General features: G+C 69.2%; 46 protein-coding genes, 1 tRNA gene and 5 pseudogenes (1 of these 52 running past the window's edge). 25 read left to right on the top strand and 27 right to left on the bottom strand.

Translation table 11 applies throughout. The annotated features are described in order from the left end of the window. Both ABTY98_RS34890 and ABTY98_RS34885 read right to left on the bottom strand, forming a co-directional pair. Positions 1-514, bottom strand: partial view of an AMP-dependent synthetase/ligase gene (locus ABTY98_RS34890; protein ID WP_352225110.1) — the start only. The gene continues 1,313 nt to the left of window position 1, outside the view; 514 of the gene's 1,827 nt are visible here — the first part of the coding sequence; the start codon lies at positions 512-514; its stop codon lies beyond the left edge, outside the window. A gap of 247 nt (positions 515-761) precedes the next feature. After that, a pseudogene (locus ABTY98_RS34885) lies at positions 762-2,261 on the bottom strand (MFS transporter). 97 nt (positions 2,262-2,358) lie between these two features. Between ABTY98_RS34885 and ABTY98_RS34880 the strand changes: the two are divergent. Then, positions 2,359-3,348, top strand: coding sequence for an Lrp/AsnC family transcriptional regulator (locus tag ABTY98_RS34880; protein WP_352225109.1), 990 nt, complete (start codon positions 2,359-2,361; stop codon positions 3,346-3,348). Here ABTY98_RS34880 and ABTY98_RS34875 read toward each other — a convergent pair. Then, positions 3,345-4,211 (bottom strand): LysR substrate-binding domain-containing protein, encoded by an 867-nt coding sequence (locus tag ABTY98_RS34875; RefSeq protein ID WP_352225108.1) that lies wholly within the window; start codon positions 4,209-4,211, stop codon positions 3,345-3,347. The genes ABTY98_RS34880 and ABTY98_RS34875 overlap by 4 nt on opposite strands. A gap of 159 nt (positions 4,212-4,370) precedes the next feature. Between ABTY98_RS34875 and ABTY98_RS34870 the strand changes: the two genes are divergently transcribed. After that, a complete protein-coding gene (locus ABTY98_RS34870) occupies positions 4,371-5,426 on the top strand; it encodes a bile acid:sodium symporter family protein (RefSeq protein ID WP_352225107.1) in 1,056 nt (351 codons plus the stop codon). Between the two features lie 146 nt (positions 5,427-5,572). Continuing rightward, the gene (locus ABTY98_RS34865; protein WP_352225106.1) at positions 5,573-6,100 is read left to right on the top strand and encodes an isochorismatase family protein; all 528 of its coding nucleotides are present in this window, start codon (positions 5,573-5,575) and stop codon (positions 6,098-6,100) included. Positions 6,101-6,104: 4 nt separating this feature from the next. Here ABTY98_RS34865 and ABTY98_RS34860 read toward each other — a convergent pair whose 3' ends face one another. Then, a complete protein-coding gene (locus ABTY98_RS34860) occupies positions 6,105-6,824 on the bottom strand; it encodes an SDR family oxidoreductase (protein WP_352225105.1) in 720 nt (239 codons plus the stop codon). A gap of 139 nt (positions 6,825-6,963) precedes the next feature. Here ABTY98_RS34860 and ABTY98_RS34855 point away from each other — a divergent pair, with 139 nt between their 5' ends. After that, positions 6,964-7,788 (top strand): LysR family transcriptional regulator, encoded by an 825-nt coding sequence (locus ABTY98_RS34855; protein WP_352225104.1) that lies wholly within the window; start codon positions 6,964-6,966, stop codon positions 7,786-7,788. A gap of 71 nt (positions 7,789-7,859) precedes the next feature. Here ABTY98_RS34855 and fdhD read toward each other — a convergent pair whose 3' ends face one another. The 5 genes from fdhD to ABTY98_RS34830 are packed head-to-tail and all read right to left on the bottom strand — an operon-like array spanning position 7,860 to position 14,379. Then, positions 7,860-8,744: a formate dehydrogenase accessory sulfurtransferase FdhD gene (gene fdhD, locus ABTY98_RS34850; protein WP_352225103.1), complete on the bottom strand. Its 885-nt coding sequence runs from the start codon at positions 8,742-8,744 to the stop codon at positions 7,860-7,862. A 7-nt stretch (positions 8,745-8,751) separates the two neighbouring features. Beyond that, entirely contained in the window at positions 8,752-9,612 is an 861-nt protein-coding gene (locus ABTY98_RS34845) for a 2Fe-2S iron-sulfur cluster-binding protein (protein ID WP_352225102.1), read from the bottom strand. Further along, entirely contained in the window at positions 9,609-11,426 is a 1,818-nt protein-coding gene (locus ABTY98_RS34840; protein WP_352225126.1) for an NADH-ubiquinone oxidoreductase-F iron-sulfur binding region domain-containing protein, read from the bottom strand. The genes ABTY98_RS34845 and ABTY98_RS34840 overlap by 4 nt, the downstream gene beginning before the upstream one ends. Positions 11,427-11,431: 5 nt before the next feature. After that, positions 11,432-13,363 carry a molybdopterin oxidoreductase family protein gene (locus tag ABTY98_RS34835; protein WP_352225125.1) on the bottom strand — a complete coding sequence of 644 codons (1,932 nt, stop codon included), beginning with the start codon at positions 13,361-13,363 and terminating at the stop codon, positions 11,432-11,434. A 44-nt stretch (positions 13,364-13,407) separates the two neighbouring features. Further along, complete coding sequence (locus ABTY98_RS34830; protein WP_352225101.1) at positions 13,408-14,379, bottom strand: 2-dehydropantoate 2-reductase; 972 nt, start codon at positions 14,377-14,379, stop codon at positions 13,408-13,410. Between the two features lie 227 nt (positions 14,380-14,606). Here ABTY98_RS34830 and ABTY98_RS34825 point away from each other — a divergent pair, with 227 nt between their 5' ends. From ABTY98_RS34825 to ABTY98_RS34810, 4 genes are all read left to right on the top strand, one after another. Next, positions 14,607-15,935, top strand: coding sequence for an OFA family MFS transporter (locus ABTY98_RS34825; RefSeq protein ID WP_352225100.1), 1,329 nt, complete (start codon positions 14,607-14,609; stop codon positions 15,933-15,935). Next, positions 15,910-16,044, top strand: coding sequence for an MFS transporter small subunit (locus ABTY98_RS34820; RefSeq protein ID WP_352225099.1), 135 nt, complete (start codon positions 15,910-15,912; stop codon positions 16,042-16,044). Before ABTY98_RS34825 ends, ABTY98_RS34820 begins: the two co-directional genes overlap by 26 nt. A gap of 160 nt (positions 16,045-16,204) precedes the next feature. Then, the gene (locus ABTY98_RS34815; RefSeq protein ID WP_352225098.1) at positions 16,205-17,152 is read left to right on the top strand and encodes a beta-ketoacyl-ACP synthase III; all 948 of its coding nucleotides are present in this window, start codon (positions 16,205-16,207) and stop codon (positions 17,150-17,152) included. Between the two features lie 128 nt (positions 17,153-17,280). Then, positions 17,281-17,958: a GntR family transcriptional regulator gene (locus ABTY98_RS34810; protein WP_352225097.1), complete on the top strand. Its 678-nt coding sequence runs from the start codon at positions 17,281-17,283 to the stop codon at positions 17,956-17,958. 12 nt (positions 17,959-17,970) lie between these two features. Here the strand turns inward: ABTY98_RS34810 and ABTY98_RS34805 are convergent, their stop codons facing one another. Continuing rightward, positions 17,971-18,957 carry a WD40 repeat domain-containing protein gene (locus tag ABTY98_RS34805; protein ID WP_352225096.1) on the bottom strand — a complete coding sequence of 329 codons (987 nt, stop codon included), beginning with the start codon at positions 18,955-18,957 and terminating at the stop codon, positions 17,971-17,973. Between the two features lie 96 nt (positions 18,958-19,053). After that, positions 19,054-19,437: a VOC family protein gene (locus tag ABTY98_RS34800; RefSeq protein ID WP_352225095.1), complete on the bottom strand. Its 384-nt coding sequence runs from the start codon at positions 19,435-19,437 to the stop codon at positions 19,054-19,056. A gap of 640 nt (positions 19,438-20,077) precedes the next feature. Here ABTY98_RS34800 and ABTY98_RS34795 point away from each other — a divergent pair. Continuing rightward, a complete protein-coding gene (locus ABTY98_RS34795) occupies positions 20,078-20,872 on the top strand; it encodes a hypothetical protein (RefSeq protein ID WP_352225094.1) in 795 nt (264 codons plus the stop codon). A 44-nt stretch (positions 20,873-20,916) separates the two neighbouring features. Here ABTY98_RS34795 and ABTY98_RS34790 read toward each other — a convergent pair whose 3' ends face one another. From ABTY98_RS34790 to ABTY98_RS34780, 3 genes are all read right to left on the bottom strand, one after another. Beyond that, on the bottom strand, positions 20,917-21,114 hold the full coding sequence (locus tag ABTY98_RS34790) for a hypothetical protein (protein ID WP_352225093.1): 198 nt from the start codon (positions 21,112-21,114) through the stop codon (positions 20,917-20,919). A gap of 588 nt (positions 21,115-21,702) precedes the next feature. Then, a complete protein-coding gene (locus tag ABTY98_RS34785; RefSeq protein WP_352225124.1) occupies positions 21,703-21,930 on the bottom strand; it encodes a hypothetical protein in 228 nt (75 codons plus the stop codon). Between the two features lie 11 nt (positions 21,931-21,941). Beyond that, a complete protein-coding gene (locus ABTY98_RS34780) occupies positions 21,942-22,154 on the bottom strand; it encodes a hypothetical protein (protein ID WP_352225092.1) in 213 nt (70 codons plus the stop codon). 172 nt (positions 22,155-22,326) lie between these two features. Between ABTY98_RS34780 and ABTY98_RS34775 the strand changes: the two genes are divergently transcribed. The 5 genes and pseudogenes from ABTY98_RS34775 to ABTY98_RS34755 all read left to right on the top strand — a co-directional run. Next, a complete protein-coding gene (locus ABTY98_RS34775; protein ID WP_352225091.1) occupies positions 22,327-23,079 on the top strand; it encodes a DUF6879 family protein in 753 nt (250 codons plus the stop codon). 15 nt (positions 23,080-23,094) lie between these two features. Next, positions 23,095-23,955: a helix-turn-helix domain-containing protein gene (locus tag ABTY98_RS34770; protein ID WP_352225090.1), complete on the top strand. Its 861-nt coding sequence runs from the start codon at positions 23,095-23,097 to the stop codon at positions 23,953-23,955. A gap of 246 nt (positions 23,956-24,201) precedes the next feature. Next, positions 24,202-24,778: pseudogene (locus ABTY98_RS34765) on the top strand (ISKra4 family transposase); the annotation flags it as partial. Between the two features lie 102 nt (positions 24,779-24,880). Then, positions 24,881-25,729 (top strand): alpha/beta hydrolase, encoded by an 849-nt coding sequence (locus tag ABTY98_RS34760; RefSeq protein WP_352225089.1) that lies wholly within the window; start codon positions 24,881-24,883, stop codon positions 25,727-25,729. A gap of 261 nt (positions 25,730-25,990) precedes the next feature. Continuing rightward, positions 25,991-26,068, top strand: a pseudogene (locus tag ABTY98_RS34755) (TRADD-N-associated membrane domain-containing protein); the annotation flags it as partial. A 114-nt stretch (positions 26,069-26,182) separates the two neighbouring features. On the opposite strand, the pseudogene ABTY98_RS34750 reads toward ABTY98_RS34755, so the two are convergent. The 6 genes and pseudogenes from ABTY98_RS34750 to ABTY98_RS34725 all read right to left on the bottom strand — a co-directional run. Further along, positions 26,183-26,401 (bottom strand): annotated as a pseudogene (locus ABTY98_RS34750) (IS30 family transposase); the annotation flags it as partial. A 449-nt stretch (positions 26,402-26,850) separates the two neighbouring features. Continuing rightward, positions 26,851-28,254, bottom strand: coding sequence for an OFA family MFS transporter (locus tag ABTY98_RS34745; RefSeq protein WP_352225087.1), 1,404 nt, complete (start codon positions 28,252-28,254; stop codon positions 26,851-26,853). 1 nt (position 28,255) lies between these two features. After that, positions 28,256-29,644 (bottom strand): OFA family MFS transporter, encoded by a 1,389-nt coding sequence (locus ABTY98_RS34740; protein WP_352225086.1) that lies wholly within the window; start codon positions 29,642-29,644, stop codon positions 28,256-28,258. Positions 29,645-29,767: 123 nt separating this feature from the next. Beyond that, complete coding sequence (locus ABTY98_RS34735; RefSeq protein WP_352225085.1) at positions 29,768-31,912, bottom strand: acetate--CoA ligase family protein; 2,145 nt, start codon at positions 31,910-31,912, stop codon at positions 29,768-29,770. A 4-nt stretch (positions 31,913-31,916) separates the two neighbouring features. Further along, positions 31,917-33,149 carry a formyl-CoA transferase gene (frc, locus tag ABTY98_RS34730; protein ID WP_352225084.1) on the bottom strand — a complete coding sequence of 411 codons (1,233 nt, stop codon included), beginning with the start codon at positions 33,147-33,149 and terminating at the stop codon, positions 31,917-31,919. 11 nt (positions 33,150-33,160) lie between these two features. After that, positions 33,161-34,843: a thiamine pyrophosphate-binding protein gene (locus ABTY98_RS34725; protein ID WP_352225083.1), complete on the bottom strand. Its 1,683-nt coding sequence runs from the start codon at positions 34,841-34,843 to the stop codon at positions 33,161-33,163. Between the two features lie 177 nt (positions 34,844-35,020). Between ABTY98_RS34725 and sucC the strand changes: the two genes are divergently transcribed. The 4 genes from sucC to ABTY98_RS34705 all read left to right on the top strand — a co-directional run bounded on the left by sucC (position 35,021) and on the right by ABTY98_RS34705 (position 38,957). Next, positions 35,021-36,151, top strand: a complete 1,131-nt coding sequence (gene sucC, locus ABTY98_RS34720) for an ADP-forming succinate--CoA ligase subunit beta (RefSeq protein ID WP_352225082.1) — start codon at positions 35,021-35,023, stop codon at positions 36,149-36,151. Positions 36,152-36,162: 11 nt separating this feature from the next. Further along, positions 36,163-37,059 carry a succinate--CoA ligase subunit alpha gene (gene sucD, locus ABTY98_RS34715; RefSeq protein WP_352225081.1) on the top strand — a complete coding sequence of 299 codons (897 nt, stop codon included), beginning with the start codon at positions 36,163-36,165 and terminating at the stop codon, positions 37,057-37,059. A 3-nt stretch (positions 37,060-37,062) separates the two neighbouring features. Beyond that, the gene (locus ABTY98_RS34710; RefSeq protein WP_352225080.1) at positions 37,063-38,598 is read left to right on the top strand and encodes an aldehyde dehydrogenase family protein; all 1,536 of its coding nucleotides are present in this window, start codon (positions 37,063-37,065) and stop codon (positions 38,596-38,598) included. Positions 38,599-38,872: 274 nt separating this feature from the next. Further along, positions 38,873-38,957: transfer RNA gene (locus ABTY98_RS34705), tRNA-Leu, on the top strand. Here ABTY98_RS34705 and ABTY98_RS34700 read toward each other — a convergent pair. Further along, a complete protein-coding gene (locus ABTY98_RS34700; RefSeq protein ID WP_352225079.1) occupies positions 38,922-39,539 on the bottom strand; it encodes a hypothetical protein in 618 nt (205 codons plus the stop codon). The two genes, ABTY98_RS34705 and ABTY98_RS34700, sit on opposite strands and share 36 nt — an antisense overlap. Between ABTY98_RS34700 and ABTY98_RS34695 the strand changes: the two genes are divergently transcribed. The 3 genes from ABTY98_RS34695 to ABTY98_RS34685 all read left to right on the top strand — a co-directional run bounded on the left by ABTY98_RS34695 (position 39,483) and on the right by ABTY98_RS34685 (position 49,336). After that, positions 39,483-42,029 (top strand): LamG domain-containing protein, encoded by a 2,547-nt coding sequence (locus tag ABTY98_RS34695; RefSeq protein WP_352225078.1) that lies wholly within the window; start codon positions 39,483-39,485, stop codon positions 42,027-42,029. The two genes, ABTY98_RS34700 and ABTY98_RS34695, sit on opposite strands and share 57 nt — an antisense overlap. Before the next feature lie 69 nt (positions 42,030-42,098). Next, a complete protein-coding gene (locus ABTY98_RS34690) occupies positions 42,099-48,950 on the top strand; it encodes a polymorphic toxin-type HINT domain-containing protein (protein ID WP_352225077.1) in 6,852 nt (2,283 codons plus the stop codon). A gap of 47 nt (positions 48,951-48,997) precedes the next feature. Next, positions 48,998-49,336, top strand: a complete 339-nt coding sequence (locus ABTY98_RS34685; protein WP_352225076.1) for a hypothetical protein — start codon at positions 48,998-49,000, stop codon at positions 49,334-49,336. A gap of 136 nt (positions 49,337-49,472) precedes the next feature. On the opposite strand, the gene ABTY98_RS34680 is transcribed toward ABTY98_RS34685, so the two are convergent. From ABTY98_RS34680 to ABTY98_RS34670, 3 genes are read right to left on the bottom strand one after another with little or no spacing between them, the layout of a single operon-like run. Beyond that, the gene (locus ABTY98_RS34680) at positions 49,473-50,786 is read right to left on the bottom strand and encodes a tyrosine-type recombinase/integrase (RefSeq protein ID WP_352225075.1); all 1,314 of its coding nucleotides are present in this window, start codon (positions 50,784-50,786) and stop codon (positions 49,473-49,475) included. Beyond that, a complete protein-coding gene (locus tag ABTY98_RS34675; protein ID WP_352225074.1) occupies positions 50,786-50,974 on the bottom strand; it encodes a helix-turn-helix domain-containing protein in 189 nt (62 codons plus the stop codon). Before ABTY98_RS34675 ends, ABTY98_RS34680 begins: the two co-directional genes overlap by 1 nt. Further along, positions 50,971-52,701: a replication initiator gene (locus ABTY98_RS34670; protein ID WP_352225073.1), complete on the bottom strand. Its 1,731-nt coding sequence runs from the start codon at positions 52,699-52,701 to the stop codon at positions 50,971-50,973. Before ABTY98_RS34670 ends, ABTY98_RS34675 begins: the two co-directional genes overlap by 4 nt. Positions 52,702-53,021: 320 nt before the next feature. On the opposite strand from ABTY98_RS34670, the gene ABTY98_RS34665 reads away from it, so the two are divergent. Then, on the top strand, positions 53,022-53,450 hold the full coding sequence (locus ABTY98_RS34665; RefSeq protein WP_352225072.1) for a GntR family transcriptional regulator: 429 nt from the start codon (positions 53,022-53,024) through the stop codon (positions 53,448-53,450). A gap of 547 nt (positions 53,451-53,997) precedes the next feature. On the opposite strand, the gene ABTY98_RS34660 is transcribed toward ABTY98_RS34665, so the two are convergent. Continuing rightward, positions 53,998-54,408 (bottom strand): type II toxin-antitoxin system VapC family toxin, encoded by a 411-nt coding sequence (locus tag ABTY98_RS34660; protein ID WP_256904575.1) that lies wholly within the window; start codon positions 54,406-54,408, stop codon positions 53,998-54,000. Continuing rightward, positions 54,405-54,629, bottom strand: coding sequence for a hypothetical protein (locus ABTY98_RS34655; protein ID WP_019888794.1), 225 nt, complete (start codon positions 54,627-54,629; stop codon positions 54,405-54,407). The genes ABTY98_RS34660 and ABTY98_RS34655 overlap by 4 nt, the downstream gene beginning before the upstream one ends. Before the next feature lie 311 nt (positions 54,630-54,940). Between ABTY98_RS34655 and ABTY98_RS34650 the strand changes: the two genes are divergently transcribed. Then, positions 54,941-55,276: a hypothetical protein gene (locus ABTY98_RS34650; protein ID WP_352225071.1), complete on the top strand. Its 336-nt coding sequence runs from the start codon at positions 54,941-54,943 to the stop codon at positions 55,274-55,276. 353 nt (positions 55,277-55,629) lie between these two features. Here ABTY98_RS34650 and ABTY98_RS34645 read toward each other — a convergent pair. Beyond that, positions 55,630-55,824 (bottom strand): annotated as a pseudogene (locus ABTY98_RS34645) (site-specific integrase); the annotation flags it as partial. Positions 55,825-56,361: 537 nt separating this feature from the next. On the opposite strand from ABTY98_RS34645, the gene ABTY98_RS34640 reads away from it, so the two are divergent. Both ABTY98_RS34640 and ABTY98_RS34635 read left to right on the top strand, forming a co-directional pair. After that, positions 56,362-56,775, top strand: coding sequence for a hypothetical protein (locus ABTY98_RS34640; protein ID WP_352225070.1), 414 nt, complete (start codon positions 56,362-56,364; stop codon positions 56,773-56,775). Positions 56,776-56,807: 32 nt separating this feature from the next. Then, a partial coding sequence (locus ABTY98_RS34635; RefSeq protein WP_352225069.1) for an IS701 family transposase occupies positions 56,808-57,671 on the top strand: 864 nt, incomplete at its 3' end.

Below are 57,671 nucleotides of genomic sequence, written 5' to 3'. Positions count from 1 at the left end.
GCCGGTGCACGACCTCGTCGTCCAGGTGGGCGCCCGCGTCGTACAGCTCCTGCACCGCGCCCGAGTCCAGCTGCCACAGCTGGCGCAGCCGCGGCAGCCGGTCGATGACGGTGGCGATCGTCATCGCGTGGTCCTCGTGCTCCACGATCGCGGCCGTGCACTCGGCGTCGTACAGCATCCAGAAGCACTGCTCGGCCGACGACGTGGGGTAGACCGGCACCACCTGGGCGCCGATCGTCCACAGGGCGAAGTCGAACAGGGTCCACTCGTAGCGGGTGCGGGACATGATCGCGACCCGGTCGCCGAACCGGATGCCGCGCGCCAGCAGGCCCTTGGCGAGGGCCAGGACCTCGTCGCGGAACTCGGCCGCGGTCACCTCACCCCACTGGCCGAGGTCGTCCTTGCGGCCCAGGGCGATGTGCAGCGGGTCCGTCAGGGCATGCTCGAACACGCAGTCGGCCAGGCCGCCGACCGGCGGTGCCGACGCCAACGGCGGGTTGGTGAACTCGCGCAAACCCCGCTCCCGCTTCTCGCTCCCCAGTCACGCTCCGCACAGCGCCGTGAAAGCTACCCCACCGGAAGACCGTTCGGGAGGGGGTGCTAAAACGAGCATTGCTCACGTATGGTCGCCGCCGCACCCGGAGAATACGCTCACATGGGGAAGGGCCGGACAGAATCCTTACGGTTCAGTAGGTTTCGGCTCCGTAATCTCCACCGAATCTGTACGACCCGGTTACGGCCCCGGACCGGTTACCCGCCGGTCAGGCGCGGCGCAGAGCTGCGCCCTTGGATGACTGCGCCGCGGGCGCCGATTTCGTCACCGGGCGGTCCACGCGCGGGGTTCGCACCAGCACCAGGACCAGCGCGCCCGCCAGCACCGAGGCACCGCCCATCACCAGCAGCGCGCCGTTCAGGCCCGAGGCGAAGGCCGTGCGCAGGGTGTGCTCGGCGAAGGTGCCGCGCAGTGCCCCGGCGCCGCCGCCCGCCAGCGTGTGCGCCGCGTCGTGCGGCAGTGTGCCGGTCATCCGGGAGGTCACCACGGTCCCGGAGACGGCGACCCCGAGCGCGTACCCCAGCTGCCGGACCGTGTTCACCGCACCGCCCGCCATCCCGGCCCGCTCGGGCGGAACCGCCGCCAGCGCGGCGCCCGCGACCGTCGGCGACACGAACCCGGTGCCGACACCCACCAGCACGAACCCCGGTATCAGCGCGGTCCACGAGGAGCCGGCGCCCAGCACCGCCTGACAGAGGTCGCCCGCGCCGATCAGCAGCAGCCCGCCGCCGACCGTCAGCCGGGCCGGCGCCCCGTGCAGCAGCCGCCCCACCAGCACCGCGACCACCATCGCCGCCAGCGTCATCGGCAGCAGCGTCAACCCGCCCCGCACCGGGGTCATCCCGAGCAGGGTCTGCATCCAGATCGACACATACGGCAGCGCCCCGAAAGCCACGCCGCTGAACGCGAACGCCCCGACCATCACACCGGTGAACGACCGCCCGCGCAGCAGTGACAGATCGAGGAGCGGATGTGCCGCCCGCCGTTCCACCAGTACGAACACCAGTAGTCCCAGGGCCGCCGCGGCGAACGCGCCGAGCGCCGCCGACGCCGTCCATCCGTCCTCCCCGGCCCGTACGACCCCATAGGTCACACCACCGGCGAACAGCGCGAACGCGACCGTACCCGCCCAGTCCACCCGCATACCGCGCGGCCCCCGCGACTCCGGTACGACCCGCAAGGTCAGCCATACCGCGACCACACTGACCGGCAGGTTCACCAGGAAGATCCACCGTCAGCCGGGCCCCGCCGTCAGCAGCCCGCCGACCACCGGCCCGACCGCCGCCGCCCCGCCGCTCACCGCGCCCCACACCCCGAGCGCCGCCGACCGCTGCCGCCCCTGGTAGACCGAGCCGAGCAGCGGCAGCGTCGTCGCGAACATCGCGGCCGCGCCCACCCCCTGCACGGCTCGCGCCGCCACCAGCGTCCCCGGTCCCGGTGCCAGCCCGCACAGCAGGCTCGCGGCGGCGAACAGCACGACACCGGCCACATGCACCCGGCGCCTGCCGAGGATGTCGGCCGCCGCTCCTGCCCCCAGCAGCAGCGCGGCCAGCGCCAGGGCGTAACCGTCCACCACCCACTGCAGATCGCTCAGCGACGCGTGCAGTGCCGTCGCCATGTCCGGCAGCGCCACCACCACGATCGTCACATCGAGCAACAACATGAACGTTCCCAGACACACCGCTGTCAGCGGCCCCCACCTGCGCATCTCTTCACTCCTCGGTAGAACGGCACTGTGTCACTCCGTACGATGGGGCCACTCCGGCCGGTCGGAGCGGTGCAGCGGGGATGATCGGCGGAATCCGATGGGAGAGGCTGTGCTGGCGCTGGAATCCGACACGTTCGACGACCTGGACCTTCGGTTGCTCAGTGCGCTGGAGGTCGACGGCCGGGCCCCCTTCAGCCGGATCGCGGCGGTGCTGGGCGTCTCCGACCAGACGATCGCCCGCCGCTACCGCCGGCTGTGCACCGAGGCCGGGCTCAGGGTGGTCGCGGTCCGGGACGCCGAACTGCTCGGCCAGGACCAGTGGATGCTCCGGCTGCGCTGCGCGCCCGACGGCGCCACCGTCATCGCCGAAGCCCTCGCCAGGCGCCCGGACACCGCCTGGATCGGGCTGGCCTCCGGCGGCACCGAGATCGCCTGCATGACCCGGCCGCGCCACCCCGGTGACCACGACGACCTGCTGCTCGGCAAACTGCCGCGCACACCCAGCGTGGTGGAGATCCGCGCCCAGCAGCTCCTGCACCGCTTCTACGGCGGTCCGGACGGGTGGATGCGGAAGTTCCGGGCGCTCACGGACGACCAGGTCGACGCGCTGCGCCCGCCGGTGACGGAGGCCGCCGGACCGGCGCGCCTCGACCCGGAGGACGCTTTGCTGCTCGCCGCGCTGGAACGGGACGGCCGGGCGACCTACCCGGAGCTGCAGCGGGCGACCGGGCGGTCCGAGTCGGCGGTGAAGCGCCGGCTGGCCGCGCTGATCGCCTCCGGGGCGGTGTACATCGACGTCGAGTACCGGTCCGAGGTCTTCGGGTACGGCACGGCCGCGGTGCTGTGGATCACCACCGCGCCGGCCGCGATGCACTCCGTCGGGGAGGCGCTGGCCGGGCACGACGAGGTGGCGTTCGCGGCGGCCACCGCAGGGCCCTCGCACATCGTCGTCACCGCGGTGGTGCGGAACACGGCCGGTCTCTACGCCTACCTGAGCGGGCCCCTCGGGCGGCTGGAGGGGGTCCAGCACGTGGAGGCCTCGCCGTTTCTGCGGAGGGTGAAGCAGCTGACGTACCAGCGCGCCTAGCGGGTGCGGTGCAGGCGCTCGCCGCCCCTGAGGATCGCTGCCGCGAGCGCGTCCGCCGCCGACTGTGCCGGTGAGCGCCGGTGGCCGTGCACGAGAACGAAGTCGATCCTGCCCAGCTCCGGGAGGCCCGCGCGATCCGGGACGCGGAACAGGCCCGGCGGGATCAGACCCTTCGAGTGGGCCATCACGCCCAGGCCCGCCCGGGCCGCCGCGACCAGACCATTGAGACTGCCGCTGGTGCAGACGATGCGCCACTCGCGGCCCTGGCGTTCCAGCGCCTCCAGGGCCAGGGCGCGGGTGATCCCCGGCGGGGGATAGACGATCAGCGGGACCGGGCGGTCGGGGTCCAGACGGAGCCGTTCCGCACCGATCCACACCAGGTCGTCGTGCCAGACCAGCTCGCCCAGCGGATCCTCCACGCGCCGCTTCGCCAGCACCAGGTCCAGCTTCCCGGCGGCCAGCTGCTCGTGCAGGGTGCCGGACAGCTCCACCGTCAGTTCCAGGTCGACCTCGGGGTGGTCGTAGCGGAAACCCTCCAGGATCTCCGGCAGCCGGGTGAGGACGAAGTCCTCCGACGCGCCGAAGCGGAGCCGGCCCCGCACCCGGGTCCCGGTGAAGAAGGCCGCCGCCTGCTCGTGCACCTCCAGGATCCGGCGGGCGAACCCGAGCATCGCCTCGCCGTCGTCGGTCAGTTCCACCGAGTGCGTGTCCCGGGAGAACAGCTGGCGGCCGGCCGCGTCCTCCAGACGCCGCACATGCTGGCTGACCGTCGACTGGCGCAGTCCCAGGCGGCGGGCGGCCTGGGTGAAGCTGAGTGTCTGGGCCACCGCAAGGAAGGTCCGCAGCTGCGAAGGGTCGTACACTCGAACATGTTATCGCGGAACGCGATGGCAGTCAGAGCGGTATACCGGATTCCCGATCACCTGTCGGAGGAGGACGATGGAGAGGGGCCTCCCGGCCGCCGGCGAGAGCCCGGCGCACGCGCCGGCCCGACACCATTGACCGACCGCTAGTGGAGCACCGTGAAACGCCTGAGCTGGCCCAGTTGGCTGCCGATCGACCCGTACGTCCTGCTGTTGCTCGGGACGGTGGGCATCGCCGCGCTCCTCCCGGCCCGGGACACCGCCGCCGACGTGGCCTCCGGCGCCTCCACGGCCGCGATCGCCTTTCTCTTCTTCCTCTACGGCGTCCGCCTTTCCACCCGCGAGGCCGTCGACGGACTGCGGCACTGGCGGCTCCACGTCACGGTCCTGGTCTGCACCTTCGTGATCTTCCCGGTGCTCGGCCTGGCCGCCCGCGGTCTGGTGCCCGTGCTCCTCACCCAGCCGCTCTACCAGGGCTTCCTCTTCCTCACTCTGGTGCCCTCGACCATCCAGTCGTCGATCGCCTTCACCTCGATCGCCCGGGGCAACGTGCCCGCCGCGATCTGCGCCGGTTCCTTCTCCTCGCTGATCGGCATCGTCCTCACCCCGCTGCTCGCCGCCGGCCTGCTCGGCAGCAGCAGCAGCGGCGGCGGCTTCTCCGCCGACTCGATCGTCAAGATCGTGCTCCAGCTGCTGGTGCCGTTCGTCGCCGGACAGCTGCTGCGCCCCTGGATCGGTGAGTTCGTCGCCCGGCACAGGAAGGTCCTCGGCCTGGTCGACCGCGGCTCGATCCTGCTGGTCGTCTACACCGCGTTCAGTGAGGGCATGGTCCGGGGCATCTGGCACCAGGTCAGCGCCGTCCGGCTGGCCGGACTGCTCGCCGTCGAGGCGGTGCTGCTCGCCGTGATGCTCGTCCTGACCTGGTACGGCGCCAAGGCACTCGGCTTCGGCCGCGGGGACCGCATCGCCATCCAGTTCGCCGGATCGAAGAAGTCCCTCGCCTCCGGACTGCCGATGGCCAGCGTCCTGTTCGGCGCCCACGCCTCGCTGGCCGTGCTGCCGCTGATGCTCTTCCACCAGATGCAGCTCATGGTGTGCGCGGTCATCGCCAAGCGCCGCGCCCACGACCCGGAGGCCCAGGAGGACGCCGTGCCCCCCGCCGCTCCTGCGGCGGAGTCACGGCCCGCCGTCGGCACCGGGACCCGCGGCCGCTGAGTCGTCGGCCAAGGGGGCGGCACGGCCTTTCCGAGGCCGGCCCCGGACTCGGGCACCCGTGTTGTCGGCTGCCGAACGCGACCAGTTCACGGGCCTGTTGATCCGGATTTCCGGTACGGACGGCTGATGACGGCTAACGTTCCGTCATGACCGCACCCCTGGCGCTCGATCCGGCGCACACCGCTCTCGTCCTCGTCGACCTGATGGACCGCATCGTCGCGCTGCCCCTGGAGCCCCGCAAGGGCACCGAAGTCCTGCACACCGCCGAGGAGCTGGCCCACTCCTTCCGCGCGGCCGGCGCACCCGTGGTGCTCCTCCGCGTCGAACGGCCCGCGCTCGCCGAGCAGCCGCCGGGCAGCGGACTGGTGGCCGGACTCCGCAGGGAAGGGGACGTGGAAATCGTCAAGCGCACCATCGGCGGCTTCCAGGGCACGGAACTCGACGCCCGGCTGCGCCGGCTCGGCGTCACCTGCCTGGTGTTCGGCGGCATCGCCACCAACCTCGGCGTCGAGTCCACCGCCCGCGCCGCCGCCGACCTCGGCTACGACCTGGTCTTCGTGGCGGACGCCATGGCCGCCTTCACGGCCGCCGAGCACGAGGCGTCCGTCCGGCTCGACTTCCCGCGCCTGGGCACGGTCGTGACCGCAGCCGACGTGCGCCTCACCCCCGCCTGACCGCTCAGACCAGCGTTCCGCCCCCGTCCACGACCACCACCGACCCGGTGCTGTACCCCCCGCGCATCAGGTACAGGTACGCCTCCGCGACATCCGCCGGCTCGCCCATCCGCCCCACCGGCAGCGACTCGGCGGACGACCGGTACAGCTCCTCCCGGACCGCCTCCGGCAGCGTCCGCCACAGCTCGGTCCGCACCACACCCGGCGAGACCACGTTGACCCGCACCGGCGCCAGCTCCACGGCCAGCGCCCGGGTCAGCGACTCCATCGCCCCGCACAGCGCGGACGCGACACTCGAACCGGGCATCGGCCGCTGCCCCGCCGTTCCCGTGGTCAGTACCACCGAACCGCCCGGGCGGATCGTCCCGACGCCGTACTTCACCGCCGTGTACGCGCCGAACAGACGGGTGTCCAGAAAGCGGCGGGCCGCTCCGATGCTCGTCTCGGCCACCGTCTCCAGCAGCAGCGAGTCACCCGCCGTGAACACCAGGTGGTCGTAGCCGCCGATCTCCGCGAAGAAGCCACGCACCGCGTCCTCGTCCGTGGCGTCCAGCACATGGCCCTCGGCGTCCTCGGGCAGCACCTTCAGTGCCGCGTCCACGCTCTCCTGCCGGCGCGAGGCGACGACCACCCGCGCGCCCTCCCGCGCCGCGCCCTCGGCGATCGCGAGCCCGATGCCCGACGTACCTCCGATGACGACGACACGCTGTCCCCGCAGACCCATGACCGACCCCTCTCCAAGCTGGTGTTCTGTCCCGTTCGGACGCTTCCAGCCTGCGACCCGGCGGCATCGTCCGTCCAAGACCTCTTTCGCCGGTGGCGATACCCTGAAGGCATCGCCAGCCGGGAAAGGGGCCGTGCTCATGGACCTGGATCTGCGCAAGGTCCGCTATTTCGTGGCGGTCGCCGAAGACCTCCACTTCGGCCGGGCGGCCGAGCGGCTGCACATCGCCCAGCCGGTGCTCAGCCGTCAGATCCGCGCGCTGGAGAAGGACCTGGGCGCCGAACTGTTCGTACGGGACAGCCACGGCGTGACCCTGACCGACGCCGGACACCAACTCCTTGACGACGCACGCCAGTTGCTGACGGTCGCCGACGGCGCCCGGCGCCGCGTCCTGCAGGCCGCACGCGGTCGGCGGCGGCTCGTCGTCGGCTTCCGCGCCGGTGTCGTCGTCACCCAGGCCCTGCGCGCCTTCACCGCGGCCCACCCGGACGTCGAGACCAAGGCGTGCCGGGTCGAGTGGGACGACCAGGAGCAACGGATCCTCGACGGCACCGTCGACATCGCCTACGTACGGCAGCCGGTCCGGCCGGACGGACTGGAACTGCGCCCCCTGTACAGCGAGCCCCGCGTGGCCATGCTCCCGGACCGGCACCGGCTGGCCGGGAAGCAGGAGATCTCACTCTCCGACCTCAAGGGCGAGCAGTGGGTGCGCTACAACGACCCCCGCCCGGGCGACCTGCCGCTGCGCACCATCGAGGAGAAGTTCGAGTGCGTGGCCGCCGGCACCGCCATCACGATGGTGCCCCGGTCGGTCGCCGAGCAGTACTCCCGCCCGGACATCGCCTACGTCCCGGTCACCGACGCCGATCCCGACCGGGTGCTGCTGGCCTGGGCGGCCGGCCGCCGCTCCCCGCTGATCGCCGCGTTCGCCGAGGCCGCGGCGGGCGTCGCGGTGCCCGACTGAGGCGGGGCCCCTGCGGCGCAGGGGGCGCTCCCCGCCGGTCGGGGCCCCGCCGCCGTGCCGCGGGGAGCCGGTCAGCCCTGGGCGGTCGCGGCCCGCAGGGCGATGCGGTCCTCGCCCGCGTACACGTTCATGTTGCTGCCCCGCAGGAAGCCGACCAGGGTCAGCCCGGTCTCCGCCGCCAGGTCCACCGCCAGCGAGGACGGCGCGGAGACGGCCGCCAGCAGCGGAATGCCCGCCATCACCGCCTTCTGCGCCAGCTCGAAGGAGGCCCGGCCGGAGACCAGCAGGATCGCGCGGGACAGTGGCAGGGAGCCGTTCTGCAGGGCCCGCCCGACCAGTTTGTCGACCGCGTTGTGCCGGCCGACGTCCTCCCGGATGTCCAGCAGCTCCCCTTCCTCGGTGAACAGGGCCGCCGCGTGCAGCCCCCCGGTCCGGTCGAACACCTGCTGGGACGCGCGGAGCCGGTCGGGGAGGCTCGCGAGCAGCTCGGGTTCCACCCGGACCGGGGGAGTGTCGGCGATCGGCCAGCGAGCCGTCGTACGTACCGCGTCGAGGCTCGCCTTGCCGCACAACCCGCAGGACGAGGAGGTGTAGACGTTCCGCTCCAGGGTGAAGTCGGGGAGCCGGACGCCCGGCGTGGTCCGCACGTCCACCACGTTGTAGGTGTTGGAACCTCCCCCACTCTCGGCTCCGCTCGAGCGGGAGGTGCCCCCACCCGTCGCGCCCGCGCAGTAGACGATGTTCTGCAGATCGTCGGCGGTCGCCAGGACACCTTCGCTCACCAGGAACCCGGCCGCCAGCGCGAAGTCGTCGCCGGGCGTGCGCATCGTGATCGCCAGGGGTTTCCCGTTGAGTCTGATCTCCAGCGGTTCCTCGGCGACGAGCGTGTCCGGCCGGGCGGAGACCGCTCCGTCGCGGATGCGGATGACCTTGCGTCGTTCCGTGACTCGTCCCATGTTCTGATCAGCCCCGGTTCTGTACGTGCTGGTAGCCGAAACGGCCCTTGATGCAGAGGTTGCCGTGGGTCACCGGGTTGTCGTGCGGCGAGGTGACCTTGACTATCTCATTGTCCTGCACATGGAGCGTGAGGTTGCAGCCCACACCGCAGTACGCGCACACGGTGGTCGTCTCCGACTGCCGCGACTCGTCCCAGGTACCCGCCGCCCGCATGTCGAACTCCGACCTGAACGACAGCGCCCCGGTGGGACACACCTCCACACAGTTCCCGCAGTAGACACAGGCCGAGTCGGTCAGCGGGGCGTCGTGCTCCACGGCGATCCGGGCGTCGAAGCCCCGCCCGGAGACGGAGATCGCGAAACTGTTCTGCCACTGGTCGCCGCAGGCGTCCACGCACTTGTAGCAGAGGATGCACTTGTCGTAGTCGCGCACATACAGATCGTTGTCGACCTTGGGCTCCTCGTTGAGCCGGGCCGCGTCGGGGCCGAAGCGGCCGGGTTTCGCCTCGTACTCCTTGAGCCACTCGGCGACGCGCGGGGTCGTCGACAGGTCCACCGAGGAGGCCAGCAGCTCCAGGACGATCCTGCGGCTGTGCCGGACGCGCTCGGTGCCGGTGCTCACGACCATCCCCGGCTCGGCCTTGCGGGAGCAGGCCGGCACCAGGGTCCGGGCACCCTCCACCTCGACCACGCACACCCGGCAGGCGTTCTTCGGGCGCAGGGTGTCGCCCTCGCACAGCGTCGGGACGTCCGTCCCGGCCGCCCGGCAGGCGTCCAGGACGGTCGAGCCCTCCGGGACCCGCGCCTGCCGGCCGTCGAGGGTGAACTCCAGCAGCCGGCGCGGGATGCCCAGCGGTGTGACGGTCATTCGTATGCCCCCAGACGGTCGATGGCGGATTCCACGGCGTTCCAGGCGGTCTGGCCGAGACCGCAGATCGAGGCGTCCCGCATCGCCCGGCCGACCTCGCGCAGCAGCGCGATGTCATCGGCCGCGCCGGCGCCGGTGCGCGCGACGATCCGGTGCAGCGCCTCCTCCTGCCGGACCGTCCCCACCCGGCACGGGACACACTGCCCGCAGGACTCGTCCCGGAAGAACTCGGCGATGCGGAGCAGGAGCCGGGGCAGCGGCACGGTGTCGTCGAAGGCCATGACCACGCCCGAGCCGAGCGTGGTGCCCGCCTCCCTGGTGCCCTCGAAGGTGAGCGGGATGCCGAGTTCGTCCGGCCGTACGAAGCCGCCCGCGGCCCCGCCGAGCAGTACAGCCCGCAAGCCGTCCCGGACTCCGGCGAGGTGGAGGAGCTCGCCGAGCGTGGCACCGAAGGGGAGCTCGTAGATGCCGGGGCGGGCCACGCTCCCCGACACGCAGAACAGCTTGGGGCCTGTGGACTTGGCGGTCCCGATCGCCGCGTACGCCTGGGCGCCCATGGTCAGGACCGGCAGGACGTTGACCAGCGTCTCCACGTTGTTCTCGACCGTCGGTTTGCCGAACAGTCCCTTCTCCACCGGGAACGGCGGCTTCGAGCGCGGCTCGCCCCGGTATCCCTCGATGGAGTTGAACAGGGCCGTCTCCTCACCGCAGACGTACGCTCCCGCACCGCGCCGGATCTCGATGTCGAAGGCGAAGCCCTGGCCGAGGATGTCCTCGCCGAGCAGACCACGGGAGCGGGCCTGGTCGACCGCATGCTGCATACGGAGTGTCGCCCGCGGATACTCGCCGCGGATGTAGAGGAAGCCCCGGTGCGCGCCGGTCGCGTACGCCGCGATCGTCATCGCCTCCACCAGCGCGTACGGGTCGCCCTCCATGAGCACGCGGTCCTTGAAGGTGCCCGGCTCGGATTCGTCGGCGTTGCAGACGAGGTAGTGCGGATGGTCCGGCTGGGACGCCGTGGCCTGCCATTTCCGGCCGGTGGGGAAGGCGGCGCCACCGCGCCCGACCAGACCCGAGTCGGTGACCTCGCGGATGACCCCGGCGGGCCCGAGGCCGAAGGCCTGACGCAGGGCGGTGTAGCCGCCGTGGGAGCGGTAGTCGTCGAGGGAGTACGGATCGACCACGCCGACCCGCTTGAGGAGGACGAGGCCCTCCCGACCGGCCTGGGGTACGGCCGTCGCGGCCGCCGGCTCCTCGGGTACCGAGTCGGGCGCGGTGGCCGCGAGGACGGCACCGGCCACGGTCGCCGGCGCCGCCACCGCCGTACGCACCGGGTCCCCGGCCCGGATCGCGAGGGCGGCTGGAGCGCGCTCGCACAGGCCCAGGCAGGGGCTGTGTTCGAGGTGCACTCCGGATCCGAGACCCTCTTCCACGCCGGCGCGGAGTTCCGGAGCCCCGGCCGCTGCGCACGCCGGGTCCGTGCAGACGTGCAGGACGGTAGCCGGACGGGGCTTGACGGAGAACATCGCGTAGAAGGTGGCCACGCCGTAGGCCTCGGCCGGCGGGACCGTCAGGCGTCGGCACAGGTAGTCGAGGGCGCCCTCGCTGATCCAGCCGACGCGGTCGTTGATCGCGTGCAGCCCCGGCAACAGCAGATCGCGGCGGTCCCGGGCCTCGCGGCCCCCGCGTGCCCACCTCAGGTCGGCGTCGGAACGGTCGGCGCCCTCCCAGGAGGACTCCGGAGGGCCCAACAGGGCGTCGACGGCCGCCCGTTCCTCGTCCGTCGGTTTGCTGTCGCCGAAGTGCAGGTCCACTTGCGTCACCTCACGATGGTCGCGACCGGGAGCTTCTCGATACGGATCGCCGACGCCTTGAACTCCGCCGTCCCCGCGATCGGGCAGTTGGCCTCGATCGTCAGCTGGTTGGTGTCCACCTCGTCGGGAAAGTGCATGGTCATGAAGGCGAGACCGGGACGCAGTGCCGTGTCGACCCAGACCGGGGCCACCACCGAGCCCCGCCGCGAGGACACCCGGACCTCCTCGCCGACCGTGACCCCGTACCGCTCGGCGTCCTCCGGGCACAGCTCGATGTACTCGCCGCGCCGCAGCGGGGAGGCGTAACCGCCGCTCTGCACCCCGGTGTTGTAGGAGTCGAGCCGCCGCCCGGTGGTGAGCCGCACGGGGTACTCCTCGTCGGTGAGGTCGACCGGCGGATCGTGCTGGACCAGCCCGAAGGGGGCCGGCATCCCGCGCCGCGCCGGATCCTTCTCCCACAACCTGCCGTGCAGATAGGCCGGTTCGAGGCGCTCGGTGCTGGGGCACGGCCACTGGATGCCGTGGTGCTCGACGAGCCGGTCGTACGTCATCCCGTAGTGGTCCGGGGAGACCGACCTGAGCTCGTTCCAGACGGCCTCCGCGTCGGCGTACTTCCAGTCGTGGCCGAGCCGGGTGGCGAGGGCGCAGATGATGTCGATGTCCTGACGGGCCTCGCCGGGCGGGGTCACGGCCCTGCGCACCCGCTGAACCCGCCGTTCGCTGTTGGTGGTGGTGCCCTCGGTCTCCGCCCAGCCCGCGGTAGCGGGCAGTACGACGTCCGCCAACTCGGCCGTCCTCGTGAGGAAGATGTCCTGGACGACCAGGAAGTCGAGGGCCCTCAGCCGGCGCATCGCCTGTTCGCTGTCGGCCTCCGACTGGGCCGGGTTCTCGCCGATGCAGTAGACCGCCTTGAGCGTGCCCTCCTCCATCGCCTCGAACATCTCGGTGAGGTTCAGCCCGTAGTGCGGCTGGATGACCGTGTCCCAGGCCGACTCGAACTTCAGCCGGGTGTCCGGGTCGAGGATGTCCTGGAAGCCGGGCAGGCGGTTGGGGATGGCGCCCATGTCACCGCCCTGCACGTTGTTCTGACCGCGCAGCGGCTGCAACCCGGCCCCGTAGCGGCCGACCTGGCCGGTGAGCAGGGAGAGGTTGATCAGGGCGCGGACGTTGTCGGTGCCGTTGTGGTGCTCGGTGATGCCGAGGGTCCAGCAGAGCTGGGCGCCCTCGGCGCGGGCGTAGGCGTGCGCCAACTCCCGTATCGCGGGGGCCGGTACGCCCGTCACCTTCGCCGCCAGCGACAGCGTCCACGGCTCGACGAGCGCCCTGTACTCCTCGAAGCCGCTCGTCGCCCGCTCGATGAACGCCTGGTTGGCCAGCCCCGCGTGGATGATCTCCCGGCCGATCGCGTGCGCCATCGGGATGTCCGTGCCCACGTTCAGCCCGAGCCAGCCCTCCGCCCACTCGGCGGTCGAGGTGCGCCGCGGGTCGACGGCGTACATCCGGGCGCCGTTCCTGATCCCCTTCAGCACGTGCTGGAAGAAGATCGGGTGCGCGAAGCGGGCGTTGGAGCCCCACATCACGATGACGTCGGTGTGCTCGATCTCCTCGTACGACGACGTGCCGCCGCCGGAGCCGAAGGCGGCCGAAAGACCGGCGACGCTCGGCGCGTGACAGGTGCGGTTGCAGGAGTCGACGTTGTTGGTGCCCATCACCACCCGGGCGAACTTCTGGGCCACGTAGTTCATCTCGTTGGTGGCGCGGGCGCAGGAGAACATCCCGAACGCCCCGCGGTTGCGGTCCAGGCCACGGGCCGCGCGGTCCAGGGCCTCCGCCCAGGTCGCCCGCCGGAACGGCTCGTCACGGGAGTCCCGCACCAGGGGATGGGTGAGCCGGGTGTAGGTCTTCGGTTCACGCTTTCGCGTGCTCTTCGTGCTCATCGTGCTCTTCGTGCTCTTCGTGGTCTTCATGCTCTCCGTGCTCTTCATGCGGCGCTCCTCAGCGCGAGCAGGTCCGAGATGGCGTGCACGGTGCGCAGGGTGGGCACCTCCACGCCGGTGATCTCTGCCAGCTCGACGACGGCCGCGAGGAGCACGTCGAGTTCCAGCGGCTTGCCGCGCTCCAGGTCCTGGAGCGTGGAGGTGCGGTGATCGCCCACCTTCTCGGCGCCCGCGAGCCGGCGCTCGATGGAGACACCGACCTCGCAGCCGAGCGCGTCGGCGACCGAGAGCGTCTCGCGCATCATGATCTCGATGACCCGCCGGGTGCCGCCGTGCAGGCACATCTGCCGCATGGTGGCCCGGGCCAGCGCACTGATCGGGTTGAACGAGATGTTCCCGAGCAGCTTGAGCCAGATGTCGTTGCGCAGATCCGGCTCCACCGGGCACTTCAGCCCGCCGGTCTGCATCGCCTCGCTGAACCGCTGACAGCGCCTGGACACGCTGCGGTCGGGCTCGCCGATCGAGAACCGGGTGCCTTCCAGGTGCCGTACCACGCCCGGGGCCGCCAGCTCGGTGGCCGCGTAGACCACACAGCCGACGGCGCGTTCGGGGGCGAGCACGGCGCTGACCGCGCCGCCCGGGTCGACGCTCTCGACACGGTGGCCGTCGTAGGGGCCGCCGTGCCGGTGGAAGTACCACCAGGGGATGCCGTTCTGGGCGGCGACCACCGCCGTGCGCTCGTGCAGCAGCGGCTCGATCAGCGGCCCGCACGCCGCGTACGAGTTGGCCTTCAGGCCCAGGAAGACATAGTCGACCGGGCCGACCTCGGCCGGGTCGTCGGTGGCGTGGGCGTGTGCGGTGAAGTCACCCCGCGGGCTCAGCACCCGTACTCCGTACTGCCTCATGGCCGCCAGGTGGGGTCCACGGGCTATGAGATGCACATCGGCGCCCGCGCGGTGGAGCGCGGCGCCGACGAAGGCGCCGATCGCACCGGCGCCGAGGACTGCGACTTTCACGGAACACTCCGTTCGGTTTGAGGGATACCGCGGAGGTGGCCTCTCGTGGGCCGGATCCTGTGGTGCCTGGGCCGAATCATGTCGACGAAATATTGTCTACAGTATGGAGTCGAGGGCGACAAGGGTTCGGACAGCGACCGTTCGGCGCATTCCGGACACCGCTCATCGCATACGATCCAGCCGTTGGGTTCTCAACCACCCTGACCCACCCCTACCGTTCGGGATTCATGAGCAGCCCCCCTGTAGCACCGCCGGGCTGGAGCCGCTGGCTCGTCCCGCCCGCCGCCCTCTCCGTCCATCTCTCCATCGGCCAGGCCTACGCCTGGAGCGTCTTCAAACCCCCGCTCGAATCCGCGCTGAACCTCAGCGGCACCGAGAGCGCGCTGCCCTTCCAGCTCGCGATCGTGATGCTCGGTCTGTCGGCCGCGTTCGGCGGCACCCTCGTCGAGCGCAACGGACCGCGCTGGGCCATGACGGTCGCCCTGGTCTGCTTCTCCACCGGCTTCCTGATCTCCGCGCTCGGCGCCGAGACCAAGCAGTACTGGCTGATCGTCCTCGGCTACGGCTTCGTCGGCGGCATCGGCCTCGGCATCGGCTACATCTCGCCCGTCTCCACCCTGATCAAGTGGTTCCCGGACCGGCCCGGCATGGCCACCGGCATCGCCATCATGGGCTTCGGCGGGGGCGCGCTGATCGCCTCGCCCTGGTCCGCGCAGATGCTCTCGTCCTTCGGCAGTGACAACGATGGCATCGCCCTCGCCTTCCTGGTGCACGGACTGGCGTACGCCGTCTTCATGACCCTTGGCGTGCTGCTGATCCGGGTACCGCGCACCGAGAGGCCGGTCGCGGACGCGCCGAGCGCCTTCGAGGGCGTGCAGGTCTCGGCGAACACCGCGATCCGCACCCCGCAGTTCTGGTGCCTGTGGGTCGTGCTCTGCATGAACGTGACCGCGGGCATAGGCATCCTGGAGAAGGCCGCCCCGATGATCACGGACTTCTTCGCCGACAGCTCCACCCCGGTGACGGTGTCCGCGGCGGCCGGGTTCGTCGCCCTGCTGTCCGCCGCCAACATGGCGGGCCGCATCGGCTGGTCGTCCACCTCCGACCTGATCGGCCGGAAGAACATCTACCGCGTCTACCTCGGTGTCGGCGCGTTGATGTACCTGCTCATCACGCTGTTCGGGGACTCCTCCAAGCCGCTGTTCATCCTCTGTGCGCTGGTGATCCTCTCCTTCTACGGCGGCGGCTTCGCCACCGTCCCCGCCTATCTGAAGGACCTCTTCGGCACCTACCAGGTCGGCGCGATCCACGGCCGGCTGCTCACCGCCTGGTCCCTGGCCGGTGTGCTCGGGCCGCTGATCGTCAACTGGATCGCCGACCACCAGAAGAACGCCGGCAAGCACGGCTCCGACCTGTACACCCTGTCCTTCGGCATCATGATCGGACTGCTCGTCATAGGGTTCATTGCCAACGAGCTGGTCCGGCCCGTCAACGTCCGCCACCACATCCCCGCACCCAGGGAGGCCGTCGATGTCGAACGACAGCAGCCGGCCTGAGGCCGACCGGCGGTGGCTGATCGCCGTCGCCTGGCTCTGGGTGGGCGCGCCCTTCGCCTACGGAGTGTACGAACTAGTACAGAAAGCCACACAGCTGTTCAACGGGTGAACCAAGGGGCTGAACCACGAGAATGCCCGGGCGTCCGAGGGTCTGCAAGAAGCCGACAACTCGGGCGCCCGTTTCCTGTGGCCTTACATGCCGTCGTACCCGTGAGTCACTGAACAGACTGGTGGGCCCACACCGAGGCAACGAGGGGGACCCACCACCCATGAACGGCTCGCGCATCGCCGCCGTCGGCCACTACCAGCCCGCCAAGGTGCTCACCAACGAGGACCTGGCGGCCCTGGTCGACACCAGTGACGAGTGGATCCGCAGCCGGGTGGGCATCCGCACCCGGCACATCGCGGGGCCCGACGAACCCGTCGACGAACTCGCCGCGCACGCCGCGGCCAAGGCCCTGGCCGCCGCCGGTCTCACGCCCGGTGACATCGACCTGGTCCTGGTCGCCACCTCCACCGCCATCGACCGCTCCCCGAACACCGCCGCACGCGTCGCCGCCCGGCTCGGTGTCCCGCAGCCCGCCGCGATGGACGTCAACGTCGTCTGCGCCGGCTTCACCCACGCCCTCGCCACCGCCGACCACACCGTACGGGCCGGGGCCGCCACCCGTGCCCTGGTCATCGGCGCCGACAAGATGTCCGAGGTGACGGACTGGACCGACCGTACGACCTGTGTGCTGGTCGGCGACGGGGCGGGCGCGGCCGTGGTCGAGGCCTGCGGGCCCGGTGAGGAGCCAGGCATCGGGCCGGTGCTGTGGGGTTCCGTCCCCGAGATGAGCCATGCCGTACGGATCGAGGGCACCCCGCCCCGGTTCGCGCAGGAGGGGCAGAGCGTCTACCGCTGGGCCACCACCCAGCTGCCGCCCATCGCCCGGCTCGCCTGCGAGAGGGCCGGGGTGGACCCCGTCGACCTCGCCGCGGTCGTGCTGCACCAGGCCAACCTGCGGATCATCGAGCCGCTCGCCCAGAAGATCGGTGCGGTCAACGCAGTGGTCGCGAGGGACGTCACCGAATCCGGCAACACCTCGGCCGCGAGCATCCCGCTCGCGCTGTCCAAGCTGGTCGAGCAGGGGAGCGTGTCCAGCGGAGACCTGGTCCTGCTGTTCGGCTTCGGTGGCAATCTGTCGTACGCGGGGCAGGTCGTGCGGTGTCCCTGAGAGCGCGTTCTGCGGTGTGACGTGCCCAACTCCCGCTTCCTCTGGCAGTTGTGCGCCGTAGACTGTAGACGAAAGACAATCGATACTGAGTGTCCGCTCGTAACGGGTGTCCGCCGAAGGGGGATCCGATGTTGTCAGCCGGACTGCCGCAGGGTGCGGTGCCCAAGCTCGAACGCCCCGGCCCGCTGCGCGACCGCGTCTACGAGGCGCTGCTCGAACTCATCACCACCCGCGCCCTCCAGCCCGGCCAGCACCTCGTCGAGAGCGAACTCGCCGGTCATCTGGGCGTCTCCCGGCAGCCGGTGCGCGAGGCGCTGCAGCGGCTGAACACCGAGGGCTGGGTCGATCTGCGTCCCGCGCAGGGCGCCTTCGTCCACGAGCCCACGGAGGACGAGGCCGACCAGCTCCTCACGGTGCGCACGCTGCTGGAGGCCGAGGCGGCGCGGCTGGCGGCGGCCAACGCGGGCAGCGCGGGAGTGGCCGCGCTGGAATCCCTGTGCGCCGAGGGCGAGAAGGCCGTCGCCGCGGACGACGTGGACGGGGCCGTCGCCCTGAACGCCGTGTTCCACGCCAAGATCATGGACCTGGCCGGCAACGCGGTCCTCGCCGAACTCGCCGCCCAGGTCGACCGCAGGGTCCGCTGGTACTACACGCCGGTGGCCCGCCAGCGAGGCCGCCAGTCCTGGATCGAACACCGAGAACTGATAGCGGCGATCACGGCCCGCGACGAACAGCTGGCGACCCGCCTGATGCGCGAACACACCGAGCACACGCGACGCTCGTACCACGAGCGGGCGAAGTCCTGAACCGGCGCGGGCTCACGGCAGCGTGATGAGAGCGATGCCGTCCGCCTGCGCGACGGCCAGCCGGGTGCCGTCGGGGTGGAGGGCGGCCACGGGAGTGGAGATGCGCCTGCGGCCGAAGCAGGTGGATTTGACGGACACCTCGACCTCGGGCCACGCCGTGAGAGTGCGCCCGGTGGCGGTGTCCAGCAGTCGCGGGTGGCCGAGGAACGAGATCACCTGGTCGCCACGGGGCAGCAGCAGGACACCCGGCTCGGCATCGACAGGACTGCGGTGGAGCCAGCGTCCTTCGGACACCGACCACACCCCGAGGTGTTGCGGCGGAAGACCGGCCTGCTCCTCGTCGCTGCCCTCCTCCGCCCCCGTCGCCAGGACCAGCCGGTCGGCGTCGAGCCAGCAGCCCGCCGTCACCTCGCCGCTCGTGACCGCCTCTGTCGGCAGTACGCCCTCGCCGTCCAGGGTGCCGGGGTCGGCGAGCGCGAGCGCCGTGTCGTAGACCAGGGCCGTTCCGAAGGGGTGCCAGTACCAGCCGACGGAGAGCAGGTACCGGCCGTCCGAGCTCAGAGCGAGCCTGGAGTGGAAGACGTCCTGCGGCTCACGCCCGCCGTCGGTCAGCCGCTCGCCGCTCGCCGCATCCTCGATCTGGAGCACGTTGTATTCGTCGGGGCAGTGCACGACGACCTCGCGTCCGTCGCCCAATCGGCCCAGGGCGACCGGGTAGTCGAAGGCCGACGCCTGGTAGTAGCTGCGGTTCAACTCCCGCACGACCCGTTCGCCTTCGAGCAACACCCCCTTGGTGCCCCGCTCCTGGTACACCGCGGAGTAGGGCCCCGAGCTGGAGACGGCCCCGGCGTCGAACGGAAAGCTCCACGCGAAGGGCGCAGCGCGCTCCACGCCGTCGCGGCCCCAGCGTCGGCCGCCTCCGACCGGGGAGACCAGTTCGTCCCCCTGCCACACGAGCGACTTCGGCGACGACTTCACCGGTATCGTCCCCACGGCCATCGATGCCCCCCCATTCGGAGCACCTCGGGCGGGCCTCCGCCGGGAATCTACGGGACCCCGCTCAGTCGGCGCGTACGAATTTCGCGGTTCCTGCTCCTACCCGTCGTCGCGGCACAGACAGAAGGGGTGACCGGCGGGATCGAACAGCACCCGTACGTGGTCCTGCGGCTGATCCGGCGCGAGTGCCGCTCCCATGGTGACGGCCTCGGCCACCGCCGCGTCCAGGTCGTCCACCTGGAAGTCGAGGTGCATCATCGTGCGCTGCTCACCGTCGACCGGCGGCCAGGTGGGCGGCCGATAGCCGGGTGCCTCCTGGAAGACGATGTAGCCGGTTCCCTGAGGCGGGGCGACGACAGCCGTCCCGGGCTCCTCGTGCACGATCGGCCACTCCAGCAGTTCTGCGTAGAAGCGGGCCAGGAGTGCCGGGTCCGGTGGCTCCACGGCCGTTCCCCACCACATGCCGCTTGTTCGTGATCGCATGGTTGCACCAAGCGCGATGCCGCGGGCACTGTGAGCAGACCGACGAGCCCCAGGTGATCGGTGCCCCCGGTCCTATGACGGGGGGACCGCTTCTTCCTCGATCCCCTTCCGCCTGTTGCTGGCCGCCTAGTCACTCCGCGTGAGCTGCGCCCCGGACGCCCTCCACGGCCGTCCGGGGCGCTCTCGTACCCAAGGCGGCGCGCCTTCTCAGACCCTCCGAGGCCCCGCCAGAGCCCGGACGACCCGAAAAGCCGGGGCCGACTGGCAGTCACCATCAGTACGATGTTCGTCACCTTCATGGCACTTGTGATCGGATGAGGCAGTGACGGACCTGCTTGCCCCGCTCAGCTCCGAACAGACGTTGTTGCTCCGCACCATGGCCGACCAGTACGCCAAGTCCGGCCAGTGGCCGACTTGAAGCTACGTGCAGGCGATTCTTGACCTCCGTCGGCTGGATGCCGACGAGCTGCTGCGCTCCCTGCCGCGAGTGGGATCAGGGACAAACCGTTACGGGCTAGCTTGGTCTATCCACCCGGAATCCATCGCGCCGCACAGTCGGCCAACCTTGACGGTCGCAGCTGGATATCACGTACCCGAGCTGTTGGCGATGGTCGGCCAGCCGTTTCTACACGTTCTGCGCGTGCTGGTCGACATGAAGCTCAACGCACCGATCTCGGCGGACCAAGCAGCTCCTGTGACCTATACGCCCAAGAACATCAGGCGGGCGCTGCCCTCGATCAGTGACCTGTTCATGGCCCGGATGCCCGACCTCCTGGATTTCGAGCCGCCGACCTGGGGCGGTACCCGTTCGGTCTCGGATGACGGAGGCTGGACGCGAGAGCTGAGCCGGGAGATCGTTCGATACAGCGGTGTCACCGACGTGAAGTCGTACGTGACCCGGGTGACTGAGCTGATGCCCGAACCGTCAGTTTATTTCGGCAACGTGATCATTGGTCCGGGCTCGATCGGAACCGCGATTGCATCCTCCGCCGCCCCGGAGTCCGTAGTCCAGCCCGCCCCTGGTCCGCAGCCTAAGACGCCGGTCTACGTCAAGGAAGCGCTGATCAAGGAGTTGGAGGACAAGAACGCCAGCTCTCAGTGGGACGTGACCAAGCTGGTCCAGCTCACGCGTGAGCTGAACAGCAACTTCGCGCTCGACAACCCGTACGCCTGTCACGCGCTGATCCGGGCGATCCTCGACCACACGGCGCCCGTGTTCGGGCAGAAGACCTTCGAGCAGGTGGCCAGCAGCCCGCCCGCGACGTGGACGAAGACCGACAAGGACTATCTGCGGAAGCTGCTGGACTTCAAGCCGCAGAGCCATGACGCCCTGCACCGCCACATCCGGAAGTCGGCAGACCTGATCGACGTGCACGACGTTCCGTCGAGTGCCTGGCTGAACGCGTTCCTCCGCCTCGTGATCGACGCCTTGTGACGAGGTCTCTCCCGCCCATGTCGGGCGGGAGACCCCACGACGGCCTATGCGGCAGCGGGCGGCTCCTGATCGTCCGCCGAGGGCGGCAGCTCAGGCTTCTTGAAGCGGTGCCACGTGTCCCGAGCCTTCCCGGCGGACTCGATCACGTCCGGGACCTGGTCCAGCAGCCCCTTCACAGCGAAGAGCAGCACGGAAGCCACGCCAGCGATGGCGAGAATGATGATGATGGCTACGCCGTCCACCGATCCTTACCTTCCCTGTCATGGGTCGGATCGGGTGCGCAGGCAGCCTCGATCCGAACCCTTACGGTTCGGGTCGAGACACCCGCGCGGACGCACACGCAAATGTTCTCGGTCGGGCCTACTTTCGGCCCACATCAACTTTCGGTACTTCCACTGTTCCCCCACGCATCAGTGCAACTGACCTGCGTCTTGGCGAATGAGTCGAGACCTTCGCCAGGGCAGCGCTACTGATGCGATCCCGCAACCCTGCGCGAAATCAGGGCTGTGAGCTGGATGGGTTGGTTGCACAACCCATCGCCGTCAGCGTAGCGCATACAGTCATGATCTCGGTCAAAATGCAACTAAGCCCCACCCCGGTCAAGTTGGGGTGAGGCTCAGGCGCTGGTCGGGTGAGGGTGAGGGGACGTCACCTGGCAGGGGAGTAGCGGTGGTGGGAGCAGGTACAGCGGGGTATCAGGAGGATTCCCCGGCCGTGGGGGAGCGGGATGTCCACGGTCTGGCGGCACTCAAGGTGCAGCTTTGAGTAGCCCGGCTGATGGGCCAGCGCACATTCCGCGGACATGGTCGAGGTGTCCTCGGTCGGGGCGGTCACGGGAAGATGCCGCCGCTGCTGAACGAGTTCATGGCGCGGGTACGTTCGGCCACGGCCCGCAGTCGCTCCTCGTCCGTGGCGCGTCGGACGTGAGCGGGGTCGGCGTCCCACTCTCGCCCTCCGGCCACCGGCCGCAGCTGGACATACGGCTCTTCCCGCCCCATGACGTACCCGAGCCGGTCGCGGGCGGTGTCGATGACCAGGGTGCCGGCCGGTGGTTCCACCTCCTCGGCGGTCACGCGCGGGTTCCCGACTGGAGCGCCCTGGCGAGGCGGACGGCAACGTCCGCGCGCACGCGGCCCAGTTCGACCAGTTGGAGTCCGGGCGAGGCCGGGTCGATCCTCAGCGAGGGCGAGGGCAGGACGATCCCCCCGCCGTCCAGGGCTGCTCTGAGAGCCTCCGCCGCCCCCTGAGTATCAGTGACGTCATGCGTCTTCTTCGGTGCCATGAACCGGACGCTAGGAACCGGCCACCGTTGATCGCTACGGGAGTTTCTCGAAGTTTCTTGATATCGAGGCTGAGTTACGCGATGTTATCCGCGAAGGCCAACCGAACCCCGTGATCGGGGCGTTGGTTTTCGTGATGCTTGGTGGATCAGTCCCCAAGGGAAGGAACTGGTCATGGCGCGACGACTGCGCTTCAACGGCACTGGTAGCGGCGGTGGTTCCTGCCCCGCGATCCATGAGGACCTGGACACGGGCGAGATCATCGTGCACGGGCCCAGGCTCACCGACCCGGCTTCCGTCGCCCAGCTCCAGCACCTGGACGAGGACGAGATTCCGATCGTGGTACCGCGCAACACCCTGATCGACTTCGGCCCGAAGGAACGCGACACCGAACCGCGCATCCTGGACCCTGCCACGTTCGCCCGGCTCTTCGAGAACTTCCAGCACTCCGCCTGGCACCTGGAGATGCGCAAGGGCTACGCCGTCGACCAGCAAGAGGAGACCTACGCCCAGTTCGTCCGGGGCGAGGAGCCGCAATGGGACATGGACGCACCCTGGGCGCGCACGATCCTCCCCAAGACGCGCGGCGGTGCCGACGTCGGACGGGTGAGGATTCTCGACAACCCCCCGACTCAGGGCCAGCTGTACCTGTTGGCGCACGCCGAGTACAACGCGGCCCTCGGTGAAGAGGTCCGGAACATGTGGCGCGAGGACGCCCAGAAGGCCAACCTGCCCGATGAGGACTTCTGGATCTTCGACTCGCACATTGTCGCTCTGTGCCTCTTCGATGACGATGACGTCCTCACGGGCGCCGAACTCATCACTGAACCGGCACGCGTGAACCAGTACAACCGTCTGCGTGACGTGGCCCGGCACTTTGCCATCCCGGCCAGGGAGTTCGCGCGGCGCATGAACGCAAAGGGGTAAGGCAGGTGAGTACCGGTGAGCACGGACTACCAGCAGGCTCGTGAGGCACTCGGCGCGCGTCTCCGGGAGCTGCGGTACACGTGTCCGGACGGCCGTCTCACCGGTACTCAGCTCGCCGAGCGGCTCGGCGCGGGCTGGACCAAGGTCAAGGTCAGCAAGCTGGAGAACGGCAGGCAGACGGCCACCGCCGAGGACCTGCGCGCCTGGGCCGACGGGACCGGCCAGCCCGAATCCTATGACGATCTGCTGGCCAGACTCCGTGGGTTCGAGTCGCACATCCGCTCATGGCGCAGGCAGCTGGCCGCCGGACACCGGGCCGTCCAGGACGCCGCCACGGTGGAGCACGAGCGCTCCCGCATGCTGACCATCTGGGAGAACGTGCTGATTCCGGGCATGCTCCAGACCCCGGACTACGCCCGGCACACCTTCAACGCGCACGCCGACCTGATGCGCTCCCCACGCGACACCGAGGACGCGGTACGTGCCCGGATCCAGCGCCAGGAAGGGCTGTACCGGCCCGGCCGCAAGTACCGGATCATGGTCTGGGAGGGTGCGCTGCACTCCCTGATCTGCCCGCCCGCCGTCCTCGCGACGCAGCTTCACCACCTGGCCAGCGCTATCGGGCTGGACACGGTCGAGCTGGGCATCATCCCTTTCACGGCCTCCCTGAAGATCTGGCCGGGCAACAGCTTCTGGGTGTACGACGAGCGCCTGGTGATCGTCGAGGACTGGCACGCCGAACTCTGGATTGATAACGCCGACAGCGTGGCCACCTACCTCCGCGTCTTCAACACTCTCCGTGAGTCCGCTGTCAACGGCTCTGACGCCCACAACGTCATCAACGCCGCCCGCCGTGCCCTGAACCCCCGCACCTGACCCAGAGCCCAGCCCATGTCCACACACAGGGCTACTCTGAGAAGAGCTGGCGGAGCATCAGTTGATGTGATCGGGGACCGGACATGGTGTCGGATAGAAGCTGGGTGCGGTTCCTCTGAAGGGAAGGGTTGAGCTGGAGGAACGCTGAGCGGGGCTGTACTTGGGGCCGCTCGTCTCTACCGTGGTAGTGGAGGGGGTGGCGGATGGGTTCGCGGTTCGAGGAGTTGGAAGCACGCGACCTGCCCGGAGGCTCGCGACCCGGAGCACCTGCGGCCATGGGTCGTCCTGGTCGACGGCGCCCGTCACCAGCTCGACCTGATCGCAGCTGAGACCGGCCGACGCGGCGTCACGGTCCACGTTCTGCTGGACTTCGTGCACGTCGCCGAGTATGTCTGGGCCGTCGCCCACGCCTTCCACAAACCCGGCACCACCGAGGCGGAGTCCTGGGCAGCCGACTATCTGACCGGGATCCTGGCAGGCCACGCTGCCCGGGTCGCCGCCGAGATGACCGGCCAGGCGGAGCGGGAGCGCCTGTCGGCCTCCCGCCGCGAGGCCGTGACGCCTGCGAACGCTACCTGACTGGGCATCTCGACCAGCTTCACTACGACACCGCGCTCAACAACGGGTGGCCGATCGCCACCGGCGCGGTTGAAGGTGCCTGCCGCCACCTGATCGCCGACCGCCTCGACATCACCGGCGCCCGCTGGGGCCTTCCCGGAGCCGAAGCCGTCCTGCGACTGCGTGCCGTCGTCACCAACGGCGACCTCGACCCCTCTGGCGATACCATGCCGCCCGCGAGCATGAACGCCTCTACCCACCCCCGACTAGCGAACTTACGCCCTCACCTCTTGATCGCGGCCGTCGCTCCGAACAAACCGCACACAATCCCTTTGAGACGATCGGACAGCATCTCTAGGGTGCGGACGTGACCATCGAGCTGCCCTTTCGTCCGCTCCCCATCGACCAGCAAGACGTTCGCTACGCCTACGGGCCCGATTCGGATATACAGCCGGGCATCCCCGCCGGCTCGACCGTGCAGTTCGACTGGTGCGAGAGCACGATCTACCCCGGCACCACGAGGCGGTACTGGGTTCATGTGCCCGCGCAATACGACCCCTCCGAACCCGCGTCGCTGATGGTGTTCCAGGACGGACGGTGGTACCTGAACCCGGACGGGCAGGTCCGCGGCGCCATCGTGTTGGACAACCTCATCCACCGCGGCGAGATCCCGGTCACTATTGGCGTCTTCGTCGACCCCGGCGTCCTCAAGAACGCCGAACAATCGAAGAACCGCAACGCCGAGTACGACGCGTTCGACGACCGCTACGTCACCTTTCTCCTGACTGAGATCATCCCCCAGGTCACACGGCGCTACTCGATCGCCGAGGACGCCGACCAATGGGGCATCTGCGGTGGCAGCAGCGGCGGCAACTGCGCCTTCACGGCTGCGTGGATGCGCCCGGACAAGTTCCGGCGAGTCATCTGCTACCTCTCCAGCTTCACGCAGATGCCGAACGGAAACCCGTACCCTGCCCTGATCCCCAACGCCCCCCGCAAACCGCTGCGCATCTTCATGCAAGCAGGCCACCGCGACCTCAACTGGAACGGGCCCGAAAGGAACTGGCTCGCCAGCAATCTGCGTGTGGCAGCCGCTCTCGCGGAAACAGGCTACGACTTCCGTCTCGTCCTCGGCGACGGTGGCCACAGCCCCAACCACGGCGGAGTCCTACTCCCCGATGCGCTCCGCTGGCTATGGCGCTCAGGCACGATCTGACGAAACCTGCCCGAACGATCACTCCATCCGAGCTGCACCCATAGAAGCTTTGGCGGCAACCGTGAGGACGACTCCTCAGACTTCGAGTAGAGGTCTTTTAACCACCCTATTGGGCGGCAGAGTTCGTTGGTGGCCAACAGTGGCAGCATCTACATCGGGACAGTCTCCGGCAGCGTCATCGGAGGCCAGTCCGTCTACGCCGATCCTGATGGCTTCACCGCGCAGCGGCAGGATTTTCACTTCGAGTTCCTGAAGCACGCGATGAAGCAGTCTGAGTGGACGTTCCGCCTAAGCGTGTGGTTCATGACGGGCGGCGCGGTGGTCATCCTCGTCGGGGCTGTGCTGGCGCTGATGCACCCGGGTAGTCCCAACCACGGCTATGTGCCGCTCGTGACGGGCGGGAGTGCTGATCACCGGCGGCGGCGGTGCGCTCGCCCTTCACTCGAAGCGCAACAGATACCGGCCGGACTGCGGAGCAAGATCCATCGGTGGCATGCCGCCACCGTGCCGGAACCACCTGCAACCCGCCGCCTGGGATATGCCGACCGCAGCTGCCGCCTCCTCGGCGAGCAGACCCTTCGTGATCTCCCGCCAGAACTGACGTTCCGCTTCCCGCCGAAGCGCCGGCGCACCCGGGGACTTCATCGGCGACCGTCCGGTCAACGCCGCCATCCACCATGCTGGCCTGCCCATCAACACCTCCGAGGACGAGGTGGTGCAACGACCGATTGAATCCGCCTTGACTGCCCGCATCCTGCGGGGTCTGGGACCAGATCATGGCTGTCCTGCCGAACTCGGGCCAGCCGGTGCGGGTCCCCGGCCTCGTACCCGCGTTGCGCATCGAAGGCCGGGTTGACCCTCGCCTTCTCGCCCAGGAAGAAGCGGTACCCCCGGAAATGGGCGTGCCCGGGCCCATGGCGAGGGCCGTCTCTGCCGGCCCGCGTTGGTGGGCCGGGCTCAGGTGCTCCGGGCTGTCCGTCGAGGTCCGCCGCCCTCCGGGCCGCCCACAGCGTTGCTCGCGAAGGGAGCGAAGGCTGCGCTCCGGCAGCGGCTGAATCCCGGACATCGGTCCCGGGACTCAGCCGCTGGGGGGACCTCGACGTAAGGTTCCGTGGGAACCCTCAGGCCGCTGTCCGTGGCTGTACCGCCCCCACCTTCGCCCTCGCGCCCGTCCCCCGCCCCGGCTGCCGCAGCAGCAGGGCTACCGCCGCCGCCAGCATCGAGATGCCGCCGGCCAGGGCGTACGCGCCGTTGTAGCCCCAGGCGCCGACCACCATGGAGCCGAGGCCGCCGCCGAACAGGCCGCTGATGAGCTTGCCGCTGTAGACCAGGCCGTAGTTGGTGGCGTTGTAGTTCTCGCCGAAGTAGTCCGGGGTGAGGGCGGCGAAGAGCGGATAGAAGGCGCCGCCGCCGAAGCCGGAGAGGAAGGCGAAGAACAGGAACAGCCACTCGCTCTTGATGTCACCGGCCCAGATCACACCGAACTGGGCGAGGCCCAGGACGACTATGACGAAGACGAGGGTCGGCTTGCGGCCGAGGCGGTCGGAGAGCCAGCCCACCACTCCCCGGCCGATGCCGTTGATGACCGCCATCACGCCCATCGAGGAGGCGGCGACCAGTGGGCCGAAGCCGACGTCCTTGGCGAAGTCCACCTGGAACGAGATACCGAAGATCGAGACGCCCGCCGTCATCACGATGGATATCCACATCAGCGGGAGCATGCCGGTGCGGATCGCCTCCTTCGGAGTGAACTGCCTCACCGCGGGTGGGTTCTTCGCCAGAGCCGTGGCGTTCTTGGTGTCGCCCGAGTGGGTGAGCGGGTCGATGTCGGCCGGCCACCAGTTCTTCGGCGGGTCCTTGAAGAAGAACGCCGTGACCAGGACCACGACCAGCACGTAGACGCCGATCAGGTCCAGGACGCGGTGGTAATTGGCCGTGTCGAAGGCGTAGTTGAAGATGAAGATGAACGGCAGCGAGCCGTACGCGAAGCCGCCGTTCACGAATCCCGTGCGGGCGCCCCGGCGTTCGGGGAACCACTTGCCGACCATGTTGATGCAGGTCGCGTAGACCAGGCCGGAGCCGAGACCGCCGATCACACCGAAGCCGATGATCGCCAGCCATATCTCGCTGATGTGGGAGAGGGCCAGGAAGCCGATCAGGCACATCACGGAGCCGGTGTACATGGCCCGGCGTGCGGTCAGGATGCCCTTCTCGCGCAGCCAGCCCGCCGGGAAGGCGATGCCGGCCTGGAAGAACACCCAGATGCTCAGGATCCAGAAGGTGTTGGACTGCGTCCAGCCGTGCGCATGGGACAGGGTGTCCTCCGCGGAGCCGTACGCGTACTCGAAGACGCTGATGGCCATCATGGCCACCCACGGGAGATACACCATGAAGTTGCGGGAGTGACCGAGGATGTCCCGGTCGGTCTCCCCGATCCGGTACACCCGGCCACGGGCGTCCGTCACTTCACGGTACGGACGCCGTTCGGCGCCGGTGCTGTTCGTGGCTACAGGGTCTGCCGTCATGTCACGCCATCTCCTCGCCGAGCGGATGCGGGTTGGGGACGATGCGCCGGGCGCTGGGCCTGCCCGGTGCCTTGAGGAAGAGGGCCAGAACCGCGGAGGCCAGGCCGACGGAGCCCGCGAGCACGAACGCGCCGTGGTAGTCCCACTCACCCACGACGACCGCGCCCAGACCGGAGCCCACCAGGCCGGAGATCAGCTTGGAGCTGTAGACCATCCCGTAGTTGGTGGCGTTGTTGTTCTCACCGAAGTAGTCCGCCGTCATGGCCGCGAAGAGGGGGAAGATCGCCCCTCCGCCGAAGCCCGAGACCATGGAGCAGAACAGGAAGAACGGCATGCTGCCCATCTGGCCGGAGACCAGCACACCGAACTGCGCGCTGCCGAGCATGACGCAGACGATGATCAAGGTGTTGCGGCGGCCGTACCGGTCGGAGATCCAGCCGATGACCCCGCGCCCGGTGCCGTTGACGATCGCCTTCAACGACATCGCGGTGGCGACGATCCCGCCCGCGAACCCCATGTCCTTGCCGAACGGCACCTGAAAGGCGATGCCGAAGATGTTGATCCCCGCCGTGCACAGCAGACAGAACCACATCATCCACAGGACGGGCGTACGGGCGGCCTCCTTCGGGGTGTACTGCTTGACGGCCGGGGGGTTCTTCTCCAGTGCCCGGCGTATGCGCGGATCCCGAGTCACTTTCAGTGGATCGACGTGCGGCGGCCACCAGTTCTTCGGCGGGTCCTTGAAGAACCAGCCGGCCGACGCCACCACCAGACACAGTCCGACGCCGACCGCGGAGAGCAGCACCTCGTAGTTGCTCAGGTCGAGCACGGACGTGAAGAGGAACACGAACGGCACGGACCCGTAGGCGAAACCGCCGTTCACGAAGCCCGTCTTGCCGCCCTTGCGCTCCGGGTACCACTTGCCGACCATGTTCACGCAGGTCGCGTAGACCAGGCCGGCTCCGATACCGCTGCACATGCCGAAGCCGAGACAGGCGACGACCACGTTCGGCGTGAACGCCAGCGCGACATAGCCCAGCAGGGTGCCGACCGCGCCGATCAGCATGGCCGTACGCGCGGGGAGCCGTCCGCTCTCCCGCAGTTGTCCGGCCGGGAAGGCCACGGCCGCCTGGAAGAAAACCCAGACGCCCATCAGCCAGAAGATGTGCCCGCTGCTCCACAGATGTGCCTCGCGCAGCGTGTCCTCCGCCGACGTGAACGCGTACTCGGCGGAGCTGATGCCCATCATGCCCACCCAGGGCAGGATGACCATCCACTTGCGTGCCCGGCCCATCAGATCGACGTCGGTCTCGCCGATCCGGTATGTGCGGCCGTTGCGGTCCGTCACCTCCCTGAAGGGGACGGACGCCGTTAGATCGATGGATGACATGTTCTTTCTGCACCCCTTGCGTCGAAAGCTCTGGCCAGCGCCCCCTGTCCAATGCCTTTCGTGCGCGCACGGGTCCCGGGGCCGGCCGCAGCGCACCGCCGGCCGGCCCCTTCCTCGGCTAGGTCATGAGCCGCCCCCCAGCAGTCCGGCCGCCCGCGCCCAGCGGTACTTGGCGCCGAGCACGGCCACCGGCCGTTCGGTCGTGTACGGATACGCCACGACCCCCCGCTCGTACAGGTACTGGCAGGCCTCCTCGACCTCGACGTCCCCCGCGAGCGAGGCGACGACCGGCTTCTCGATGCCCCGCTCCCGGAACTCCGCGACCACGCGCGCGGTCAGCTCCGCGAACACCATCGGCGGGGTGACGATGGTGTGCCAGTAGCCGAGGACCAGTGCGTGGATGCGCGGGTCCTCGAGACCGAGCCTGATCGTCGCCTCGTACGTCGACGGCGGCTCGCCGCCCGTGATGTCCACCGGATTGCCCGCGGCTCCGAAGGGCGGGATGAATCGGCGGAACGCCTCGTCCAGGTCCGGCGGTATCTCCATCAGGGACAGGCCGTTGTCGGTGATGGCGTCGGACAGGAGCACACCGCTGCCGCCCGCGCCGGTGATGATCACGACGTTGTCGCCCTGCGGGGCCGGCAGCACCGGCAGGCCGCGTGCGTACTCCAGCATGTCGTTCAGGCCCGGCGCGCGGATGACTCCGGCCTGCCGCAGGATGTCGTCGTACACCGCGTCGTCGCCCGCGAGCGCGCCGGTGTGCGAACCGGCCGCCTTGGCACCGGCCGCCGTACGCCCCGCCTTGAGGACCACGACCGGCTTCCTCGGTACGGTCGCCCGCGCGGCCTCGACGAAGGCGCGGCCGTCCTTGAGGTCCTCCAGGTGCATCGCGATGCACTCGGTGTGCGGGTCCTCGCCGAACCAGGTCAGCAGGTCGTCCTCGTCCAGGTCCGACTTGTTGCCGAGGCCGACGATCGCCGACACACCCGTCTTCGTGGTGCGGGCGAAGCCCAGGATCGCCATGCCGATACCGCCCGACTGCGAGGTCAGCGCCACCCCGCCCTTCACGTCGTACGGCGTGCAGAACGTGGCGCACAGGTCCTGCCAGGTGGAGTAGTAGCCGTAGATGTTCGGGCCGAGCAGCCGGACGCCGTACCGCTCGCCGATCGCCACGATCTCGGCCTGGAGCTCGTGCTCGCCGGTCTCCGCGAAACCGGAGGGGATCAGGACGGCGTTGGGGATCTTCTTCCGGCCCACCTCCTCCAGTGCCGCTGCCACGAACTTGGCGGGAATGGCGAAGACTGCCACATCCACCTCACCGGGAACGTCCGCGACAGTCTTGTACGCCTTGCGGCCCAGAATGTCATCGGCCTTGGGGTTCACCGGATGGATCTCCCCGGCGAAGCCGCCGTCGGCGAGGTTGCGCATCACCGAGTTGCCGATCTTGCCCTGCTCGTTGGAGGCACCGATCACGGCGACCGAGCGGGGCTGCATCAGCCGGCGCATGGAGGTGAGGATCTCCTCCCGCGCGTACTTCCTGCGCGGCGGCGGCTGCTTCTCGGCGAGGATGACCCGGATGTCGGCGGCGACCGCGCCCTCCGGGGTGGCGATCACCGGGTTGAGGTCCACTTCGGCGATCTCCGGGAACTCCGCCACCAGTTGGGAGACCCGCCGGATCTGCTCGGCGACCGCCCACCGGTCCACCCCGGCCTGTCCGCGCACCCCGCGCAGCACCTCGGCCGCCTTGATGGAGTCCAGCATGGACAGCGCCTCGTCGGCGGAGACGGGCGCGAGCCGGAAGGTCACGTCCTTCAGTACCTCGACCAGCACCCCGCCGAGCCCGAACGCCACGACCTTCCCGAACGTCGGGTCGGTGACCGCGCCGACGATGACCTCCTGCCCCTTCGGGAGCAGCTCCTGGACCTGGACGCCCTCGATCCGGGCGTCGGCGTCGTACGCCTTCGCGTTCTCGACGATCCGGTGGAAGGCCGCGCGCACGTCCGCCGCGCCCTCGACCCCGACGATCACCCCGCCCGCGTCGGTCTTGTGCAGGATGTCCGGCGAGACGATCTTCATCACCACCGGCCCGCCGAAGCGGGCCGCGTACGCCACCGCCTCGTCGACGTCGGTCGCCAGCTCCTCGCCCGGTACGGCGATCCCGTACGCGTCGGCGATCACCTTGCCCTCGGGCGCGGTGAGGGCACTGCGGCCCTCGGCGCGCACGGAGTCGAGCAGCGCGCGGACCCGCAGCTCCCGGTCCTCTGCCATCACGTCAGATCACTCCGTTCGACTTGAGCAGGCGCAACTCTTCGTCACCGAGGCCGAGTTCGCCGATGTAGACCTCTTCGTTGTGCTCGCCGAGCAGCGGTGAACCGGTCACGTCCACGGGGGAGTCGGAGAGCTTGAGGGGGCTGCCGACGGTGACGAACTCACCGCGCTCGGGGTGCGGGACGGTGACCACCATCTCGTTGGCGACCAGAGACTCGTCCTCGATGATCTCCTTGGTGGAGAGGATCGGCCCGCACGGGATGTTGTGGGCGTTGAGCTTCTCCAGCACCTCCCACTTGGGGAGCGTCGAGGACCACTCCTCGATCAGCTGGAACATCTTGCCGAGCTTGGGGAGGCGGGCCTCCGGGGCCGCCCACTCCGGGTCGTCGGCCAGTTCCGGCCGGCCGATCAGCTGGGTGATCGGCTGCCAGCCGACGGGCTGCACGATGACGTACACGTAGTCGTTCGGGCCACCGGGCGCGCACTGGACCGCCCAGCCGGGCTGGCCGCCGCCGGAGGCGTTGCCCGAGCGGGGCACCTCGACGCCGAAGTCCTCGTTGGGGTACTCGGCGAGCGGTCCGTGTACGAGCCGCTGCTGGTCGCGCAGCTTCACCCGGCAGAGGTTGAGCACGGCGTGCTGCATGGCGACATTGACCCGCTGGCCGCGTCCGGTCCGCTCTCGCTGGAAGAGTGCCGCCAGTATCCCGGCTACCGCATGCACTCCCGTGCCCGAGTCGCCGATCTGGGCGCCCGTCGCCAGCGGCGGACCGTCCTCGAAGCCGGTGGTGGACATCGAGCCGCCCATGGCCTGGGCGACGACCTCGTACGCCTTGAAGTTGGTGTACGGGCCGTCCCCGAAGCCCTTGATGGACGCGTACACGATCCGGGGGTTGATCTCCTGGATGCGGTCCCAGGTGAACCCCATACGGTCGACCGCGCCCGGGCCGAAGTTCTCGACCATGACGTCCGAACGGCGTATCAGCTCGGTGAGGATTTCCTTGCCGCGCTCGGTCTTGGTGTTGAGGGTGATGCTCCGCTTGTTGCAGTTGAGCATCGTGAAGTAGAGGGAGTCGACGTCCGGGAGGTCACGCAGCTGCTTGCGCGTGATGTCACCGGTCGGCGCCTCCAGCTTGACGACGTCCGCGCCGAGCCAGGCGAGCAGCTGGGTGGCGGACGGCCCCGACTGGACGTGCGTCATGTCGAGGACGCGGATGCCTTCGAGTGCCTTGGTGGTCACCGGCGTTCACCTCACTTGTACATGGTCTGGTTCATGGTTCCGGGGGCGTACGCGTCCGGGTCGACCCAGACGTTGATCAGCGACGGCTTGCCCGACTCCCGGGCCCGGCGCAGGGCGGGGCCGATGTCGGCGGGGTCGCGGACCTCTTCGCCGTAACCGCCCAGCATCTGGGCGAACTTGTCGTAGTGGACGTCCCCGAGGGTGTTGCCGACCCGCTCGCGCTCCTTGCCGTACTTGGCCGCCTGGCCGTAACGGATCTGGTTCATCGAGGAGTTGTTGCCGACGATTCCGACGAAGGGGAGGTCGTAGCGGACCAGGGTCTCGAAGTCCCAGCCGGTGAGGGAGAACGCGCCGTCGCCGAAGAGGGCGACCACCTCCTTGTCGGGCCGCGCCTGCTTGGCGGCGAGGACGAAGGGGACGCCGACACCGAGGGTGCCGAGGGGGCCCGGGTCCATCCAGTGCCCTGGCGACTTGGGCTGCACGACCTGTCCGGAGAAGGTGACGATGTCGCCGCCGTCGCCGATGTAGATCGAGTCCTCGGTGAGGAAGTCGTCGATCTCGCTGACCAGGCGGTACGGGTGGATCGGCGACGCGTCCGACTTCAGGCTGGGCAGCCGCTTCTCGAGCGCGGTCTGCTCGGCGCCCCGCAGCTCGTCGAGCCACTCCTTGCGCCTGGAGGCCCCGCCGTTGACCCGCCCGGAGGCGGCGTCGGTCACGGACTTCAGCACCAGCCCCGCGTCGCCGACGATCCCGAGGTCGATGTCCCGGTTCTTGCCGACGGTGCGGTAGTCGAGGTCGATCTGCACGACGGTCGCGGCGGGGGAGAGCCGCTTGCCGTAGCCCATCCGGAAGTCGAAGGGCGTGCCGACGATCACGATGACGTCGGCGTTGGAGAACGCGTACCGGCGGGAGAGCTGGAAGTGGTGCGGGTCGCCGGGCGGCAGGGTGCCGCGTCCGGCGCCGTTCATGTAGGCGGGGATGTTGAGGGTCCGTACCAACTCGATGGCGGCCGCGGTGCCCCGGGTCGTCCAGACCTGGCTGCCCAGCAGGATGGCCGGTTTCTCCGCGTGCACGAGGAGGTCGGCGAGCTTCTCGATCGCCTCCGGGTCGCCGGCGGAGCGGGTGGAGGCCCGGTAGGCGCCGCCCTTGGGTATGCGCGCCTTCTCGGCCGGGACCCTGGCGTCCAGGACGTCGCGCGGTATCTCCAGGAAGGAGGGGCCGGGGGCGCCGTGGTAGCACTCGCGAAACGCCATCGACACCATGTCGGCGGCGCGGGCGGTGTCCGGGACGGTCGCCGCGAACTTGGTGATCGGCGCCATCATGTCGACGTGCGGAAGGTCCTGCAGGGACCCCATCTTGTGCTGGGTGAGGGCCCCCTGGCCGCCGATCAGCAGCATCGGGGACTCCGCGCGGAAGGCGTTGGCGACCCCGGTGACGGCGTCGGTCGTGCCCGGACCTGCGGTGACCACCGCGCAGCCGGGCTTCCCGGTGATGCGCGCGTATCCGTCGGCGGCGTGGGCGGCCACCTGCTCGTGGCGGACGTCGACGACTTCTATGCCCTCGTCGACGCAGCCGTCGTAGATGTCGATGATGTGGCCGCCGCACAGGGTGTATATGCGGTCGACCCCCTCGGCCTTCAGCGCCTTGGCAACGAGATGACCACCGGAAATCACGTCCTGGGTGTCGTCGGGCATGGCGAAGTCCTTGTCCCTTCGTAGGGGGTGCGGTGCCGTCCTCGTACATTGCATACAGTCGACGAATACTGTATGAAGCTTGTTATCCCGCATCCGGTGGGTGGTGTCCAGGGGGCGTGCGGCACTTTTCAGTCATCGGAGTTCGGCCTCGCGATGACTTCGCAGACGGGAGCCGAAATGGACCTGTACGAACACCAGGCAAGGGAACTCTTCGAGGAACACGGCATCGTGGTACCGAGGGCCGAGGTCACCGACTCGCCCAAGGAGGCCCGGGAGATCGCCCGCCGACTCGGCGGCAGGGTCGTCGTGAAGGCGCAGGTCAAGACCGGTGGCCGGGGCAAGGCGGGCGGAGTGAAGATCGCCGCCGACCCGGCCGGCGCGGAACTGACGGCCCGTCAGATCCTGGGCATGGACATCAAGGGCCACACGGTCGGCAAGGTGATGCTGGCCCAACCGGTGGAGATCGAGAGCGAGTTCTACGTCTCCTACATCCTCGACCGGGCGGCCGGCGGCTTCCTGGCGATCGCCTCCGCCGAGGGCGGCATGGAGATCGAGGAGGTGGCCGCGACCCGGCCGGAGGCGGTGGCCCGCATCCCCGTCGACCCCGCCAAGGGCGTCACCTCGGCGAAGGCGGTCGACATCGCCGAGGCGGCCGGGCTGCCGCCGCAGACGGTCGACATCCTGGTACGACTCTGGCAGGTGCTGGTCCGCGAGGACGCCCTGCTCATCGAGGTGAACCCGCTCGTGCGCACCCGACAGGGCCGGATCCTGGCCCTCGACGGCAAGGTCACCCTTGACGACAACGCCCGCTTCCGGCAGACCCGTTGGGGCGCCGACGAGGCCGAGCACCATGACCCGCTGGAGGCGACGGCCGCCGCGAAGGGCCTCAACTACGTCAAACTGGACGGCGAGGTCGGCATCATCGGCAACGGCGCCGGCCTGGTGATGTCCACCCTGGACGTGGTGGCCGGCTGTGGCGCACGGCCCGCCAACTTCCTGGACATCGGTGGCGGGGCCTCCGCCCAGATCATGGCCGACGGCCTCTCGGTGATCCTCTCCGACCCGGCCGTGAAGTCGGTCTTCGTCAATGTCTTCGGCGGGATCACGGCGTGCGACGCGGTCGCCGACGGGATCGTGCAGGCCCTGGAGACCGTCCGGCTGACCAGGCCGCTGGTGGTCCGCCTCGACGGCAACAACGCGGCGCGCGGCCGAGCCGTTCTCGACGGACGTGCGCACCCCCTGGTCGAACAGGCCACCACCATGGACGGCGCCGCCGGCCGCGCCGCCGAACTCGCCCACACCGCCTGAGGAGCCGGGACATGGCGATCTATCTCACCAAGGAGAGCAAGGTCCTCGTCCAGGGCATGACCGGCGGCGAGGGCATGAAGCACACCCGGCGGATGCTCGCCGCCGGGACGGACATCGTCGGCGGGGTCAATCCGCGCAAGGCGGGCCAGACCGTCGACTTCGACGACCGTGCCGTCCCGGTCTTCGGCACGGTCGCCGAGGGCATGGCGGCCACCGGCGCCGATGTCACCGTGGTGTTCGTGCCACCCGCGTTCGCCAAGGTGGCGGTGCTGGAGGCGACCGACGCCGGTATCGGCCTCGCAGTGGTGATCATCGAGGGCATCCCGGTCCACGACTCGGTTGCCTTCACCTCGTACGCTCGTGGCAGGGGCACCCGGATCATCGGCCCCAACTGCCCCGGCCTGATCACCCCCGGCCAGTCCAACGCGGGGATCATCCCGGCCGACATCACCAAGCCGGGCCGGATCGGTCTCGTCTCCAAGTCGGGCACGCTGACCTACCAACTCATGTATGAACTGCGGGACATCGGCTTCTCCACCTGTGTGGGCATCGGCGGTGACCCGGTCGTCGGCACGAACCACATCGACTGCCTGGCCGCGTTCCAGGAGGACCCCGACACCGAACTCGTCGTCCTCATCGGGGAGATCGGCGGCGACGCGGAGGAACGGGCCGCCGCCTACATCCGGGAGCACGTCACCAAGCCGGTCGTCGGCTACATCGCCGGGTTCACCGCGCCCGAGGGCCGGACCATGGGCCACGCGGGCGCCATCGTCTCCGGTTCGGCCGGCACCGCGCGGGCCAAGCAGGAGGCGCTGGAGGCGGTCGGGGTGCGGGTGGGGAGCACACCGACCGAGACCGCCCGGCTGGTCCTCGACCTGCTGGACGCACGGCAGCCGGAAGGGAGCTGAACCATGACTCCTGCCCTCAAGCCCGGCACCGCCTGGAGCGATGCCTGGGCACGCTGTCTCGCCCTCGCCCCCGAGGCCTTCCGGGACGACCGTGTCCTCAACCTGTGGGGCGGCACCTGGCAGCCCGACGGCCGGCCGCTGCCCGCGACCAGCCCCGTCGACGGCAGCCCCATCGCGGGCCCCCCACGGCTCGACCGCGACACCGCCCACCGGGCCGTCCGCGCCTGCCTCGACCAGCACCGCGCCTGGCGGCACGTCCGGCTGGAAGAGCGCCGGGCCAGGGTGGCCGCCACCCTGGACGCCCTGACCGAACACCGCGAACTCCTCGCCCTGCTCCTGGTCTGGGAGATCGGCAAGCCCTGGCGGCTGGCCCAGGCGGACGTGGACCGGGCGATCGACGGGGTGCGCTGGTACGTCGACGGCATCGAGCCGATGCTCGCGGAGCGCGCCCCGCTGGACGGGCCGGTGTCCAACATCGCCAGCTGGAACTACCCGATGAGCGTGCTCGTTCACGCGGTACTGGTCCAGGCCCTGGCGGGCAACGCGGTGGTGGCGAAGACCCCGACCGACGGCGGGGTCGCCTGTCTCACCCTGGCCTGCGCGCTGGCCGCCCGTGAGGGCCTGCCGGTCACGCTGCTCAGCGGCAGCGGGGGCGAGCTGTCCGAGGTGCTGGTGCGGGCGCCCGAGATCGGCTGTGTCTCCTTCGTCGGCGGCCGCGACACGGGGGCCGCGGTGGCCACCGCCCTCGCCGACCTCGGCAAACGGCACGTATTGGAACAGGAGGGGCTCAACACCTGGGGCATCTGGAACTTCACCGACTGGGAGGCGTTCACCGCCGTCGTCCCCAAGCTCTTCGACTACGGCAAGCAGCGCTGCACCGCCTACCCGCGGTACGTCGTCCAGCGCGAGCTGTTCGACGAGTTCCTGACCGCCTACCTCCCGGCCGTCCGGGGCCTGCGGATCGGCCACCCCCTCGCGGTCGACCACCCCGGCGACCCACTGCCCGAGCTGGACTTCGGGCCGGTGATCAACGCGGCCAAGGCCAAGGACCTGACCGACCAGGTCGCCGAGGCCGTCGACCGCGGCGCCGTCCCGCTGCACCGCGGCCGCCCGGCCGACGCGCGGTTCCTGCCCGGCCAGGACACATCGTCGTACGTCCACCCGGTCACCCTCCTCAACCCGCCCCCGTCCTCCCCGCTCCACCACGCGGAACCCTTCGGCCCGGTCGACACGATCGTCCTGGTCGACACGGAGGCCGAACTGCTGGCGGCCATGAACGCCTCCAACGGCGCACTGGTCGCCACGCTCTCCACCGACGACGAGGCCACCTTCGCGCGGCTGGCCCCGCAGATCCGCGCCTTCAAGGTCGGCCACGGCAAGCCGCGTTCGCGGGGCGACCGCGACGAGCTGTTCGGCGGCTTCGGCGCGTCCTGGCGGGGCGCCTTCGTCGGCGGGGAACTGCTGGTGCGCGCGGTGACACAGGGGCCGGAGGGGGAGCGGCTGCCGGGGAACTTCCCGGAGTACCAGCTCATGCCGTGAGGGCGAGCACCGGGACCGTGACCTCCTCGACGCGAGGGGGTCCGTCCCGGTGCGGACCAGGGCGACGACCGTGGCAGGGGGCGCCGCCGGGTCGTCGTACGGCACCAGGACCGGCACCGGGCGGGAGGCCTTCGTAGTGGACCGGACACGCACGGTGAGTGGGTCCTCACCTGCGGATATGCCGACGGAAACGCAGGTGAAGGGCACTCCGAAAGCTTGGTATTGTTGTCCCTGTCGCCGCGGGGAACACCCCCGGTCAGGCGGCAGACACCTAGTCCGGGTGGCGGAATGGCAGACGCGCTAGCTTGAGGTGCTAGTGCCCTTTAACGGGCGTGGGGGTTCAAGTCCCCCCTCGGACACAACCACTGACGATACGGTGATGAGGGCCTCGACCTTACGGTCGCGGTCCTCATTGTGTGTTCGTAGTTGATGGTGATGCCCAGGGCTTCGTAGAGCGGGCCTTTCTTCTCGGCGTCGGCCGTGCGGATGCGCTGTGCAATGTCTTCCAGACTGTCAGTGATTTCTCGGATCTGCTGGGCGTCGAGTGGGGATTGCTTCTTCCGGGTGAGGGTGGGGAGCGCGTCGAGTTTCTTCTGCGCCGCCTCTTTGTCTTGCTGTGCTGCGTTGATCCACTGGGTGACGACGGCTGGGTCCGCTCCGGCTTCGAGGGCTGCCTGGTAGCGGGCGAGTCGTCGCTCGCAGTCCCTGATCGTCTGGCGTGCCTGGGCCTGCTCGGGTGTGTGAGTCTCTGCGGTGCTCGCCGCGGCGCTGGCGTGGGTGAGGGCGGTGAGGGTGGCGGTGAGGCGGTCGGGGGCGAAGGCCCGGGCGATCCACTGGTCCAGGGCCCGGCACACGACGTCTTCGCGTAGGTTGACGGTGCGCGGGTGGGTGAGGTCGGGGTAGAGGGCCCGGCGCGCTCCTTCTACCAGTTCGACACCCACACTCTCGGTGGCAAGAAGATCCTCTCGGCGACCTTCCAGGCACTGGAAGTGTGGTCGGCCAACTGCACTGCCAAGGAAGTCCAGTTGTGGCGGACCGGCTCGATCGCGTCGTCCACCACCTGGTCGAAGCAGCCGAAGTGGCAGGCGCAGGTGGACTCGCGCACTGCAGCCAAGGGTTACTCGTCCTCCTGCCCGGGTGGCAACGTCGACTTCGACGCCACGGACGCGGTGAGCTATACCGCGGGCCAGTCCTCCTCGACCACCACCCTCGGCCTGCAGGCGGCCGACGAGAGCGACCCGATCGCCTGGAAGCAGTTCGCCTCGCCCTCCGACCACAAGCCCAGCCTGTCGGTGACGTTCGTGTCCAAGCCGAGCACGCCGACCGGGGTGAAGATGTCGAATCCCAGCCTGGCGTGCGCCACGACCCGCGCGAACGCCGTCGTGATCCGGGACGCGACGCCCACGCTGACGGCGGCGCCGAAGTCTGCCGATGGTTCGCAGTCGACGCTGCGGCCGAACTTCGAGGTGTACAAGTACGACGCCGCCGCGACCGACCCCAAGGTCGGTTCGGGCAGCCCCTCGGCGTGGACGACGTCGGGCACGGCCGGAACGTGGACGACCCCCACGCTCACCAACGGGCAGACGTACTGGTTCCGGGCGCGTACGCAGTACCAGTACTCGTTCGACGGCAAGACCGGGTACATGTACTCGGACTGGTCTGGGGGATGCTGGTTCAGCATCGACACATCGCGTCCGGTGCAGCCGGATGTCGACTCGACGAACTATCCGAAGTGCGCGAGCCCCGAAACCCCGGACGCCTGCACGGCCTACGGCGGCGTGGGCGCACCGGGTTCGTTCACGCTCAAGGCCAACGGGGCCTCGGACGTCGTGAAGTTCACATACCAGCTGAACGACAACCCCGTGCGGACCAAAACCTTCACGAGCGCCACCACCAGTTACACGCTGTCCCTGGCGCCCGACGTACGCGGGCTGAACACCCTGACCGTCCAGACCTGGGACTCGGCGGGCAACGCATCGGCCAGCTACACCTACTCCTTCAAGGTCGCGCCGGGCGCCGGCCCGGTCGATCAGTGGTCCATGGACGAGGGCACCGGCTCCACCGCGGCTGACTCCGTGAACGGAAAGAACGCGACCCTCAAGGGCGGAGCAGCCTGGAGTGACAAGGCCCGGCTCGGCAAGGCCCTGCAGGGCGACGGCACGGCCGCATACGCAACGACGGACTCCTCTGCGCTGGACACGACGAAGAGCTTCACGGTGGCTGCCTGGGTCCGGCTGACCGGCAATGCCCACAATGCCGTGGCCGTCGCGCAGTCGGGAGTCAACGGGTCGGCGTTCGCGCTGTATTACTCGACCGCCTATCAGGCGTGGATCTTCAACCGGTACACCTCGGACGTGGCCTCGCCGACCATCGTCCGCTCCATCTCGACGACGACCCCGGAAGTCGGCGTCTGGACGCATCTGATGGGTGTGTACGACGCGCAGGCGCAGACCATCCAGCTCTTTGTCAACGGCGTGCCACAAGGCGATCCCGTCGCCTTCACCACTCCCTGGCAGGCCACCGGTGGGCTGCAGATCGCCCGCGGCCAGGCGGGCGGCACCTTCACCGACTACTTCCCGGGACAGGTGGACGAGGTGACCGCCTGGAACCGGATCTTGTCCGAGGAGGAGATCGCCGACCTCCAGGCGATGACGAACGCGAGCACGGGCCACGCGCAGCCGGCTCTCGCCGCGGACTGGGGCATGGAGGCGACCTCGGGCACATCGGCCTCGGACTCATCCGGATACGGCCACACGGCCACCGTCGCCTCCGGCGGATCCTGGACCACCGACACCGACGGCGGTAAGGGCAACGTCCTGGCCCTGAACGGCACTTCGACGGCCAACGCCACGGCCTCGGGTCCGATCGTGGACTCCCAGGGCGACTTCACCGTGGCGGCCTGGGCCAACCTCGACACGGATGCGCTGTCCGACACGAGCGTGGCCCATCACATGAGGATCGCCACCCAGTCCGGCGGCGTACGCGACTCCTGGGGCCTGTGGTACGACCAGGCGGCGGGCTCCACACAGGGCATGTGGGTGTTCGGCCGCACCAGCGCCGACACCACCAGCGCCTCGGTCGTCAAGGTCCCTGCCGACATCGCATCCGCCCAGCTCGTCGACCCGGGTGCCTGGACGCTCTTGACCGGCGTCTACGACGGTGCCCACCACCAGCTGTTCCTCTACGTCAACGGAAACCGGCAAGGGGCTCAGGGCGACACCGACACCGAAAACAGCACCGGGGACGGCGTTGTCTTCGACACGCCCTGGCAGGCCACCGGCACCTTCAACATCGGCCGCGGACGGATCAGCACCGGCGCGTACAGCGACTACGCCCACAGCCTCGTGGACGACGTACGGGTGTGGACCGGCGTCATGTCCGACACCGACATCAACCAGATGTACAACAACGAAGCGCCCATCCCGCTGTAGCGCCATCCCGCCACCACGGCGGACGCGACCGACCCTCAGCGGACTTTCACACGAAACGGGAGAGCAGTCATGGATGGGCTACGGCGGACACGGCTGTGGGTCGTCGCTGTCACCACGAGCGCACTGGTGGCCACGGGACTGGGCACCGCCCCGGCGGTGTGGGCGACCCAGCCACACGGGCACCACACGGTGCACGCACCGGCTGTCAAGAATGGCACCGCCGTGCCCTTCAAGGCCAAGAAGGCCACGAGGAAGGACCCGGCCAAGGCGGCCGCCGCCCGTACCGCCAGGCAGGTCGCGCAGCCGGCACACTGGCCGACCGCGTCCGCCGTCACCGTGCCCGTGGCCGCCAGGAAGGCCCGTGCCAAAGCCACTTCGGTGGGCGGTCTGCCGGTCGAGGTGAGCGCGCCGGCCACCGGCGCGGCTCCGGCCAAGGTGGCAGTCAAGGTGGCTGCACACCGCACCGCAGCCGCCCTTGGCATCAACGGCACCGTGCTGTCTCTCGCCCGCGCCGACGGGCGACAGGGAACGGGCAAGACCCGGCTGACCCTGGACTACTCCGGCTTCGCCCACACCTACGGCGGCGACTACGCCTCCCGGCTGACCCTGATGCGTCTGCCCGCCTGCGCGCTCACCACCCCCAGCGTGAAGAAGTGCCAGGCCACGACCCCGATTGCTACGCACAACGACGTCACACACCACACCCTCACGGCCACCACCGCCGTCAGTGCCTCCGCTGTGACCGCCCTCGCCGCGACCGCCACCGCCAAGTCCGGAGCCGGCTCCTTCCAGGCGACCTCCCTCAACCCGTCCGCTGCCTGGAGCGCGGGTGGCTCCAGCGGTGACTTCACCTGGTCGTACCCGCTCTCGGTACCCCCGTCCAACGGCGGTCCGTCCCCCAACCTGGCCATCACCTACGACGCACAGAGCGTCGACGGACGGCTGCCGTCCACCAACAACCAGCCGTCCTGGATCGGCGAGGGCTTCGACCTCACCACCGGATACATCGAGCGGTCCTACGACTCCTGTGACGACGACGGCCAGTCCGGCAAGAACGACGAGTGCTGGGCGAACGACAACGCCACCCTGGTCCTCGGCGGCAAGTCCAGCCCGCTCATCAAGGACAAGACCACCGGCGACTGGCACGCCAAGGCCGACGACGGCGAGCGCATCACCCACTCCACGGGCGCCACGAACGGCGACAACGACGGCGAGTACTGGACTGTCACCACCGCGGACGGCACCCAGTACGTCTTCGGCAAAAACCGTCTGCCGGGCTGGACCACCGGTAATGCGGTCACCAACTCCACGTGGACCGCACCGGTGTTCGGCGACGACTCCGGTGAACCGGGATACGACCAGGGGACGTCGTTCTCCGGACGTTCGCTCACCCAGGCCTGGCGCTGGAACCTGGACTACGTCGTGGACCCCCACGGCAACGCGATGTCGTACTGGTACACCAAGGAGACCAACTACTACGCCAAGAACGGCACCACCACCGCCAATGGCACGGTGTACGACCGCGGCGGCTACCTGAGCCGGATCGACTACGGCATCACCTCCTCCACCGTCTTCGGCACCGCGCCGGAGAAGGTCTCCTTCAGCACCGTCGAGCGCTGCCTGGTGACCAGCAGCGAGGACTGCTCCTCGCTCGCCTCCAGCACCGCCTCGCACTGGCCGGACGTGCCGTTCGACCAGATCTGCGCCTCGGGCAAGGTGTGCACCGCGACCGGGCCGACGTTCTTCTCCCGCAAGCGGCTCACGGGTGTGACCACCAGCGTCTGGGACGCGAGCCTGTCCACCCCGGCCTACCGGGACGTCGACACCTGGGCTCTTGACCAGTCCTTCCCCGACCCCGGCGACGGCACCTCGGCCGGCCTGTGGCTGAAGTCCATCACCCGCACTGGCAAGGACGGCTCCACCAAGGCGATGCCGCCGGTCACCTTCGCCGGCGTCCAGTTGTCCAACCGAGTCGACACCACCCACGACGACATCGCCGCACTGATCAAGTGGCGGGTGCGGACGATCACGTCGGAGACCGGCTCGGTCCTGACCGTCAACTACTCCGACCCGCAGTGCGTGGCTGGCACGACCATGCCGAGCGCGCCCGATTCCGACACCCTGCGCTGCTTCCCGACGTACTGGCAGCCGCCGTACACGTCCGACCCGCAACTGGACTGGTTCCACAAGTACGTCGTCACCCAGGTCACCGAGTCCGACCCGACCGGCGGATCCCCGCTGAAGGAGACCGACTACACCTACAACGGCCCGGCGGCCTGGCACTACGACAGTGACAACGTCACCGCCCCGGCCAAGCGCAAGACCTGGTCGCAGTGGCGCGGCTACGGCAGCGTCACCACGACCACGGGCGATGCGCAGTCCACCCGTACCAAGACGGTGTCGACGTTCTTCCGGGGCATGGACGGCGACAAGCAGTCCGACGGGACCACCCGCAGCGCCAAGGTCACCGACTCCACCGGGGCTTCGGTCACAGACGCCGAACCACTGGCGGGCCAGACCCGCGAGGCGGTCACGTACGACGGCTCCGCCGAGGTGTCCGGCACGATCACCGACGAGTGGATCCACCAGACGGCCACGGACGGTACGCGCAGCGCGTACTTCACCCGCCCGGCGGCGGTCCGCACCCGTACGGACCTGTCCTCCGGCGGTACCCGTGACACGTCGGTGTCCACGACGTATGACCCGACGACCGGTGCGGCGCTGACGGTCGACGACGCAGGTGACACGGCCGTCAAGGGCGACGAGCAGTGCACTCGCACGACGATCGCCAACAACACCACCGACTGGCTGATGGCCTTCCCCACCCGGGTCGAGACGGTCGACGTGGCATGCGACGCCACCCCCACCCGCCCCGACGACGTGGTCTCCGACGTCCGCACCCTCTACGACAGCCAGGCCTACGGCACCGCCCCCACCCTCGGCGACGAGACGTCGACGCAGCGCCTGTCCTCGTACAGCAACGGCAGCCCCGTCTACCAGACGGTCTCCACGAGCCACTACGACACGCAGGGCCGGGTCGACTCGGTCAAGGACGCGGACCAGAACACCGTCAGCACCACCAAGTACACGCCCACCACCGGCGGCCCACTGACCAGCACGATCACCACGGACGCCAAGAGCTACTCGACGACCACCACCTTCGACCCGGCCCGTGGCCTCGCCACCTCGGTCGTCGACCCCAACAACAAGCGCACCGACTACGCCTACGACGGCCTCGGCCGGCTGACCAGCCTGTGGCTGGCCAACCGCTCCAAGTCCTCGAACCAGTCCGCGAGCCTCGTCTACACCTACGCCATCTCCAACACCGCAGCCTCCGCGGTCTCCACGGGCAAACTCAACAACGACGGCACGACATACGACACGACGTACGCCCTGTACGACGCGCTGCTGCGACCCCGCCAGACCCAGACCCCGGCACCGGGCGGCGGCCGGGTCATCGCCGAGACCACGTACGACAGCCGCGGCCTGGCCGTCGAGTCCGACGCCGACTACACCGACAACACCTCCCCGTCCGGAACCCTGGCGAACATCACCTCCGCAGTCCCGTCCCAGACCCTCACCACCTACGACGGCGCAGGCCGCGCCACGGCGGCCGACTTCTACGCCCCTGGTGACAAGCACTGGACGACGTCAACGACGTACGGCGGCGACCGCGTCACGGTCACCCCGCCCCAGGGCGGCATCGCGACGACGACCCTGACCGACACCCTCGGACGCACCACCGAGACCCGGCAGTACGACAACGGCACCCCGACCGGCACCTACACGTCCATCAAGTACCACTACGACGCGAAGAGCCGGCTCAAGGAGGTCATCGACGACGACGGCAACACCTGGTCGTACGGCTACGACCTGATGGGCCGCAAGACGACGTCGACCGACCCCGACACGGGCACGACACAGACGACGTACGACGACCTCGACCAGGTCGCCACGACCACCACGGCGCTCGGCACGGCCGACGAGAAGACGCTCAGCTACAGCTACGACCTCCTCGGCCGCAAGACCGACATGTACGACGGCAAGACGAAGGACGCGGCGCACGAACTGGCCAAGTGGACCTACGACTCGGTGGCCAAGGGCCAACCGACATCGGCGATCCGGTACGTCGGCGGCTCGACCGGCCAGGCGTACATCAGCCAGATCGGCGCCTACGACTCCTTGTACCGGCCGACCCTGACCCGGGTCACCGTCCCCTCGGTCACGGGCGAAGAGGCGCTGGCCGGCACGTACACGTCGACGACCGGCTACAACCTCGACGGCACCATCCAGGTCACCTCCGACCCGGCGGCAGGCGGACTTCCCGCCGAGTCCCTGGAGTACGGCTACAACGACCTGAGCATGCCGACGACGCTCAACGGCGCCACCGGCTACGTCCAGAACACCAGCTACACCAAGCTGAGCGACATCAGCCAGCTCACGCTGGGGGTTTCCTCCTCGGACACCGTCAAATGGCTGCAAATCACCAACACGTACGAGGACGGCACCCGCCGCCTGCAGCGGGAACTGGTCACCGACGACGCGCAGAGCGCACCCGTCCAGGACACGACGTACACCTACGACGACGCGGGCAACCCGACCAAGGTCGCCACGCACGCCGACGGCACCGACGACGTCCAGTGCTACCGCTACGACGGCCACGACCGGCTCACCGACGCCTGGACGGCCACCGACGGCTGCGCCGCCGCCGCGTCCACCGCGGTCCTCGGCGGCCCGGCACCGTACTGGCACAGCTACGCCTACGACGACCTCGGCAACCGCAAGACCGACGTCGACCACGCGACCACGGCCGGCGGCTCCGACACATCGACCTCGTACGTGTACCCGCCAGCGGGCGGCACCCAGCCGCACACCCTGTCGTCGTCGACGACGACCAAGGGCTCAACCACCACCAAGAACAGCTACTCCTACGACGGCGCGGGCAACACCCACACCCGTACGCTGGACGGCAACACCCAGACGCTGGACTGGGACGGCGAGGGCCACCTCACCAAGGTGACCAACGCAGACGGGACGTCGGCCTCCTATCTCTACGACGCCGACGGCAACAGGCTCCTCTCCCGCGACGACTCCGGCACCACCCTCTACCTCGGCGACACCGAACTGCACGTCGCCAAGGGCGCGACGACGGCCACGGGCACGCGGTACTACACCTGGGCCGGCCAGACCATCGCCGTGCGCACCAGCGGGGGCGGCCTGCAGTGGCAGGTCACGGACGCCCACGACACCGCCGAGACCGCGGTCGACGCGACGACACAGTCGCTGACGCGGCGGCGACTCGACCCGTTCGGCAACGCCCGCGGCACCCAGCCGAGCTCGGGTTCCTGGCTGGGCGACAAGGGATTCGTCAGCGGTGTCGTCGACGCCACCACGGGGCTGACACACCTCGGAGCGAGGGACTACGACCCGACCACCGGCCGCTTCGTCTCGGACGACCCCGTCCTCGAACTGACCGACGCCCAGCAGATCGACGGATACACGTACGCGGCGGACAACCCGATCACGGGCAGCGACCCGACGGGCCTCATGAACGTGATGGACCCCGGTGGCGACGGCGGCTGCCCTTCCACCGGATGCACAGCCCCCTCCACCACGAGTGACGGCGACGGAGGCGGAACCCACCACAACAGTGGCAGCAGCAGCGGTGGCAGCTCGCACCACAGCTGCGGCTGGTCCTTCTCCTGCTACGCCAAGAAGGCCTACCACGTCGTCCAGCGGCACCCGGTGATCGCGGCCGTGATCGCCACGGCGGTGGTGGTCGGCGCGGTCGCCTGCGTGGTGGCCACAGCAGGAGGTTGCGCAGCTGTCCTGGTCGCAGGTGCGACGGGCTTCGCCGAAGGTGCTGAGGCAGGCAGCCTCGCCGCTGCCGTAGTCGGTGCTTCAACCGGAGTTGCGGCTGAGGGCGGCGCTGTCGTCGCCGGCACGGCGAGCATTGCCAGCGCGGGCGCGGGAGCCATCGCCGAGGGCGCCGAAACTGCCCAGGCAGCCAAAGCGGCGACGTCGTCCGGCGCCAAGGCGGCTGACAGCGTGGCGGAGGGGACTGCCGGTTCCGGTGCGGCCAAGGGTGGCGAACGTTCCGACACCGCCGCGCCCAAGAGCGGCGCCAGCGCCTGCAACCACAGCTTCCTGCCCGCGACCAAGGTCCTCATGGCCGACGGCCACGACAAGAAGATCAAGGACATCAAGGCGGGCGACAAGGTCCTGGCCACCGACCCGGAAACCGGCAAGAGCCAGTCCCGCACAGTCGAAAAACTCATCACCACAAAGCACGACAAGGACTTCGCCACCATAACCGTCCTCAGTGGCGGCAATTCATCGAAGATCGTCGCGACGGTCACCCACCCCTTCTGGGTCGCAACCAAGAGGGCATGGAGCGACGCCGGCCACCTCAAGCCCGGAATGCGCCTCCTGTCCGCTTCCGGTGCCACCGTCGTGGTGTGGTCGGTCAAGATCTGGCATCACCAGCACCTCACACACGATCTGACCGTTGACGTCACGCACACGTACTATGTGCTGGCAGGCGCCACGCCGGTCCTCGTTCACAACTGCAATGGAAGGGATCCTGTCAATGGCGGGCTCGATGACGACACCTATGACCGAATAGATGGTGCGCACGGCCCGGATGTAGCCGACGGTGTCGATTACCAGGTGCAGAGAATGCATGACGGATCCTCCACTGCCGCAGATCACGATCTTCCTGGTATCGGGCATGACCCTGACGCGTTGGCTTCCTACTTTGCGTCGTGGCGAGGCAAGATGACGCATACCGATACTAGGACTGGATCGCGTGTGGCGTACGACTCCAGTCGAGATGTGCTGATTGTGACGACTGGCCGCAACATTCACGGTTTTAGATACAGTCAGGGTGCCTTTGAAAGTGGGAGGTATGTGACGCCATGAGGGTAAAAGTTGCAGCCACGGCGACTCGCAGTGGAGTCCTCTTGCGGTTGACGGCGGTACAGAGGCAGCTGATCTGCGAGACGCTTATGTTCCACGCGGATCGCCCCGATGGGGACAGTCCTTCGATTGTGCGCCTCGGTGTCGATCGCGCAAGCGCTGCACGGATAATGAAGAAAGCTGCCGAGCCAAATTCAGAGTTCCAGCTCAATGAGATTCACGTGCTGTTCGCGGCATTGGTTTCCGCTCCAGTCTTGATTCCCTCTGAAGAGGTGTTCTATGAAAGAATCGGCTTCTTTCGAGAGCAGGCATTTGCATTGGCTGGCGGGTTGGTGAGCGCCATCGGGGCAACGCCCGACTGGACCGGAGAGCCTTCCGGAAGTGCTTAACCGGGGGCTCTGCCTTCATATAGTTCCGTGAGTCCGCCTGGGGCCCGTGAGGGCACGCAAGCGCAAATATGAAGCCCCGCCAGGCATGTCCTGGCGGGGCTTCTGCGTGTCGTGACGGCAGTAGTTGACGGCAACGTCAGCGGACGAGGGCTCCGCACAGTGGCGGGTCGGTGCCGTCGTCGCGGGTCGGATCGTGGCCAGCAGGACCGTCAAGCGCGGTGCTGAGTGTGTCGATGGCGTCGCGCTGGAGGCGGAGTCGGACGTGGGCGTAGACGGTGGCGGTGACGCCGATGTGAGCGTGTCCGAGGAGTTCCTTGATCACGACGAGTTCGACGCCCTGTTCCAGGAGCAGGGTGGCGGTCGAGTGGCGGAGGTCGTGGAAGCGAATGCGGCGGAGGCCGGCCTTGCGGAGGAGCGTGAGAAAGGCGCGGGTGAGGTTGGTCGGGTCGATCGGTCGGCCCTGCGCGGTGGTGAACGCGTGCCCGTCGTGCTGCCATGTAGTGCCCGAGGCCTCCCGCTCGCGCTTCTGCTGCTCGTGGTGGAGTTTCAGCGACTGGACGCAGCGGGTGGGGAGGACGATGCGGCGCTCGGAGGCCCGGGTCTTGGTGGGCAGCGTAGTGAGGCCGCCCGTGCTGGTGCGCTGCAGGGTTCGGCGGATTGCGGCGGTGCCTGCGTCGAGGTCGAGGTCTTCCCAGCGCAGGCCGAGGAGTTCGCCCTTGCGGAGTCCGGTATGGAGGGCGAGTTCGAACAGAGCGTGCAGCCGATGACCCCGGGTCGTGGTGAGGAGTCGGCGGGCTTCGTCGGCGGTGAGGGGTTCGAAGCGTCGGGGCCGGGGTGTGCCGGTGCGGACGTTGCGGGCGACGTTGCGCGGGATCTCCTCCTCACGCACGGCGTGCTCCAGGGCGGACTTGAGCACGGAGTGCACGTAGGCCAGGGTCAGGGGCGAGAGCCGCCTTGCGCAGCACTTCCCGGCGGCGCAGCAGCGGGGTTCATCGCGGGCGGTGTCGAGGCCGCGAGCGCAGCACTGGCAGGTGGTGCGGAGCTGGTTGAGCCAGGTGCGGACGTCCTTGGCGGTGAGCTTGGCGAGCTTCTTCCGTCCGAGGCCGGGGATCAGATAGAGCCGGGCGACGGCGGTGTAGCGGGTGTGGGTGTTCTCGCGGAGCTGGTAGACCGCGACAGCGTCGAGCCAGTACGTCAGGTACGCGGCCACGCTGCCCTGCGCAGACGGGATGGGGAGGCCGCGGTTGCTGGCGGCGATCTTCTCCGTGAGCTTGGCCAGGGCTTCCCTACGGGTGGTGCCGTAGACGCGGATGCGCTTGCGGGTGTTGCCGGGGGCGAGGACGTATCCGGCGGCTTCCCAGCGGCTGTCTTTGCGTTGGTAGACGGTGCCGTCTCCGTTGGCACGGGAGCGGCTGCGGCGGGAGGCGGGGGTGTCGCGGGGTGTGGTCATCAGGCGGCTTCCTGGTCGAGGCGGGTGCGGATGAAGTCGGTGAGGGCGTGTGCGGGGATGCGGCGGGCTCGCCCGAGGGTGATGGAGGCGAGTTGCCGGGTGCGGATGAGGTCGTAGACGGCGGTGCGGCCGAGTTGGAGGCGTTCCATGACCTGGGGGACGGTGAGGAGTTCCGTGCCGACGGTCACGCGACGGCCCCCGGCGGGACAGCACTGGTCAGCCGATCAGCGGAGTGACCGACCGGGTGACCGGCGCGGTCGCCGGAGCGCTTCGAGCGCCGGGTTCGGGTCGGTTGCTCGGGTCGGGTCTGCCGCGTCGCGGCCAGGAGGTCGGCGAGGTGTTCGAGTTCGGGCAGGAGGCCGGTTCCGGCGTACTGCCAGTGGGAGATGACCAGCGTCGTGCCCGAGTCCACGCGCTGACCGGCGATGTTGCGGTGACCGGGGGCCAGGTCAGTGGGGTGTACGGCGCGGTCATCGACCGGACTGCCGTCCGCCTGACCGGCCTGCGGCTCAGCCGACGCTGGGGCTGGGGCTGGGGCTGGGGTCTGGGTGTCGTGTCGGCGGGTTCGCCAGGCGGTGCGTTCGGCGCGGAGGTGGGCGAGGGTGGTGGAGTAGTGGCGGGTGCGGGTGGAGAAGTGGCCTCGGAAGCCGAGCATGTGGGCCCATTGGCGCAGGCGGAGGTGGGCGTGCCGACGGTTGGTGGCGAGGTGCCAGGCGGTGTGGATCATGCGGCGGGCGTGGTCGGTGATGTCGTGGGTGGCGAGTTCGGCGAGGAGGCGGAGTCGGCGGTCGAGGGTGCCGGTGGTGGTCTCGGCGCCTTTGGTGGCGTACTTGGCGATGTAGGCGGCGACGTGCCGGTCGGTGACCGGGCCGCCACCGCTGAAGTCCGTGCCGCGGATCGCGCGGACGTCGATCTGCCGCCCGAACCGGAACACCAACCGCCCTGCCCGGTCTGAGCTTTGGGGCGGGGACGCGGGGACGCGTCCGGCGGGCTGCGGTTGCTTCGACGGCTCGCCCTCGTGGTGGACGCGGGTGCGTGTGGCGGCGGCGCGGACGGCGTGGTCGAGGAGCTGGGTGGTGGCCCAGGCGGGCGGGGTGCTGGTGGGGCCGGTGGGTCCGTCGAGGCGGATGGCGGCGTGGAAGTGGACCTGGCCCCGTTTCTGGTACTCGGCGACCTTCGCGTACGAGAGCGTGGCGTGGTGGCGCAGGTCCCGCTGTGTGAGGCCGGCGGCTTTGGCGATCTCGCGGCGTAGGTGGGTGGTGAAGCGTGCCCACAGGGCCGGGGCGTGCGCGTTCCACAGCACCGCGCTCGCGTAGTCGTAGCGCTCGGGGTCGAGTGGAGTGCCGAGGAGCGGGTCGTCGTCGGGGTGGACCTGGCCGCAGTGGCAGCGGCCGGTGTCGGGCTGGTTGTGGACGGGGCCGAAGCCGGGTGCGGTGAGGGTGGCGAAGACGCGGGGGTGGGCGGCGACGCTGGTGGGGACGGTCTTGCCGCCGCGCAGTCCGGCGGCGATGAGTTGGTAGGTGTCGTAGCGGTAGACGGTGGAGCAGGCGGGGCAGCGGGTGGCGCGGCGGTTGCCGCAGCGGACCAGCAGTTCGCCTGCCGGGAGCCGGCCGGAGTCGAAGTGGTTGAGGATCTCACCGGTCGCGCTGTCCAGACGGGTGCGGTGCCCGGTGAGGCGGATCGGGTGCGCGCATCCACCGAGTCCGGCTATCTGTCGTGCGAGGGGCGCGAGTTGGCCGGCGGCGGCGAGCTTCGCCAGCTTGGCGGTGAGCCTGGCGCGGCGCTCCAGCGCCGACCGACCTTCCACCGACGCGGCGGTGACGTCCGCCGGGCACGTCGGCGTCGTGAACGCCGACGACGGACGCGAGGCGGCTGGAACGGTCGCGGGATACGGGAGTTGGAGCTGTGCGGCCATGCGGAAGGGGGCCTTTCGGCGGGAGCGCGGAAGCGGAACGGCGCGGGGCGATGTGGGCAGGCCGAAGTGATCGGCTCACAGGGGAACGGGCGCCTGGAAGTTGGGCGCGGGGCCGGACCAGTGAGGCATGGTCGGCCCGGTCGCGGTGGTGATCACCGGCGGGTGCGTGACGTTAACATCGCCCCACCGGCGCATTCAAGTACATCCCTCCTCATTCCTTTCGATGGGTGGCGGGACGCGGGTAGTGTGAGGCCGGTTTTCCGATTTGGACGGGCCGGAATTTGCTGGTAGAGGGCACGAGAAGCGGGGTAGCAGGCGTGATGACGACGCGGCGCGGGCGCAGGCCGACGGGCGGCGGAGTGCCGCTGACGTTCGAGGTCATCGCCGCGACCCTGCGGGAGCAGATCCGCTCTGGCAGGCTGAAGCCGGGGGAAGCGCTACCGACGCAGGCTGCGCTGATGCGGGAGTTCGGGGCGTCGAGCCTGACCGTGCAGAAGGCCATGGCCCTGCTGAAGCAGGACGGGTGGGCGGTCTCCCGCCCCGGTAAGGGCGCATTCGTCGCTCACCACAACCACCCCGACGACGACGATGACCCCGGGAGCCCGAACGCGGAGACCGCGTCCGCAAGCGGGACGGCGGTCCGCGTCGAGGCGCTGGAGCGGGCACTGGCCGACGCCGTCGCGCAGCTCGCCGACCTCCGAGTCCGCGTCGAGGTCCTGGAAGCGGGCAACAGCGAGCCCGGCCGCTGATCCGCCGACCCTGAGCGGTTCCGGGGGCGTGCGTTCAGATTTTCTCTACGAGGTTCAAGGCGGGCCCCGCCCGCCAAGGCTGGCCGCCGTCGCCGACAAGCCCCGCCGTTTGCTCCCGCGATCAGGCGCTACTGGAGGACAGAGCCGACGCGGCACCCGGGCTGCGGGAGCGGCAACCGGCCAGATCGCCGGGATGACCGGAGTCGGGCTCCTGGCGGAGCAAGTTGTCGCCTACGACCGTCCTACGGCCGGATCCGCAGGCAAGGGCCGACCAGGGGGCCGACCCTTCACGTCCATCGCGCAGGCTCACCGGGGGCGGCGGCCTGCCCCGCCCCCGGCGGGGAGCGATGCCCCCGGCGGCCCGTCGTCGGCAGACCCCTCCCCGCCCAGCCTCCGCGCCGCCGGACCGGCAAGCGCACCGACCCCGCCTCGACGCCCGAGGACGGCCTGCCCGGCGAACGGGTCGCCGGGGGAAGCACCGGACAGGACACCGGTCCAAGACCCCGCCGACCCCTGCGCGATCGGGCACGTCAGCGCGGCGGCCCGGCTACGGCAGCAGAGTGAATGCCGGGAGGTGACTCGGGCGCACCACGCTGAAGTGGCGGCGGTCCAGGGTGGCGATGTTGACCGCGCGGTACTTCTCGGCGACCGCGACGACGAAGGCGTCGGCGGTGCCCAGGGGCAGGCTCGCGTACTGCTCGACCAGGTCGGCGGCCCGGCTGACCTCGGAGGAGGTCACGGGCACCAGTTCGTAGACGCCGTCCGCGACGTCGCGCAGGAAATCGGCCTCCGCCTTGGCCCCGGCACGACTGGCGAGCATGTAACCGATCTCGGTCAGCAGTGGGGCGGGCAGCAGGAGCGGGCCGGGGAAGTTCTGGAGCAGGTCGACGCACTGCAAGTGGTAGTCGTCCTTGCGGTTGGCGGCCGCCACCACGGGGCCCGTGTCGATGACGATCACGCGCTCCGGGGCTCCTCACTGGCCCAGGCGTCGCGGACGATCTCCTTGGAACGGACCGCGAGGTCGGGTTCGCCGTCGAAGACGCCGGTCGTGCGGAACCGGCGGCGGGGGCGCTCGCCGCGCTCCACTTCCGCCCACTGCCGCAGCAGCTCTATGGCGTCGGGCAGCCGGTCCTCCGGCACCGCGTCGAGCAGCCGGTGTGCTTCCTCGCGTACGGTCATGCGCTCAGTGTAGGGTCCGCAGCCGCCGTCGGCCCAGGAGTTGCCGGGCCCGCCCCGCTGCTTCGTGGTGGTCTGCACCTCTGACGGCAGCGCTGACGGCAACAACCACGGACACCAGGGCCCAGCCACGGACGCCAGCGGAGCACGAAACCGCCGATGACCTGCGAAAACGCAGGTGGGGAGGGGTCGCGTAGCACACGTACTATGTGCTGGCAGGCGCCACGCCGGTTCTGGTCCACAACTGCGACGGAGTTACGCGTGGTGGTAACGAAAACACTTACTCTATCTCGCATAATGCGAGTGGAAGTGGCGTGATTGCCGACCTCGATAGTGACGGCATTCTGACCATGATGATGCACAACAATCCCGACAAGGGTTCGCCGCTGCGGGGTAAGGCAATGTTCGACGAAGTTATGGGCCACTTCGGGGACCGAGTTCAGGGCATTCAGGGGATCTGGATCTACGGAGATAACCTTGGAGGCTTCAACGAAGCTGTCCGTGGTGGTACGGGCCTTGGGTCGGCAGCCAAGGGAACCTGGACTGGACAACAGGCAGCCAGATATGGCTTCACTCGCGCGAGGATCGATGAAGCAGTTCCGAGGCTCGACGGGGACTTCCAGCAAGTCCTTGCCACATTTCGAAGATGAGAGAACTGATGGACGAGGAAATTGAACGATTGGCGCGCTTGGCCGTCGAGTACCACGGAACTGGGTGCAGCATCGCAGAGATCGCTGATCTCCTAATCGCTAAGCATCCGAACTTGAGGTTGGCGCCGTTCCGGATGGCCCAAGTGCTTCGATCGGCCTTCGGTCTTTCGGTTCATGACCTGCAATACGTCACGGCATGGGTGCAAGGCGAAATTTCACTGGAAACACTGGAGGAGCGCCTTCAGATGACTCGGTAAGCAGCCTCAGTCCATAACATGCTGTGGATATTTCGAGAGGCCCCACCGAATGGATATTCGGTGGGGCCTCTCGGGCGTTTGACGGTCACGGCAACGTCAGCGGACGACGGCTGCGGCTGGTGGGTCGTCGGGGTCGTCGTCCTGGCCGCCGAAAGCGTGGCCAGGGCGTCGGGCGTCCCGCGGGAGTCAGAGTCGGACGTGTGCGTAGACGCCGACGGTGACGCCGATGTGAGCGTGGCCGAGGAGTTCCTTGATCACGACGAGGTCGACGCCCTGTTCCAGTAGCAGGGTCCGCCGCCAGTAGAGCTAACATTCGCTTATTCTCTCAGGGGGTGGGGCGGCTTCTGGTCCCCGTTGGCTCTGCGTTCGCCACCGAAGAGGTGGCTGGTGATGCCGGAATGCAGTACGTCGGAAACGGATTTATGCAATCCATGCAGGTCCTGATTTCTGAGACCTGGGACAAGACCTTCTTCTGAAGGGTGTAGTCTCAAATCCTGCATGAGTGTCCGTCGGTTTGTTGGTGCGTCGCTTGTGCGTCTATGTGGGACGCCACGGCGTGGTGCTACCGGCGGAGTTCGTCGAGCGGATGCGGGGTTAGAGTGGAATTTTCCTGCAGAGCCCGTCGACGCGTCGCTGGCGCGCCTGACGTTGCAGATCGCCTGGCACGTCGGCTGACGTGTTCAGCGGCATGACGGATGAGATCACGGATATCAGTCACCGCGGGAATTCGGGCCGCCGCGGGAATTTCGTCGGCACGGTACTGAGGTTGGGGAGTGGGAAATGACAGGCGCACGCGCGGAACGCCGTTCCGCCGGTACCGAGACTGTGGTGGACGTGCTGCTGCGCTGGGCTTGGATCCGGCGCCGTACGCCCGCGCGGGACATCGCGGACTTCGACGCCGGGCAGGCGCTGCGGGTCGTCGGATTCACGCAGAGCATCGGTGGGACGGTCAAGGTCTCGGTCGGCAAGGGCAAGCAGATTGCGAGGCTGAGGCAGGGCTACCTTCGGCTCGCCGCCGGTGAGGCGCCGGTCTGGAACGACGCGCGAGGAGGCCGGAGCGCGACCCTTCAGGCGCCGTTCCGGCTGAAGCCGGCAGCCAAGAAGATGCGCCTGGCCCGGAAGTTCGAGCGATACGAACTCGTCACGGGCGCGGGGACGTATGACTTGGCGGTGCCTAGTACTACAGCCGGTGGTTCACGTGACGTGACGGTGGTTGGCTCGTTGCTCCGTTCGTGGGGTTGAAACTGCCGCTGGGCGTGGTGCGGACTGATGAGTTGAGTGAGGCCGAAGTCCGGGCCTTGGAGGGTGAGTTGGAGGCGCTGTGCGCCTCGGTGGACGATGTGTTCGCGCGTCCGGCCTCCCGGGAGAATCTGCGGGCGATGGTGCGCGGGCTGCTGAGCGAGGTGCCGCGCAAGAACCTGTGGCAGCTCGCGGAGGCGGCCGGCCACCCCAACCCGGACCGGTTGCAGGGCTTTTTAGCCAAGGCCGCGTGGGATGCGGACGAACTGCGCGACCGGGTCCGCGCCTTCGCGGTCGCCGCCCTGGCCGCCGCCGACGCGGTGCTGATCGCGGACGAGACCGGCGACATCAAGAAGGGCACCAAGACCGCCGGTGTCCAGCGTCAGTACACCGGAACTGCGGGCAGGGTCGAGAACGCCCAGGTCAGCGTGCACCTGTCGTACGGATCCGGTAAGGGCCGCACCCTGATCGACAGCGAGCTCTACCTCGGCAGGAACTGGGCCGGTACCACCGCGGAGCACGAACGCCGCTGCGCCGAGCAGGGCATTCCGCCCGAACGCGCGAGCGCGGTGGCCACCAAACCGGAGCTGGCCCGGCGGATGCTGGAGCGCGCGCTGGCGGCCTCGGTGCCGTTCACCTATTTCCTGGCCGACGAGGCATACGGGCAGTGCCGGGCGCTGCGCGCCTGGCTGGAGGAACACCACGTCCGCTACGTGCTCGCCATCCCGAAAGACGAGGTGCTGCCGCTGCCCGACGGGCGCACCCGGCAGGCCCGCGAGCTGCGGGCGCTGGTGCCGGAGGATGCCTTCGAGCGCCGGTCCTGTGCGGACGGCGCCAAGGGCCCGCGCGAGTACGACTGGGCGGCTGTTCAACTCGCCCCCACTGCACATGACTTGGAG

It is taken from the genome of Streptomyces sp. NPDC096040 (assembly GCF_040303265.1).
Classification (GTDB): Bacteria; Actinomycetota; Actinomycetes; order Streptomycetales; family Streptomycetaceae; genus Streptomyces.
Note: the sequence above shows the minus strand (reverse complement) of the source record. Positions and strands in the feature narration are given on the sequence as shown.

Bases quoted from the DNA above. Each gene is read 5' to 3' on its own strand.
- ABTY98_RS34880 (WP_352225109.1), top strand. From the start codon at position 2,359: ATGGGAGAGGCTGTGCTGGCGCTGGAATCCGACACGTTCGACGACCTG.
- ABTY98_RS34865 (WP_352225106.1), top strand. From the start codon at position 5,573: ATGACCGCACCCCTGGCGCTCGATCCGGCGCACACCGCTCTCGTCCTC.
- ABTY98_RS34860 (WP_352225105.1), bottom strand. From the start codon at position 6,824: ATGGGTCTGCGGGGACAGCGTGTCGTCGTCATCGGAGGTACGTCGGGC.
- ABTY98_RS34855 (WP_352225104.1), top strand. From the start codon at position 6,964: ATGGACCTGGATCTGCGCAAGGTCCGCTATTTCGTGGCGGTCGCCGAA.
- fdhD (WP_352225103.1), bottom strand. From the start codon at position 8,744: ATGGGACGAGTCACGGAACGACGCAAGGTCATCCGCATCCGCGACGGA.
- ABTY98_RS34845 (WP_352225102.1), bottom strand. From the start codon at position 9,612: ATGACCGTCACACCGCTGGGCATCCCGCGCCGGCTGCTGGAGTTCACC.
- ABTY98_RS34835 (WP_352225125.1), bottom strand. From the start codon at position 13,363: ATGAGCACGAAGAGCACGCGAAAGCGTGAACCGAAGACCTACACCCGG.
- ABTY98_RS34825 (WP_352225100.1), top strand. From the start codon at position 14,607: ATGAGCAGCCCCCCTGTAGCACCGCCGGGCTGGAGCCGCTGGCTCGTC.
- ABTY98_RS34820 (WP_352225099.1), top strand. From the start codon at position 15,910: ATGTCGAACGACAGCAGCCGGCCTGAGGCCGACCGGCGGTGGCTGATC.
- ABTY98_RS34815 (WP_352225098.1), top strand. From the start codon at position 16,205: ATGAACGGCTCGCGCATCGCCGCCGTCGGCCACTACCAGCCCGCCAAG.
- ABTY98_RS34810 (WP_352225097.1), top strand. From the start codon at position 17,281: ATGTTGTCAGCCGGACTGCCGCAGGGTGCGGTGCCCAAGCTCGAACGC.
- ABTY98_RS34805 (WP_352225096.1), bottom strand. From the start codon at position 18,957: ATGGCCGTGGGGACGATACCGGTGAAGTCGTCGCCGAAGTCGCTCGTG.
- ABTY98_RS34800 (WP_352225095.1), bottom strand. From the start codon at position 19,437: ATGCGATCACGAACAAGCGGCATGTGGTGGGGAACGGCCGTGGAGCCA.
- ABTY98_RS34780 (WP_352225092.1), bottom strand. From the start codon at position 22,154: ATGGCACCGAAGAAGACGCATGACGTCACTGATACTCAGGGGGCGGCG.
- ABTY98_RS34775 (WP_352225091.1), top strand. From the start codon at position 22,327: ATGGCGCGACGACTGCGCTTCAACGGCACTGGTAGCGGCGGTGGTTCC.
- ABTY98_RS34745 (WP_352225087.1), bottom strand. From the start codon at position 28,254: ATGACGGCAGACCCTGTAGCCACGAACAGCACCGGCGCCGAACGGCGT.
- ABTY98_RS34740 (WP_352225086.1), bottom strand. From the start codon at position 29,644: ATGTCATCCATCGATCTAACGGCGTCCGTCCCCTTCAGGGAGGTGACG.
- ABTY98_RS34735 (WP_352225085.1), bottom strand. From the start codon at position 31,912: ATGGCAGAGGACCGGGAGCTGCGGGTCCGCGCGCTGCTCGACTCCGTG.
- ABTY98_RS34725 (WP_352225083.1), bottom strand. From the start codon at position 34,843: ATGCCCGACGACACCCAGGACGTGATTTCCGGTGGTCATCTCGTTGCC.
- sucC (WP_352225082.1), top strand. From the start codon at position 35,021: ATGGACCTGTACGAACACCAGGCAAGGGAACTCTTCGAGGAACACGGC.
- sucD (WP_352225081.1), top strand. From the start codon at position 36,163: ATGGCGATCTATCTCACCAAGGAGAGCAAGGTCCTCGTCCAGGGCATG.
- ABTY98_RS34710 (WP_352225080.1), top strand. From the start codon at position 37,063: ATGACTCCTGCCCTCAAGCCCGGCACCGCCTGGAGCGATGCCTGGGCA.
- ABTY98_RS34690 (WP_352225077.1), top strand. From the start codon at position 42,099: ATGGATGGGCTACGGCGGACACGGCTGTGGGTCGTCGCTGTCACCACG.
- ABTY98_RS34680 (WP_352225075.1), bottom strand. From the start codon at position 50,786: ATGACCACACCCCGCGACACCCCCGCCTCCCGCCGCAGCCGCTCCCGT.
- ABTY98_RS34670 (WP_352225073.1), bottom strand. From the start codon at position 52,701: ATGGCCGCACAGCTCCAACTCCCGTATCCCGCGACCGTTCCAGCCGCC.
- ABTY98_RS34665 (WP_352225072.1), top strand. From the start codon at position 53,022: ATGACGACGCGGCGCGGGCGCAGGCCGACGGGCGGCGGAGTGCCGCTG.
- ABTY98_RS34655 (WP_019888794.1), bottom strand. From the start codon at position 54,629: ATGACCGTACGCGAGGAAGCACACCGGCTGCTCGACGCGGTGCCGGAG.